The organism is Bacillus sp. FSL M7-0558 (genome assembly GCF_038003245.1).
Lineage (GTDB): Bacteria > Bacillota > Bacilli > Bacillales > Bacillaceae > Bacillus > Bacillus pumilus.
In genome coordinates this window covers 576,715-634,385 of record NZ_JBBOOU010000001.1, presented here as the reverse complement: position 1 = coordinate 634,385, position 57,671 = coordinate 576,715, and the positions used below count along the sequence as shown (strand labels likewise).

The window sequence follows — 57,671 nt, the reverse complement described above, 5'->3', positions numbered from 1 at the left end:
TCTACCCCACTCCACATATAGGCATAGTGTTTTAAAGTAATCTATGGACTTGAATACCCCATACGTTGTGATAACACAAGAACAGAAACATTAAATTCGTTGATTAAATATGAAGCATGGGAGTGACGCAATCCTTTTGCTTGAATCCTTGGTACTCCTGTGAATTTAGAATAACGCCTAATGATTCTGCCTGTTGTCGATTTAATCATTGGCAAACCATCATAACTAAACATAAAGTCATTTGAATTACCTAACCCTATCTCCAATTGTCGATTTCGCCATATTGTTAATATATTTATTGTATCATCAAGAGCAATAATTCTCTTTTCGTCTTCAGTTTTTGTATACTACCCGTGACAAACGGATGTTTGGAGAAACCGTGAAGTATTTTTCAGATGTTACACTCAAGTACTAAGAGAGTAATTCCTTCGCATACAATCACATCCAATTCACGGAATATTTCTAATTTTTCTCATAAATTCCAATCAGTATACGAATACCTAGTCCTGAACCTAGGACTAAAAGATCCATTCTACAATCGCAACATAGCACAAAAAGTCAAGTTTCCTAAAGAGTATTTCCGCTATACTAAACTCGTAAAGCAAGGAGGTGCTCTGTTGTCCTATCAAGAACATGAGAAAACAATTCAAGAAACATTAAATTATATTGAACAACATTTGAAAGACGATTTACCGCTTCAAACTCTAGCGAAACACGCTGGTTATTCTAGGTTTCACTTTCACCGTATGTTCAAAAAAGTGATTAAGAAGTCAGTGGTTGATTATATACGGGAACGTCGAATGACCCAAGCGGCGAAGGATTTAATTCATACGGACCAACGGGCGATTGACATCGCATTGCAGTATCGATTTAGTTCACAGGAATCCTTCACTAGAGCCTTTAAGAAAATATATGACATGTCACCCGCACGTTATCGGAAATTATTAAGAAATGTGATTAATGAGGAGGAAACAAATATGGCTGATCATCAGAACACACCTACTGGCTGGATTATGACGGGGGATACCCCATCTGACTATGAAACAGGTTTGGATAACAGAATTGTACACAGTGGTACTAACTCCGCTTATTTAAAATCAAAAGATGAAAAAGCTGGAGGTTTCGCAACATTGATGCAGCAAATTAAGTCTGATCGTTATCGAGGAGAACGGCTTCAATTTTCTGCTTTTGTTAAAAGCGAAGATGTGAAAGGCTCCGCTGGTTTATGGATGAGGATAGACCATTCTTCAGGTGAAATTCTTGCGTTTGACAATATGATGAACCGTCCTATTACAGGAACAAATGGATGGAATCATTTTAGTGTCGTACTAGATGTTCCAGTAAAAAGTGAAGTCATTGCGTTTGGCATATTACTACAAGGTCCAGGTCAAATTTGGATGGACGAACTTAGTTTTAAAATTGTAGATGAAAGTGTTCCAGTGACAGAACAAAATACTGTGGATCATTTAGAGGATGAACCAGTGAATTTAAATTTTGAAGGCTAGCAGACTAAATTTAAGAGGAGGTTAATTGCCATGAAAAAAATTGGTGCAATTTTATTGTTCGCTGTGAATTCACTTACCTTTATTTGTGGCCTTGGATTTTTATTTGGTGAAGAGGATACCACATTAAAAAAGAAGTAAAATGAAGATAAGACACCCATAGGACAAAAAAAATCAATTAAAAAAGATATCCCTATCACTATCTCTTTTTTGTAGACTTGGTATAATAGAAAAAATCAGAAAAATTAGAATGCGATGATAAGGAATAGTACTTGCCGAAATGTTTTCAGAAAGTTGCTGGTTGATGAGAAGCAATAACAAAAAGGCAGGGAACTCACCTTAGAGTAGCCTTAGTGAAATGAAAAGGATTGATGTAGTTAAGGTCGGCACCCCACCGTTATATGGGAAGGATATAAGATCAAACAATCTGTATCCGAATAAGGGCATGATAATGTACGGTTATCATGAAACAGGGGTGGTACCGCGTAAGCAGAAGTCTTTCGTCTCCAAGGTAAATATTGGAGATGATAGGCTTTTTTTATATTCTATTTTCTAGGAGGAATCGATCATGTTTAACCACAAAAAATACGAAAAGAAATACTTTTTGCCACCGAACCTTACGTATGATTGGGTAAAGAAAGAAACATTAGAAAGTGCTCCGATATGGTGCAGTGTGGACTTGCGAGATGGAAATCAAGCATTACCTATTCCTATGAACTTAGAAGAAAAATTGGAAATGTTTCAGTTATTAGTAGAGATAGGTTTTAAAGAAATTGAGATCGCATTTCCAGCTGCTTCTGATACGGAGTTTAGGCTATTACGGACACTGATTGATCATCATATGATTCCAGACGATGTCACGATTATGGTGATCACACAAGCGAGAGAGCATATTATCCGCCGAACCTTCGAAGCCATTAAGGGGGTACCGAAAGCGATTGTTCATTTATATAATTCGACTTCAGAAGCGCAGCGCAGACAAGTATTTAAGAAAACAAAAGATGAAATTAAACAAATTGCAATTGATGGAGCTATTTTAGTAAAAGAACTTGCCGAAAAAACAAATAGTGATATTTATTTTCAATATAGTCCTGAAAGCTTTCCAGGAACAGAAGTTGATTATGCGTTAGATATTTGTAATAGTGTTTTAGATATTTGGAAACCGACACCAAATCATAAAGCGATCATCAATATTCCGACAACAGTTGAATATTCAATGCCTCATATTTTTGCAAGTCAGATTGAGTATATACACAAAAATCTGTCTTATCGAGACAGCGTGACATTATCTGTTCACCCTCATAATGACCGTGGCTCTGGGGTGAGTGATGCAGAATTTGGCGTGCTAGCTGGCGCAGAAAGAGTCGAAGGTACATTATTTGGTATCGGTGAACGTACAGGGAACGTAGACTTGATTACCTTGGCGATGAATATATATTCACAAGGTTATGATCCAAAATTGAATTTCAATAACCTAGAAGCTATTCGTAAAAAATATGAAAAACTAACCAAAATTACTGTTCATGAGAGACAGCCATATTCTGGCGAGATGGTTTTCACAGCATTCTCTGGGTCACATCAAGATGCTATATCTAAAGGTATGAAATATAGAAAGGAAAATCATGTTGATAAATGGGACGTTCCGTATATCCCAGTAGATCCAGTTGACTTGGGGAGGAATTATCAAACGGATGTGATTCGAATCAATAGCCAGTCTGGAAAAGGCGGCATAGGCTATATACTAGAAACAAATTATGGCATTCAACTTCCTTATCAAATGAATGAAGCCATGGGATATGAAGCGAAGAAAGTATCTGATCAGACAAATAGGGAATTGTCTGTCGAAGAAATATATCATGTATTTGAAGAACAGTATGTTGATTTTCACCCTCATTTCCAGGTGCTTGATTATCAATTTCATAAAGGAGAGAAGCAGGAAGTCACCTTAACTTTGCTGAGAGATCATCAACAAATTGAAATACAAGGAACTGGCACTGGAAGTTTAGATGCAATCAGTCATGCGTTAAAAGCTTACTTTAATCTCGAGTATGTTTTGGAAGTCTATGAGCAGAATTCTTTGGGCAAGGACTCTCAAGCAAAAGCCTGTGCACAGATTGGTATTTCATATCAAGGAAAAATGCATTGGGGTGCTGGAATTGATAAAGATATTATTGAAGCAACAGTGAAAGCCCTGGTGGTTGCAGTAAATAGACTAGAGGTTTGGATGTAGATGGAAAAAGATAAACTTGAAAAACATGAAGCGATGCAATATTTAAGAGAATATAACGAGCAAGAAATCTTTTATCAACAATACCAACAGAAAAAGCATGACAATCAATCATTGCAATTATTTTTGAAGGATTATGATCAAAACACTTTCATGCATAAGCAAATATATATAGAAGAATTTTTGCTTAAAGGGCAGAACGAATTTGAAAAAGAGGATACCATGTGGTTAGGTCAGGAGAAAGATATCGAAGTGAGAAAGTATAGCCGTTTTATGCCTCAATTGTCGGCTATCCATGATTTCTTTGAGATGATCTATGTTCAGGAAAATGAGATGTATGTAGAAGTGGAAGATAAAAAATTGGCTTTAAAATCAGGAGATATTGCCTTTATTCCACCTAACACAACACATAAGCCAATTGTCATGGAGAATACAATCGCAATCCAAATCATGATCCGTAAAGTACTTTTCAAAAAGTGTTTTTTAAAACGTTAAAAGGCAATAATGTCATTTCAGAGTTCTTTTTAAATGCATTGTATATAAAAGAAAATAAAAATATTCTTATTTTTCATAGTCACTTGGATAAAAATTTGCTAGACTGCTCTCTTCAACTATTTACAGAAAATTATAATCGGTTTCCTAGTTACCAATTGATTATGAATAATTTGTTTGAGATATTATTATGCCTCTTATTAAGATTCAAACCAAGTCATATGAACGTAAATCAGGTCAAACAATATAGTGATATACGTATTATTCAAATGCTCCAATATATTCAGCAATGTTGTGAGCATATCACAATCCAGGAGATGGCAGAGGAATTTAACCTTTCACAATCTTATCTGTCAAAATATATAGCTCGTAAGCTTGGCAAATCATTTAGTGAGATTCGACAAGAAATAAGATTGGAAAAAGCCTGCGAAATGCTCACTGGTAGTGATTTGAAAATAGATGATATTGCGACAGCTGTTGGTTATCAAAATGTAGAGCATTTCATTCGTTTATTTAAGAGAAAGTTTCACCTAACACCACATCAATATCGTTTAAATAATAAAATCGAGCAAACTTCAAATCAATACTAATAAAAAGGAGAAATCATCATGTCGATCAAGAAAGTAAAAGATTATTTTAAACAATATGATATGGATCATCGAATTCAAGAATTTTCAGTATCTAGTGCAACCGTAGACTTGGCTGCTTCTGCATTGGGCTGCGAACCTGAAAGAATCGCAAAAACACTCTCCTTTCTAGTAAATGGACAAGCTATTTTAGTTGTGACCTCTGGCGATGCAAAAGTTGATAACAAAAAATTCAAGGAATATTTTAAAACAAAAGCTAAAATGCTGCCTCCTCATGAGGTCGTTGACTTGGTCGGTCATGAAATTGGCGGAGTATGTCCTTTTGCTATAAAGAATGGCGTTTCTGTTTATTTAGATATTTCACTAAAACGTTTTGAGACAGTTTATCCAGCCTGCGGGAGCAGTAACAGTGCGATTGAACTAACAATAAAACAATTAGAAAAATACTCCGGTTATTCACAATGGATTGATGTGTGTAAGGGATGGAATGATTCATTAACACATTAAAAAGGAAGGAAAAAGTGCAATTAAAAATAAAAAAGAGCTAAAAACCCTTGATACACAAAGGTTTCTAGCTCTTTTATAACTATTCCCACTCAATCGTGCATAGTAACAAAAATTCCTTTAGTAGCAAGGCTTCTTAACTGTCTAATTTGATTTGGTGGTAATTTCGGTGGGAAAGCAAATTGCAAACATTATAAAAACAAGATTATCATTGTTGAAGATTCCTATTGAAATCAATTAAATCAATATTATGTTTTTCAAAATCACTAGCATCTTTTTCTTTGTAATATGTTTTAGCAGCTAAACAAATGTACTCACACAATTTATCAATATTTATGGTCACACTTTTTGTCTTTATGATTTTTCCATTATTACAAACCGAACTTGACCAAGAAGAACCAAACGAATCTGCCCCATTTATCGCTAGATTAAATTCGTAACAATAAAGATGTTCATCGTCATCTTCATTCTCATCCCACTTTTTTATATCCGAATTTCCAGCATGTAAAAAAGAACAGCGTAGATCATAACACATTTCTCCAGTGAAATATGGATTTTTCGCCTCTGAATAATTATTTGTCCAACCTGTGTGGTCTGCATAATATTGATTTACCCAATCATTAAACCATGTTTCATACTGTTTTCTACCTAGTCTGGATCCATTTTTGCGTTTGAATTGGGGATATTCAACTCCCCCACAAATATCAGGTAAAGTTAAAGATAGTGCCAGCGCTGATAAATAGCTTTTATTACGAAGAGCATTTTCAATATCCTTTATTAAATCTAACATGGAATTTTCCTCTCTAATTCATTTTTTTAATGATTGGTTTCCATTGAATTTTATTTTTGTTTGTAAAGCAGTTTCAATTAAAATATTTCCTGCCATTACCTCAGCTAGTGCAGTATCTGCCCCACTCCACATATGAGCATAGTGTTTTAAAGTAATCTCTGGACTTGAATGCCCCATACGTTGTGATAACACAAGAACAGAAACGTTAAACTCGTTGATTAGATATGAAGCATGGGAGTGACGCAATCCTTTTGCTTGAATCCCTGTTACTCCTGCGAATTGAGAATAGCGTTTAATGATTCTGCCAATTGTTGATTTAATCATTGGCAAGCCATCATAACTAAAAATAAAATCATTTGAATTACCTAACCCTATTTCCAATTGTCTATTTCGCCATACTGTTAATATATTTATTGTATCATCATCAAGAGCAATTATTCTCTTTCCATCTTCCGTTTTTGTAAACGAATTTCTTTTCCATTCACTCCTCGTTTTCATAATTAACATATGATGGACACGTAAACGTTTATTTTTCAAATCGACATCATTCCACCATAAAGCAGTGCCTTCATTCACTCTTATTCCGGTCATATAGTAGACCCACAGCATAACAAAATTCAAATGTTCATAAAAATCTTCTATATAAATTTGGTTTATCACTTTTTCAAAATCTTCTTTTGTCCAATACGACACAATTGCCTTACCTTTTGGTATTGCTCTAACCTTCTTAGAGATATTCATTTCTAGGTATTGCATTTCCACAGCTTTATCTAAACTTTTACGGAACGTTCCAAAGACTAGACTTGCATACGATTGTGAATACCCAGCGCCACCATTATCTTTACTTGTTAATAACCATGTTCGAAAATGCTGTACGTCTTCAACTGAAATTGAACGAAGAGGGATAGAAGCAAATCTATCCCTAATCTTCTCCAATATTCTTTTTCGAACGGAGAATGTACTTTCCTCAACATTTGTTTGATAATAAGGTATGTACACGCTATTCATAAATTGTTCGTAAGTCATTTTATAGTTAGAATAACTGTTAACCTTATGATATTCTCTTTTTAATCTAGTTAACTCTTTGTTTGCTTCAAATGCAGAAGCAAAGGGCTTACCATTAACATCTTTTCTTCCCTTTTTACGTATTCGTTTTCCCGTAATTCGATCAATACCAAATTCAGATTGATAAAAGAAATTTCCTTTATCATCAACATATACACCAGGATATTTCGTTGTTTGTTGCGTTTTATTTTTCATTGGGAGTTACTCATTTCTGCCAAAAGTGAAACTCCTAAAATTGATTCAACCACATCCCTCGGTACTCTCCCCAGCCTTTTGTTGTTATAATATGGACAACCTTTTTGTACCATGATTGCTTTTGCTTGCCTAATTAACGAAATAGCTTGATATTTCTTATAGCCTAGTTTAATTAAATCATCTTTACATATTGTTGTACCCATCACACTCATCCCTTTCCACACTAATACTCGTCTTCACTTACAAGTTCTAAAACACGTTGCTCGATTAATGATTGATCAGACTCAGTGATTTTTTCTTTTCCTATATGTACTAACTCTTTCAAATATAGCTCAGCATATTTTTCACCATATGCTCGCCTAAATGACTCATAGATCATACTTATTGACTTTACAGTTGAATGTTCCACCCATTTTTTCTTTTTCTTTAAAGTCAATTTTTCACGCTTTACTTTCAAAGGTATTTCTTCTATACCTTCTATAAACTTTCCCCACCATTTCATTGTAGGAAGCCTATTTTTGTTATGTAACTCACTAACATTCTTAGGTTGTCTCTTGAAACAATAATGTGCTGATAGAACACCTTTAACTATAGTATTCAATGGTTTCCCATTTGAGATTTGAAGAGCAACTAACATTGCTTTGTTTCCTGTCAACTCCAATTCCCATCTAACCCATTTTCCAACGTTCACAACTTCATCTGCATTATCTCGTCTTTCTTGTTTCTTATCATAAATTCGTAAAATTTGAGGAGATGATCCTACGTACAACGTAAATCCTGTTAGTTTCCCATCAAGGATCCTTCCACTATTTATTTCAACATATTTATGGCTTTTTGTACTCAACTGCCCTCGTTTCACATAATCCTGTAGCGTTTTTACAGATGGAGAAGCATTATCGAATATATCTAATGCCAAATCTATCCTTGATACCTTCCCTTGTATTCCTAAAATAAATGATACAAATTTGTACCAATGCCATCCATCAATTCTTGACATGTATTCCTCATACTGTCGACAAGCTTGTCCTGACATATCTACAAGAATGCTTCCATGATTTCCTGAAGAGTGGAGTTTTATATTCGCAAAGCTAATGCACCTATCGTATGTTGGATAAGGCGACCCCTTAATCTCTGAAGAAAATTCAGAGATAGGGATTCCTAAAATTCCATTAGCAACGATTGAAAATTCACTATTCGGAATTGAACAACGAAAGTAATCAATAAGACACTGATTACTTCGATTTAGGCTCATGTGCTTCACCAATGATATAACTATCAGCCTCAACTTTAAGCTCTGAATACTGCCATGTATCAATCATTGGCTTACCTTGCCCAACAAAGGCTTTCTTTTGAACCTTTTTAGGTTTCACTTTTAGTCCTGCAAAAGAAATCGGAATGAACTCACCATCTTCATAATCATCTAAAATAGGTAGGCTATCTTGTTTTTCAACTATTATAGTAATAGGAGAACCAATTTCAGTACCGCCATTTTGTAAGACGAGTTCGATAAATGGACGATCATAGACTTTAAATGTGACAGAATACTTTCCAGTTTCAACTAACTCTCCATTTAGATTTTTTTCTTTTTCAATTCGAGTAGTAAAGCCGTCTTTCTGAATCAGCATGGCTGCAGGAATCTTAAACTGTTTAATATCAAAGTGGAAATCAGCTAAATCCACATTTTCCGAGTCATTTAACGAATGTAACTTAGACGATTTTAATATTAGTTTTCCCATTTTTACAGACACCTCTTTATCATTTTATAAATCCCCAACTCTCGGGATTTCACAGAGCCTTCTAACCCATGAGCACCAAAGGTTTCGAGCATTTTCGTTGAGGGAGATTCACCAGTGTTACCCAACTGGTGCGACCCTTTTTTTCGATTCATGTTGAGCAAAAATCGCTCAACTGGCCATCACTTTTTCTGAACGTTTTCGACCACTCCGTTCGGATGGCTCTGCCACCGCCTCAAACCTTCACAAAAATTGACGGTCAATATTGGCTGTAGCTGTTTGACAAGAATAGCATTAAACACTTAATTTGCTCTCTGAATCATTAGTTTTTCTATTTCTGCTATAAAATCAAAATCTTTGTCTATATACGGCGTTTCGAAATAAACTGGAGAAATGTGTTTGCCATCTAGTTGTATGTAACCTCCACCTTTTTCTGTGACAGTCTTATATTCAACATTTTTCGTATCAAATATCATATTATAGCCAATAGAATCCATGGCACCTACCCCAGCTTTAAACCCCATTTGTGCCCTTATATTTGTAGGTAGATCATCTGCCGATGGACGTTGCATAAGGATCTCGATCATTACTCCTGCTTGTCTACCTTTCATTACTAGAGTAAATACATAATCTAATGCTTCTTTAGCAATTTTCTTATCCACTGAATGCATAAAAGCTGAAAATTCATCAAATATCACAATAACGACAGGCAAATTGAAGTCTCGATACGTTTTTCCGAAAGCTGATATATCATTAAAATACTCTGTATATCTTCGGTCCATCAATTCGACAGTTTCCCTAAGAATTCGACATATTTGGTTAGCATCAGTTGCAACTTTATTTTCAAATCCAGTAACAAATCTAAACAGACTCAAATCGGCTTTTTTAGGGTCTATAATTCGTAAATCAGCTTGCGGAGTTAATTTTAAATAATTAACAATCTTACCTAATATAAAGAATGACTTGCCCGATCCAGTACCTCCTACAATGAGAGAATGGGGAACCTTATGAAGCTCATAAGATATGTTGCCAGTTATTTTGATTACATCTGAATCATTTACGTTAGTTACAGTAGAATTTAAATCTATACGTTCATCTTTATGCTTTAAAAATACATATTCAGCATAATCTAATGATTTATTGATAGATTCTAGTTCCAAGCCTAAAGCAGCTTCTAAATTCTCTCCAAGTTTCGTGGCTTCTTTGGTAAACCTATCACCATCACGTAAAATTCTTACGACCACATGCCTACTTGTTTCCCTATATTGGATGCGGATTACTCTGACAATTCGCTTTTCCCTAACAACTTTATCGTTTTTAATAGATTCAAAGTATTCCTCGTCATATAATTTCAAAGTATCAATCATATAAGCTAAATTGTTCGCAATCCATGATTTAGGATTCTTAACAAAGTTAAAATAGAGCCTTATACTTTTATAAATAGATACCGCCCAAAAAATGATGATGATTAGATTAACGAAACCATTAAAACTGACTGAGCGATACACCACAGGAATATTAATTATTAGTGGAGGAATAGCATTAGACACCATTCCACAAAAAGCTGTTAGCACAAATATGAATATTCCAAGGAGATATTTTAATAAATTCATTTTCCTGCGCGGAAAAACAACATAATGCCATTCACTCTGCCTTCTACTAAGGATATTCTTTAGTGCCTCTAGCTTCACGGATCACTAACGCCCTTTCAAGTTCTATTTTTAATATTTAATCGATTCCCTAATAATTTTAAAAGGCCCACATGAATTAGCTTGCCAATTAAAACTAGAAGAATTGAAGATATTAATCCGCCCCAAAAAACATGGGAAACATCAAAACTGTAATTTTTAAAACCTTGACCAAAGGTATCAAACTCTATCCAGCCATACTTTACTCCTGTCCCATAAACCTCACGAAGATTAGTTACTTCAGATGAAAACACATAAGTTCTACCAAAATCCGTAATACCTGACAGCCAATTCCCCATTACTAAATAAACAATAGCAAAAGGTAGAAGAATTATAGCTACTTCAAAGAAGAATTTGTTTATCACTTTAATTTTATTTTTCATTGTATTCTCTTCCTTTTTAAATTGATTTCCGGGATAGGTAGACTACCTTTTTGGCGGGAAATGAATTCCCGCCAATTAATTTCTTTTTCAAACAGCTATTGCTTCTTCACTTATTAATCTTCTTAGAATTCAGAAGAATACGCTTATCAAACAATTCTTCTATATGAATGACTTTACTTTTTAGCGAAACGAGTAGATTCTTTACATCATCTTCATTACATTCATAACGATTTGTTGAAAGGTTTGCTACTAAATCTAATTTGATTAATGCTGTGTCTAATCTTTTATTTAATAATCTTTGAAACTTATCTTTTTTTGATGACATGTAAGTTTTCTCCTTTCTAATTAAATTAGTCAATAATGATTTCTCCATTTCCAATTGCAACAGATTCTAAAAACTCCTCCATGTACTCAATAGATCGTTCTCTTTCTTCTAATATGTTTTTCAAATCATCTACAACCATACTTTATTCCCCTTTCTAAATTATTTAAGGTGGATTAGAGTAGTCAAACCAACAAGCTCTCAATTGACCGCCTTGATCCCCATAATAACTCAGTTATTTAAGGCGGTCAATAGAGAGCCTCAAATATGATTTTCCCCAAATAATTACATAACAAAAAGACACCATAAAATTAGATTTATGCTGCCTGTTATAATATATAAAATTTTCAAAACTTAAAGTTTAACCTTCAGAACTAGCTAACTTTATTCTCTCATGTTCATTTGCATACTTTTTATAATCATAAACACACAAAAGCTTCCTATAATCCGTAGATTTCTTATCATCATAACCCCTTAAATATTCTTCAATTATTTCTAATGGAATTCTTTCGTTTATTCCCCCTAACATTATAGCTAAGTTCTTTTTCGATTGTGCTATATCTACGTCTTGTAAAATTTCATTAATACTTGTATGTTGTTGTGCAAAATCGGTTTCCTTATTAATTATATTAATTATTTTTGTATTTTGATTGCTTTTCAAATTATTAGAACTTGCAAGATCGGGCTGAATTTTACTAAAAGCGTATATAGGAAAATGTTGAGTTTGTTGAATCCTGTGTTTGTCAATTAATTTTAATAATTGATGGTTAGATTCATCTATAATTTTAAAATAATTTTCCATTAGTTCTGATGTTGTTTGAAAATCATAATTAATTGTTTTTAATGAGCCAATTGCTAAGACCTTTTCTCCATTTTTCAATGAATCTACATCCTCTGTAACACTAACTTGTATATTACCTCCTGCATAAATTTCTTTTACTATATTTTGTACTTTTCTAACATCCATTGCAGATACAGGCAAATTTAAATCTGCCAAGTGTTTATAAATCTCTAAAAAATTATCCGTTTTAATTTTATTAATTCGTATTGTAGAAAATCCGCTCATATCAATATCATGATCAGTAACTTCTGTATTCTGTGACTTTTCAGCATATTCTACAAGTAAAAAGTTTTTCCTGATTTTTTCTGCTTCTTCGGTATTAGGGTCTATATATGTAAAAATAGTTTTAAGAATTCCTTTTATGTTAGGATCACCTATGTTATAGCCTAAAAATATTATTGGATTATGAATAAACAGTGATAATAATTGTGCCCTTATAAGTTCGTATTTGTTTTCAAAATTTTGATAATCAATATCTGTAATAATAATTTTATTAGGATCATTAACACACCCATGTATTTTGTAAACAGATCCGTAAGGATTGCTCAACAAAATATCGTTACCAATCAATTGTTTGAATTCAAATATATCCTCTATGAAACTATCATAATTTGTAGTAATCACTGAACCAATATTTTTCCTTACTTTTTTCAGCTCAGAAACCTCATCTACTTGGCTATCCCTAATCTTATAATCAGATAATAATTGTGAAATATACAATTTAAAACGGCTAATATTAATATCCTGCTTCATATTTTCATAAAATTGATCGTTAATTTCCTTAAATACACCGTTACGATCATTTATTGCTGCTTTATTAAATTCCTTTTCAAGGTCTTTCGCAATTTTAGTATAGTCGTAATTTCCATTTTCTTCATATCTTGACTTCAGATCATAATAAAATTCATTTGATCCTTTAACCTTAAATGAAATGTGTAAAAGAAGGTCATTCCATGTAAAAGAATTTTCTAAATACCTAAGGCTTAGTCCAGTACCTACAAAAAGCACTGGATGATTTGTAAAGTTTTTAATAAAATCACTAATATGCATCATATTCCCTCTTTTCGTTTTATTGATTAAAATAAAATTCCGACTGCATATAAAGTTAATATTGCTGTTGTGTTGCAGTATTGCTGTTGTGTTGCAGTATTGCTGCATACATTATTAATTTTACTACATAGGATTTATGAATTCTTTTAGCTTTAAAAATATTTAAAAAATCTTTTTGAAGTTTTTCTATACCTTTTAGAATTGATGACTCAATATTTAAAGTAGTATCTACACCAACAATTGATTTATCATTATTGTCTGTTACATTGGGTATAGGACTCTTATCGATCTCCTCCCAATTAATTGATGATAAATTTGCTTCCAATGTTTTAAAAGCCGCTCCTAATACATATCCATTTGTCACTTTCATATTTGGATCTCCATAAAGAAGCTTTTTAAATTCTTGAAAAGCTATAACAGTGTGACGACTCAATTTTATTTTCACTCTCATAGTATTTCCACACTCTCTTCATCTTTACATTTCATTAAATATAATTATAACAAGCCAGTCAATAGACTGACTGAATTAATATATAAAAACAACCAACTTTATATTAACGATTAAAGTTGGCTGTTTTCTTATCATAAATTTATGGTGGGGCTGTTGGTGGGGAACTATTTAAATTCCCCTTCTTTTTTGCTATTCGTAAACACTACAAAGCATTGTTAAACAGACATTTACATGCCAATTTATAATACGTGTTTATTCCCACTCAATCGTAGCAGGCGGCTTACTCGTAATATCATACACCACGCGGTTCACATGCTTCACTTCATTCACGATACGAGTAGAGATCTTTTCAAGGACATCCCAAGGGATTCTTGCCCAGTCACTCGTCATCCCATCAATCGAAGTAACAGCACGGATACCGATTGTGTAGTCGTATGTTCTTGCGTCACCCATAACACCTACACTGCGGATGTCTGGGAGGACCGTGAAGTATTGCCAGATGTCGCGATCAAGGCCGAAGTTGGCAATTTCTTCGCGTAGAATCGCATCCGATTCGCGGACGATTTCTAGTTTTTCTTCAGAAATTTCACCTAGTACACGGATACCTAGTCCTGGACCTGGGAATGGCTGTCTCCAGACGATGTCGTCAGGAATACCCAGCTCTGAACCTAGGGCACGGACTTCATCCTTGAATAGCGTATTCAAAGGCTCAATCAATTCGAACTGCATGTCTTCTGGAAGACCACCTACGTTGTGGTGAGATTTGATTGTTTGTGCCGTTGCTGTTCCGCTCTCAATGATATCTGTGTAAAGTGTTCCTTGTGCTAAGTAGTCGATTCCTTTTAGCTTGTCCGATTCATCATCGAATACATAAATGAATTCGTTACCGATGATTTTACGTTTTTGCTCAGGATCAGACACACCTTTTAGCTTGTTTAAGAAACGATCTTTCGCATCTACTTTAATCACGTTCATGTTGAAACCTTCGCTAAATGTCTTCATAACCCCTTCTGCTTCGCCTTTGCGAAGAAGACCGTGGTCAACGAAAATACATGTCAGCTGATCGCCGATTGCTTTGTGGATCAATACCGCCACAACAGATGAATCTACACCGCCGCTTAGTGCGCACAGTACTTGTTTGTCGCCTACTGTTTCACGGATTTTCTGCATTTCGATTTCAATGAAGTTCTCCATTGACCATTTGCCATCGCAGTCACACACGCCGAAGACAAAGTTTTTCAATAGGTCATTTCCGTACTCAGAGTGACGAACCTCTGGGTGGAACTGAACGCCATAGAAATTCTTCTCAGCTAAGCTCATCGCTGAGTTTGGACAATGTGCACTTGTTGCATCAACTGTAAAGCCTTCTGGTACTTCAACAACAAGGTCACCATGGCTCATCCAAACGACTTGATCAGTCGGAAGGTCTTTGAATAAAGCAGGCGTTCCATTAATGTGGATATCTGCTTTTCCGTATTCACGCTGGCTTGCCGCTTCTACTTTCCCGCCTAAATAGTGAGTCATGAGCTGCATGCCGTAGCAAATGCCTAGAACCGGAATGTCTAGATCAAAAATCTTTTCATCACAGCGGAAAGATCCTTCATCATAAACACTGTTTGGACCGCCAGAAAGGATGATTCCTTTAGGCGCCATTTCTTTAATTTCTTCAGCAGTTAAAGTGTGCGGATGAAGCTCACTGTACACACCAAATTCACGAATACGGCGTGTGATCAGCTGATTGTACTGACTGCCGAAATCTAGAACCAAAATCATTTCATTTACTAAATTTGTCATGGTGTCACCTCTATGTCCAATATAGTTTTTATAAACGCACAGAAAAAATGAGAGGAGAAAACCTGCTCTCAGTGTAAATCACGCTTTTGAAGCGCCCAGACTCACATCCGAACGCTTCAATTTCATGTATTTTAGAAGGTTTTAATATTCACCTATTCTAACAACAGGAAGGTACGGGGTCAAGACTATCTCCTGTTTATTAAATTTTCCCATAACTTTGCCGATTGCCGCCAAAGCACCGACGCATCCTCTCGTCGATAGAGTGCCCGCTCATAGAGCTGCGTCAGCTCTGACATGCGATGATCTCCATCCTTGTCATCGATTAAAGAAGCAAATTCTCTTAGCGTCATGCCAGGTTTTTTCTCAATTCCCCTGCGCTTCAGCTGCTTTAATAGAGCAGCATACGCATAAAAGAATGCTTCCTCCTCTGGCAGACGTTTCACCTTGCTCACAATAAAGAATGGCAGCCATCTTGCTCTGAATCGATAAAGCAGCCAGCTTATCAAGCCTAGAAGGATCATAGCTCCTGCCGCAAAACCCATGATTGCACCAACATGTACCATATTAGGCTTCGCTTGCGCTGTTTGTTTCTTTGGTTCTGCCGGTCGCTCTGTCTCCTGCTGCTGTGGCTGTTCTGCCTGCTGATCTTCGCTTGCATCAGAGCTAGACTGATCTTCTTCCTTTTGATCATCATCTGTTTGATCACTTGAAACCGATTCATTTGTAAAGGTCTGTGGGTTCGTAAACCCTTTTGTCGGTTCGAAGGTCACCCAGCCTCTATTTGGAAAATACACCTCTACCCATGAATGCGCATTGTTATTGGTTACTTCATACACATTGTTTCCATCCATCTGTGTTTCATATAATTGACCTGACGTGTACCCTTTCACCCATCTCGCCGGAATCCCGATCGAACGGAGCATCACAATCATAGAGGTTGAAAAATTATCACAGTAGCCGATCATCGTATCAAACAAAAATTGATCCACATAATCTTCATTACGACTAGGCACAGCGACATTTTGCGTTTCATATGAAAACTTCGCTGACCCTAAGTAGTCCTCAATCGCTTTAGCCTTATCGTACATATTATCCTTCGTTTCCGTTAAGCTGTTTGCCAATGTTTTCACTCGCTCTGGCAATGAGGAAGGAAGCTGTAAGTATTCACGGCCAACCTGCTGATTGACCTGCTTCTTTGTCGGTACTTTGATGCTCTGCAAATCCTCAAGGATAAATGTAGGAGACAAAAAGGTGACTTGGTAGTTCCCTAAATTTTTCGGCGGATTTTGAATGGATGGGACGATTTTCTCCGTTTTACCCATAATTTGCAGTGGAATGTTATCCATTGGCATCAGCATGATCGTCCCAATCGGATAGACGGCATGATTAAAACGATAATTCGATTCCATATCGACTCTCGTTTCGTGCTCCTCTGTTTTTACACGCTCGGTAAACCAGCGATTCGGCACACTGTCCTCTTTTAGCCGCGTAGGTTTCGTATCATTTGAGGCATCCTCCCAGCCCTTTCCGGTATAGATACTTTTTGTTTCAACACGAAAGTAAGACGGCTCTTTTCCGCTCCATTTAAAGACCGGTGTGCGGTCCTCACTAAACGGTCCGCCAAGCGACGAATCATCTGTACTATATCCCACCTTATTCTGTCCGGCAGAGCCATCTTGATTCGTCACCGCCTTAAAAAATGGGACAGGATCAGGCCATTTCGGATCAGACTTTGGTAAAGAAGCGCCAAGTGTCGCTGACAGAAGAACGAGCGCCAGCATGGGCAAAAACCACTTTAGGCGCGCCTTCTGCGTCACCCGAATGCCTTCAGCCGAACGCAGTCGATCGAAATACAGCAACCCAAGCAAACAAAAACCAAACACCATAATACGAACGATCGCAAAGGTTGCATCATATGGCGTAAACGTATCCAGAATGGTGACATACACAATCGTCATGAGTAAAAAGAAAAAGATACGCTGCTGATAGACCACCCAATAATGAAGCAAGTAGACAAGCAGCCATAACAAAATATAAAACAATAATGTGCGGAAGGAGGGGTACATGTCACTCCACATGCCTGTGCTCATCAAGGTGATATTATCTTTAATATCACCTAATAATGCAGCCGGATAGCTTGGCTCTGCTTGATAAAAGATCAAATATAAGGCGAGTAGAATCAAGCCAGTACAAATAGGAAACGTCACATACCATTTCAAACGAAAGAATGTAAACAAACATGTAAGCCCTATAAAAATGATGAAATAAGACGTATGACTCGTCTCTGTAAAATCTTGAAGCGGTCGAAGCCACTCCCAAAGCAGCAGAAATGCTACAGCATAATAGATGAACAACTCAAAACGGCTTTGCCGCTGATGCGTATGCAGCATAAATGTTTGTCACCTCACAGTTCTTTCGTACAGCCGGTCTTCAAATAAAACGGTCGTGCGTATTCCAGATGCCCTAAGCCGGTCTACAAGCTGTTTTTCTTTTGTCGTGAATCGATCCACGGCTCTCTTCACTAAAAGAACAGTGATGTTCTTTCTGTTTCGATTTCCAAAGAGACTCGCAGCAAGCTCCTCCTGCAGCTGACCCGTGATGACATATTTTCCAGAATGCTGATACTCACTCGCTGCTAACGCCTTATACTCTTGTACGCGAGAAGGGTGATGCTGCACTCTTGTTAAATAATAAAGCATGTCCTCTAAATGAAGTTCTCCTTGATCCACTCGAAAGGCATGCTGATCTCCTAGAGGTACAAGACCTAACGGCACCCCTTTTTTCACTGCCGATTGTAGGACAGATGCTACAATAGACACGACGGTCTCAAAAACTGCTTCATCGGTAAAATCAGCAAACACGACAAGATCCTTTGTTTGATTCTGTTCAAATTCCTTCGTCATCAGCTGACCCCTTCTAGCCGTCGTCTTCCAGTCCACCCAAGCAAAACGATCTCCTTGCTGATATTCCCTTACGCCTGTTGTCACATGGGTCGGTTCATTTAACCACGAGTGAACCGCTTTGCCTCCATTTTCATTCAATGACTCAGCAGACTCCACCTGAAGATCGAGCATTTTCGGATAAACAAGCAGCTTTTTTTCTAACGGAATGATGACTTCTTTCTCCACAAAACCAAACATATCACCCGTTTTGATTCGAACTGCTGACAAATGATGTTCTCCGCGCATGACATCATTCAATTGATAGGAAAAACGCCACGTTTTCCGAAACCAAGGAAACAGCATTTGCTTCATTTCAATTTGTTCCTGTAAACGAAAGGTGTCCGGCGGATCATCCTCAATTAAGACGTAAACGTATGGAAATAGATTTGTCCGCTGAATTTCAAGGTCAACAGGCAGCACGTCTCCCGCCTTCAAGCGGGTTTCTTGTAAAGTCCTTTTCGCTGTCACTCTCAGCGGAACGAGCGCAAACAGCAAAGCATACAAAGTATATGGTAAAAATGCATAAAAAAGGAACCAGCTCACAAACCCTCCCTGAAACATGGCATAACAAAAGACTGCCGCAGTGAGGATGATAAGCATCATCACCCGTAACCATAATGAAAAAGCGAAACGATGACCTAATTTCATTGAGTCATCGACTTTTGAACTGGCACGCCAATTTGCTCAAGCATTTGTCGCAGCAGTGTCTCCGCCTTCTTCCCTTCATACGTCGCTTCTGAAGTCAAAATCATACGATGCGGTAATGTATATGGCGCTAAATACTGTACATCATCAGGAATCACATAATCGCGCCGATTCAACAGGGCATACGCCTGAGCCGCTTTCATGAGGGCGATCGATCCCCTTGGACTCACACCTAAATAAACAGATGGATGCTGCCGCGTCGCTTGTGCAATTTCCACAATATATTCTTTAATGGATACATCCACATGAATAGTCTGAACCGCTTGCTGCAACGCATGGATATGATCCTTGGTCATGACTGCTTGGAGCGTATCAATCGGGGACTGCTTTTCCTGCAAGTTGAGTACCTCCAGCTCCTCCAGCATGGTCGGATACCCCATTTTCAGCTTGAATAAAAACCGGTCCATTTGTGCCTCTGGCAGTGGATAGGTCCCTTCATATTCAACTGGATTCTGCGTAGCCATGACGAAAAAAGGATCAGCAAGCAGCATTGTTTCTCCGTCCACTGTAACACTGCCTTCCTCCATCGCTTCAAGCAATGCCGACTGTGTTTTGGGAGAGGTCCGGTTGATCTCATCAGCCAAAATAATCTGCCCCATAATCGGTCCTTGTCTAAATTCAAATTCATTTGTCTTTTTATTATAAATCGACACGCCTGTTACATCTGAAGGCAAAAGGTCAGGAGTAAATTGGATTCGCTTAAACTCACAGCCAATGGATTTTGCCAAAGCACGAACCATCATCGTCTTCCCAACACCAGGCACATCCTCTAGCAGCACATGCCCCTTCGCCAAAATCGCAACAAGGCTTAATATCGCAATGTCTTTTTTCCCAACCATGACTTTATTGATGTTATCTACGATTTTTTGTAAATCTGAATGCATCGGTTCATCAAATGCCATCCTGATCCTCCTATCACGTTTCCGTTAAATTTCATATAGTCTAACTTTACCATACAACGCGCAATAGCATAAAACATCAACACGTAGAAAAAAAGAAGCCTTCTCACGATGGATAAGACTTCTTCTCTTCTTTTGGCTCACCTGCTGGCTCCATATGAACATGAGAGTGTAAAATATCATGTTCCTTCTTCATTCTACGTTCGATCTCATCTGCAATATCATGGCTTTCTGCAATGTTCAAGTGCGGCTCGACCTCCACTACTACATCCACATGGACCGTACTTCCGAGATACCGTGCCTTAATATCTTTCAAATCGCCCACCCCAGGTGTTGCTTCAATGGTCTCTTTATATTTGGACATATCTTTTATATGAAAACCGTCCGTTAACGAATGAGAAGCATCTCTGAAAATCTCCCACGCCGTTTTACAAATAATGAGGCCAATCACAAACGCTGCAAGCGTATCAATCCATGCCAGTTGAAATTGAGAGGCGATAATCCCTACAAATGTTCCGATACTCACATACGCATCTGATTTATTATCAGCTGCTGCTGCATGAAGAGCTTGGCTATTGATCCGTTTGGACAGATTGCGGTTGTAAATATACACACCATACATCACCACAGCACTTCCTGCTGCCGTCCAAGCTGCGATCATATCGGGCGTTTGATGCTTAGATGAGAAGAGTGACTGGCCTGCACTCAGCAGAACCTGAAGTCCAACAAGCATCATAATAAAGGACGCCACAAGAGACGCAATATTCTCTGCTCTAAAATGACCGTATGGATGATCTTCATCAGGCGGCTTTTGAGAAATACGCAATCCAATCAACACTGCAAGGGATGCAATAATATCCGTCGTATTATTCAATCCATCTGCCGAAAGAGCCTCTGAATGAAACGTATACCCAATCAGAAGTTTCACCGCAGATAAGATCACATAGGCAATGATGCTGACCCAAGCACCTGTTTCACCTTGTCTTAATTCGTTATAGCGCTCCATGTCGAACCGCGCCTCCTCACACATCACTTTTCTATTATTTATCTTACAAAGCAAAGCCCGTGTGGGTCTACAGCAACATGATTCGCTTGTGTCAGCAAAATAGGATACATAGAAATGTGTTGACCTAAGTAAACTTATTTTTATAAGGTCAATTGACCTCAAGACCTACTCCCATCAACCTTTTTCCAATTCACTCTGTGATGATCATATTGGCAATAGCACCCTTTCTGAGAAATTATCAGAATAATTTTATTTTGAGACACAACTTCTCCCCATCCGATCTTATGCTATTTTTAAGAATGAACAGAGGAAAAAGAGGGAACATAATCTCTCAAATCCTTTATACTTTTTAACATCATGTTAAGAGGTTTGAAATGTCAGTTTGATAACCTGTCCAATGCTGAATGACAATTCAGTATGATAAAATTTAAAATATTCTAAAAACAAATTCTCTATAAGGAGAAATGTTTGGAGGTAAAGACATGTCCAACATGACAAACGGTCTTCAAAAAAATCTGAAAACAAGACATATTTCAATGATCTCCATTGCTGGGGTTATTGGCGCAGGGCTATTTGTTGGTAGCGGCGCTGTCATTCATTCTGCAGGGCCTGGGTCCATTCTTTCCTATTCTTTTGCAGGACTTCTCGTGATCTTTATTATGAGAATGCTTGGAGAAATGGCATGCGCCTATCCGACAAGCGGATCCTTCTCACAATATGCGAGCGATGCCATCGGTCCATGGGCCGGTTTTACAATTGGCTGGCTTTATTGGTTCTTCTGGGTGATTGTCATCGCGATCGAAGCCATTGCCGGTGCTGCCATTATTCAGTATTGGTATGGAGATGCACCTGTTTGGCTCACAAGTCTTATCCTCACTATCCTCTTAACATTAACAAATATCTTTTCTGTTAAATCTTTTGGCGAATTTGAATATTGGTTCTCATTAATAAAAGTCGTCAGCATTATTCTCTTTCTACTCATCGGTTTTGCATTTATCTTTGGTTTTGGTGGTCATCATACTGTAGGTCTTGCCAATTTAACGGGGAACGGCGGTTTCCTTCCAAATGGATTCAGCTCTGTTTTACTCGGAATTGTCGTCGTCATCTTTTCCTTCATGGGAACCGAGATTGTGGCAATAGCGGCCGGAGAATCAGCAGACCCCGTCAAGTCTGTGACAACAGCTACCCGCTCTGTTGTATGGCGTATCATCGTGTTCTACGTCGGTTCCATCGCTGTCGTTGTGACCTTGCTTCCATGGAATTCAGCGAGTATTTTAACAAGCCCGTTCGTTGCGGTATTAGAATACATCGGTGTCCCATCGGCTGCTCAAGTGATGAACGTCATTGTTTTAACAGCTGTTCTATCTTGCTTAAACTCTGGGTTGTACACAACGTCCAGAATGCTTTATTCATTGGCAGAAAGAGGCGAAGCACCGAAACGCTTTATGAAAATCAGCAAACGTGGTGTTCCCGTAGCGGCTACAGTCGCAGGCACCTTCTTTTCCTACATTGCCGTGATGATGAACTACTTTTATCCTGAAACCATCTTTTTGTTCTTAGTCAACGCATCCGGCGCGATTGCCCTTCTTGTCTACTTGGTCATTGCTGTTTCACAATTAAGAATGCGCCGTAAAATCGAAAAAGAAAATCCAGAACAGCTCAAAATCAAAATGTGGCTGTTCCCATACCTCACGTATTTTACCATTTTGGTCATTTGCGCCATCTTGGCATCAATGCTGTTTATCGAATCAATGAGACCGCAGCTCATTTTGACGAGTATCATTACCTTCGGTGTGCTTGCCGCTTATTTCTTCTTTAAACCGAATAAAAAAGTGCCTGCAAATGCAGCGCTTGAAAATAAACATCCGTAATGCTCCCGCTGAAAAGCGGGTTTTTTATTTTATTCACCTATTTTGATGTCCGCACTTATACTGTATCAAATTGGATTTTAAGTGAGGATTAGATAACATGAACCTAGAAAAATTTGTTGACGAGCTGCCAATTCCAGAAGTTGCGAAGCCCGTCAAAAAGAACCCAAGACAAACGTATTATGAAATCGCTATGGAGGAGGTATTTCTAAAAGTTCATAGAGACCTGCCCCCAACCAAGCTATGGACCTATAATGGCAGTTTGCCTGGTCCAACCATTCATGCGAATCGAAATGAAAAAGTCAAAGTGAAATGGATGAACAAATTGCCACTTAAGCATTTTCTACCGGTCGATCACACCATTCACGAAGGCCATCATGATGAACCAGAAGTCAAAACCGTCGTTCATTTACATGGCGGCGTCACACCAGCAAGCAGTGACGGCTATCCAGAGGCTTGGTTTTCACGAGACTTTGAAGCAACCGGCCCCTTCTTTGAACGAGAGGTGTACGAATACCCAAATCATCAGCAAGCCTGCACATTGTGGTATCACGATCATGCGATGGCATTGACACGATTAAATGTGTACGCCGGATTAGCTGGATTTTATTTAATTTCAGATGCGTTTGAAAAATCGCTAGAATTACCGAAGGGTGAGTATGATATTCCGCTAATGATCATGGACCGTACGTTTCAGGAGGATGGCGCGCTGTTTTATCCAAGCAGACCAAACAACACGCCAGAAGACAGTGACATACCAGATCCGTCTATCGTGCCCTTCTTTTGCGGAGAAACCATTTTGGTCAATGGAAAAGTATGGCCGTATTTAGAAGTAGAGCCGCGAAAATACCGTTTTCGTATTTTAAATGCGTCCAATACAAGAACTTACGAGCTGCATCTAGACAACGATGCGACGATTTTGCAAATTGGATCTGATGGCGGCTTTTTACCAAGACCTGTTCACTATCAATCCTTTAGCATTGCTCCTGCTGAGCGATTTGATGTCATCATCGATTTTTCAGCTTATGAAAACAAAACGATCATCCTTAAAAATAAAGCCGGCTGCGGACAGGAAGTGAATCCTGAAACAGATGCGAACATCATGCAATTTAAAGTCACACGTCCGCTAAAAGGGAGAGCACCTAAAACATTACGGCCTATTTTCAAACCGCTTCCACCGCTTCGTCCTAGTCGAGCTGATAAAGAGCGTACGCTCACACTTAGCGGCACACAGGATAAATACGGCCGCCCCATTTTATTGCTAGATAACCAATTTTGGAATGACCCTGTCACGGAAAATCCTCGTCTTGGAAGTGTGGAGGTTTGGTCTATCGTCAATCCAACAAGGGTCACACATCCTATTCATTTACACCTTGTTCAATTCAGAGTGATAGACAGAAGACCATTTGATACTGAGGTCTATCAATCGACAGGGGACATTGTGTATACAGGACCAAACGAAGCACCTCCCTTACATGAACAAGGCTACAAGGACACCATTCAAGCGCATGCCGGTGAAGTCATTCGGATCATCGCTCGCTTTGTTCCATACAGCGGCAGGTATGTGTGGCATTGTCATATATTAGAGCACGAGGATTATGATATGATGCGGCCGATGGATATTATTAATTAACATGAAACCGATCTCCCGTCACATGCGTAAACACATATATTGACTACATCATTGCGAAGGGCTAACAGATAGCGATATATTAGCCCTTTCCTTTCTTTTCATTGAATCCATTCTAAAATAAAACAATGCATGACTTGAAATGGCATTTATTTGTACATTCAACACTTAAAAAATTGACGCAGCAAACCGATAATACTACTATATACCCATTGCATCTATCAAAAGGCACATTTGCCACACTGAACGAACAAATGGAAAATTGCGATAAAAAACGGAGGAGTTCAATTTGAATGAAGAAAAAGAGACTTGCCAGATCACACAAGAAACAACGGCAGGTAACATAGAGAAGCTTTCAATTCAAAAAAACGAGAGCATTCGGTCAAATATTGAACAGCTAACAATTGAACTCGGTGAACAAAAAGAATTCAACCACTTCATTTTAGATGAAAAACAAAAGGCCATCAGTACATTATCTGCCCTCATTACAAAAGGCGATTGTGATGAAGAATTAAAGACTCATTTTGAACAAGCATTACATATCGGACTTTCTGTCATAGAGATTATGGAGATTATTAAGCACTGTACAAAAGTTGCTGGATTCCCTCACTCTATTAATGCCCTGTTTATCTTTCAAAACTTATTAGACAATAACACCAAATAAATCAGAGAAAACGAGAAGCATCTGTCCTCTCGTTTTTTTATGTCCACTCATATTACTCTCTTTCCTTTCCTCTGTCACTTAAGCAAAATATGAAAATACCACACGTTTCCCACCTTAAAAACTGATTTTCCTTACATAAATTCCTTAATTTCTGCAACATGTCAAATGGCAAAATAAAAAAACGTCCAGTTATATAAAAATAACTGAACGTACCTTTTATCGATTGACAGTGAAATTGTTAACAATCCCGCCATCCTTCTCCCAAACGGCTTCCACTGTTTTCTTCTTGATATTGTATTCAAATATCGTTCTTACCTTTGCTTTTCGACCGGTGTCATCCTTTAATTCCTTTGCGTTTTTAGCAACACCTAAGAAATAAATAGAAGACCCATCCGTAGAAAATTGCGGCTGTGCGGCACTTAAAATATGCACATCCTCACTGTTCTTAACGAGTGTCGCCTGTTTTCCTGTTTCTACATCAAGCATTTTAATAGAGGCTACTTCTTTTTCGTTTCGCACCTTCACTTCTGTATAAATCAATGTCTTATGATCTGGTGAAAATGAAATATCATTGATCGTTTGCGAGATACGTGCAATTCGCTTCCCCTTCACGCCTGTTTGAAGGGTGATCTTCATGGTTGTTGGTTCAGGGTCTCTTCCCTTTTCATTCGCTTCATCGGTTTTCTTGTAATCTTCTTTTAAGGAATAATGCTGGATTGCCAGAAGGTTTGACGCAGGATCATATGCAAAAGAACTTACCGTGTCATCCTTGCTTTTTTCTGGATATAATACCTTCACTTTGTGTGTGTTTACATCAAACATAGCGACATAAAATTGTTCCCCAGAATCCTTATTATACCTAAGATATAACTGTTTCCCGTCTCCAGACAGCCTCATACTGTCGATGGAATCTTCACTCGTAAATAGCGTTTTTTCTTCATCCGTTTTTACATTCAGTTCTCGAATACTCACTTTTTGCGTGTCTTCATCCGTATACGTGTAATATAAAAGCTGTTTCGTAGAATCATAAGCAATCGAAGGATAGGCTGTCAGTTTCTCCGTATGAAGCGCCCGGTCATGCAAGTAATACGTATTGTTTAACTGTTGATCTGTAAATGAAACGAGTAATTCGTCTTTTGCATCCTGATTTGTTTTCACTTTTACCGCATGCTTCGGCTCTTGCCCCGGCTTCATCATAAAGAAAATGATGGCCGCAATCACTGCGACTCCGATGACCGTGATGATCCACCATGTTGATTTTTTCATTGCCTTTCAGACCCTCTCTACAAGAAAAGAAGCCAGAAAATGAACTTTTCCCGCTTCTTTGCATGCCTATGTATTAATAAGTGTAATGTCCTTTTACGACACCTTTACTTGTTTTAAACCCTAGTGCTTTGAATGCTTTTGGGCTGACGTCTAATACAGCGTTTGGCATTCTACCTACATCATATTTATATACTGTAATCACTTTATGTGGTTTCGCTTTTGTTGTCACTCTTAGTTTTGTACCTTTTTTCGGTACGTCAAATCCCATTTTAGTTGCTGCATCCCAATGACCGAGTTTTTTTCCATCTGCGCCTTTTTTACCGACACCATTATACCAAGTAATATTGCCGCTTACTTTTTTTGCACTTGCTCCATGTGAGAAACTAAACGCCAAAAATAAACTAGCTACTGTTACGATTGTCGCGATAAGCTTTTTATTCATTAAAAAATCCTCCGTATTTGGTTTCTGCACTTATTATACATGAAGATGCCCCCAGTTATTTTACAGTCACATTACAATTCGAATACAAATTGACCACTTTATGACCGATTTTGTTCATAAAAAATACCAAAATCAGCCAGAACAATGTAAGCAACTCCTCTCTTTCATTTTATATAATAAAAATGAATCAAATATAAGGAGGAATTTTTATGAAAAAGTGGTTCATCGTTTTGAGTGTGAGTTTAGCGTTGGTTTTGATGCTTTCAAGTCTTCCTGCCTCAGCAGCTAGTCCTCGTCACGGTGCGATTGTGACACAAACGGATGAAGCCAAATGGTCAGGCATCTCGGCTGATATTGTGCTTCCGAAAACAGCGACGATTAAAAATGGCTATGCGGACTGGTACCTCGGTCTCGGCTCTGCCGTTATAGAGAGCGGTATTTCAAAAACGTCTTCTGGCTATAAAGTCTTTCTAGGCAGCGGCTCACAAGGTGGCAGCCAATATTGGAACAGCGAATATGATAAGAGCATTAAGGATGGTGCACGTGTCAACTTAAAGCTCATCAACAATGGTGATGGCACAGTGTCACTATACGTCAATGGGACATTGCGCTATAAACAGCCTGTTTACAAACCTAGCCGTCTGAAAAACCTCGATGTCGTCAAAATGGTACACGGCGTTCAGGATAATGGGGCAAACAGCTACACACAAGCAAGCTTCTCGAATGTACAGCTTCGTGCAGATACATCAGGAAGCGTCTATAAAAAATGGGATGGGTCCATCAAATCATCGCTTTTACGTAAAAATTTAGAATCAGGTGCTGCAGCTCCTAAATTCACCGTCATTTCTTCTGTTCCATTAAGTACAAGCCTTTCAGCACAATAAGAAAAAAGCGCCCTTTTTGGGTGCTTCAGATTGTTGACAAAGGGCTAAAATGATCTTTATTTTAGCCCTTTGTCTTCTTTTCAGCGTGATAGAAAACCTTTGAAGTCTAGGAAGGACGAGCATCGGAGCGGAGCGAATTTGACATTCGTGAGCACCGGAGCGCAGACCTGACAACGAATGCGAAGGTTTGTCTACACGCTGAAGCGCCCTTTTTGGGTGCTTTTTATTGTTCACAGCTTATCAACACTTCTCTTTTAATCAAAACAAGGATTCGTGGTAACATAAACATACATACTTCGAAGAAAAAAGGAGAACGAACGTGAAAAAAAGTCTACTTGTTTTCATGAGCCTAGTTGCAAGTCTCTTCATGCTAGCAGCTTGCTCAAATACAACAAACGAACAAAAAACAGAAACGAAGGCACTTCCAACGATCAATGAACGCATTCAAAAAGAAACGAAAGAAGTCATGGAACAGTCTAAACTCATACAAGACACAGCGATTACCGTTGATCAAAAGAAAAAAGTCATTTCATTAAACGTGACGGCTTCCTCTGATACCAATAGTGATTACGCTGAAGTCATCGGTTTAAACTTTGCCAAGACACTGGCCATTGGAGCTTCAACTGAAAAAGAAAACAACCTGCACAAACCGGAAAATGACAGCCTTGGTGCTCTCTATTCCTTTTACGACCTAAACATCACCGTGAAACAAGAAAACGGCAAAGTGCTGGCAAAGGGAAAGAAAAAAACAAATGAAACAAAGATTACATGGGAAAGAGCCCAGTAATTTAGAAAGGCTTGTAGAGGATCGCTCTACAAGCTTTTTTCAAGTTTATACAGACAAATCGTCTCTCATCGCATCGACCAGTGTGTGAATATCTGAGTGAGCCCACGATGCTAATCGTACCAACAGATCATCTATACACTCATACAAATGATGTTCCCTCAAAATATACTCCTTATAAAATGGAATGACAAAGAAATAGAGCAAATCAGCCAATTCAAGTGCAACGTTATCGTCATCCTCATCTTCTAACGCCTGTCCAACACTTTGAATCAACCAATGCAAATCTACTTTCTTTTCAATCGGAACATACATCAGTTGATGAATATTATCCGTATCGTTCGTTTGTAAAATCCGCTCAGCCGCTTCCTTTGACAGCGCCCCAATTTCTGTAGAAGAAATATTCACAACAGCTAATTCATCCTCTGATCTCACTTGATTCATTTGCAGCAAGTTTTGGTCCATCTCGACTCACTCCCCATTCTCAGATACTTTTATTATAAGGAATTGATCTGATTTTTTATGGAATAAGTGGATTTTTTTATGTAATTTTAAAGAAAATGTGACATTATAAGTCAAGGTATCTCATATCTCTCTGAAAACAAAAAAGCACTCTTGATTATAAGAATGGTTTTCTTATACGTCCTTTACTCTCTCTTTCATTGTTTCAGCCATTTCCACTTCCCCCTCTGCATCAGCTTTTCAACGATGCGAGCACAATCTAAAGCCTACAGTGCTTTTCATTTTGCTTCTCTTAATAGTTCCTCAGACAGCAACTCTCTGAAGTCGGTCATATCAACCACTTCAATTTTTTTATATATGATCACAATGACAAATAACATCATATTTCACAACTTAGATTTTTCTATTTTAGAAATATTTTTATACAGAGGATAATTTTAGATTAAAGAAGAGACAATCTTGAATATACTAACAGGTTCTATTTTGAGGTACAAAACCACAAATAAACATCAATTTATAGTCTAGTTTCAAAAGTATGAGGTATAATCATCTTATAAAAAATACCAATTAAAAAGGAGAAGCATTAATAATGAAAAAGTTCGATTTGAACATCGAAAAAGTATTAGAGCACTGGACTATTCCTCACGCCTTAAGAGAAATCATAGCAAATGCACTGGATGAATCAAATTTAACGAACACGAAAGAGCCCCTTATTTTTAAAGATGAAGATAATAAATGGCATATCAAGGATTTTGGGAGAGGTCTAAAGTATGAACATCTAACGCAAAACGAGAATATAGAAAAGACAGAGAACCCAGATAAAGTCATTGGTAAATTCGGGGTAGGTTTAAAAGATGCATTGGCGACATTCGATCGAAGGAACGTAGAAATCCTCATCCAATCAAAATATAGTGATATTACAATAAAGAAGTTATCTAAGGGAGACTTTGACGATCTGGTAACCTTGCACGCCATCGTCCATAGTCCGACTAATCCTAATTTGGTAGGCACAGACTTTACGTTTACTGGTCTCAAAGATGATGATATCGAAAAAGCCAAGGATTTCTTCTTACTTTATTCCGGAGAAAAGACAATTGAAAAAACGAAGTATGGGGAACTCATTGAAAACAAAAAAAAACGTTCAAGAATTTACGTTAACGGAATTTGTGTAGCTGAGGAAGACAATTTACTCTTTTCTTACAATATCACTTCCACCACTAAGAAACTTCGTCAATCTTTAAATCGGGAGCGAACAAATGTAGGAAGAAGTGCTTACACAGACAGGGTGAAGTCTATTCTCTTAGAATGTAAGAGCCCAACATTTGCTAGAAAGCTGGTGGATGATTTACAAAGGATTCAAACAGGAGATTATCACGATGAATTACAATGGGTTGATGTTCAACTACACGCCTGTAAAATATTAAGTAGCAAGGACAAAAAAGTGATGTTTTTAAGTGCTTATGATTTAATGGATGGCGGTAAATACTTAAATTACGCAAAGGAGGAAGGGATACGTATCATTACTGTTCCTGATTCACTAGCGAATAAACTTGAAACTAGTAAAGATCTGAATGGTAATAACTTCAGAAATTTGGAAACTTATGCGTTAGAATGGAACGAACAATTCGAATTTGATATCGTAAAAGTCAACCAATTAACGGCTAAAGAAAAAGAAATTTTCAATTACAAAGATATCATTGTAAGTTGGTTCCCAAAAAAGAGTAATCTCGTCAATGATATAGTGATTTCCAATTCAATGCGGCCAGACAATTATACGGGTAATGATGCACTTGGGTTATGGGAGCCGTCCACTAAACGAATTATCATTAAACGTAGCCAACTGAAAAATATACAATCATTCGCAGGTACACTTGTACACGAGTTGGTTCACGCTCATACAAATACTGATGATAACACCTTAGAATTCGAAAGTGAATTAACTGAAATGCTTGGGAAGTTATCTACCCTTATCCTTGAAAGTTCAAATCCTGTAAAACCCAAAAGTATGCTAAAAAGATTATTAAACAAATAGAATGTGTGAATTATACAAAGATTTATAAATCACATATAAACAATAAGGAGCCGCTCATATTGTGGAAGAGCGACTTCTTTTTTAATATTTTTCTGCCCTAAAAACGATGTATAAAACCGCTACAAAGAAGCACAACATCAAGTAATCGAACGAACGACTTATTACAATGTTAAATAATAAATGAAAAAAGAGGCTTCCCACAAGTTTGTTCAACTTAAGAGAAGCCTTCGTTAAAAACTTCATGTTAACAACCCGCTCTATTCTTACATAAAATCCCTATATATTAAGGGATTGGAGCGCGTATTATATCATTCTACCAATGCATTGCCTAGTTATATGTATTTTTATGACCTTATGTAAAATGAAGCGGGGAATTTCCTAAAGGTGATTTAATATGATCACTTTTACTTCTCTATATTCAATTATACAGCTTTCAACATCAAAAAAGTCTCCTTCTGGGCGGCCATGGTGCGAGCTAACCAATGCAATGTATGAATTTTCAAATCAAAAAACTCATCTACATTACAAAAGACAGAAAAAAAGAAGCTTCTCAAAAGTTCGGAGAACTAATGAAAAGCCTCTAATTTTTCTAGGCGACGTCAAAATGGCACCAAAATGAGTGTGACTTACGGATAAACCCTTATTAATCAAGGGTTTAAATCCGTTTTTACATCATTCCACCCATACCGCCCATGCCGCCCATATCTGGCATTCCGCCGCCTGAGCCGCCTTCTTCTGGTTTGTCAGCAACGACTGCTTCAGTTGTTAGAAGCATTGCTGCAACAGAAGCTGCGTTTTGAAGTGCAGAGCGAGTTACTTTTGTTGGGTCAACGATTCCTTTTTCGATCATGTTTACCCATTCGTTTGTTGCTGCGTTGAAGCCTACGCCAATTTCTTCGTTTTTCAAGCGCTCAACGATGACTGATCCTTCAAGACCTGCGTTGTGAGCGATTTGGCGGATTGGCTCTTCAAGAGAACGTAGAACGATGTTTACACCTGTTTGAACGTCACCATCAGCTTCGATTGAAGCGACTTTTTTGTATACATTCACAAGTGCTGTACCACCACCGGATACGATACCTTCTTCAACTGCTGCACGAGTTGAGTTGAGTGCATCCTCGATGCGTAGTTTACGCTCTTTTAGTTCTGTTTCAGTTGCAGCACCAACTTTGATGACAGCGACGCCACCAGCTAGTTTTGCAAGACGTTCTTGTAATTTTTCTTTATCGAATTCAGAAGTTGTTTCTTCAACTTGCGCACGGATTTGGTTGACGCGTGCTGCGATTTGAGCAGAATCTCCTGAGCCTTCTACGATCGTTGTGTTTTCTTTTGTCACAACGACTTTAGAAGCGCGGCCAAGCTGACCGATTTCAGTTGATTTTAGGTCAAGTCCTAGATCTTCTGTGATTAACTCTCCGCCAGTTAGAACAGAGATATCTTCAAGCATTGCTTTACGACGATCACCGAATCCAGGTGCTTTTACTGCCACTGCGTTGAATGTTCCACGAAGTTTGTTCACAACAAGTGTTGCAAGTGCTTCGCCTTCTACATCTTCAGCAATGAGCAATAATGGTTTTCCTTGTTGTACAACTTGCTCAAGTACAGGAAGGATTTCTTGAATGTTTGTGATTTTTTTATCAGTGATTAAGATGTAAGGATTTTCAAGAACCGCTTCCATCTTATCAGAATCCGTCACCATGTATGGTGAAGCATATCCGCGGTCAAACTGCATTCCTTCAACCACTTCAAGCTCAGTTGTGAACCCTTTAGATTCTTCGATTGTGATCACGCCGTCGTTACCTACACGCTCCATTGCTTCAGCGATTAGGCTTCCCACTTCTTCATCTGCTGCAGAAATAGACGCAACTTGAGCAATTGATTCTTTGCCTTCGATTGGTTTAGAAATCTCGTGCAAACCTTCAAGTGCTACTTTCACTGCTTCTTCGATCCCTTTACGAACGCCAACAGGGTTTGCACCAGCTGTTACGTTTTTAAGACCTTCACGGATCATCGCTTGAGCTAGAACTGTTGCAGTCGTTGTACCGTCACCAGCTACATCGTTTGTTTTGCTTGCAACTTCAGCCACAAGTTTTGCACCCATGTTTTCAAATGCATCTTCTAATTCGATTTCTTTTGCGATCGTTACACCATCATTTGTGATAAGTGGAGAACCGAATTTTTTCTCAAGAACCACGTTACGTCCTTTAGGTCCTAAAGTTACTTTTACAGCATCTGCAAGTGCATCTACACCACGTAGCATCGCGCGACGTGCTTCTTCACTGAACTTAATATCTTTTGCCATAATAACGAAACCTCCTCAGTCTTTTTAAAAATGTATCTCAATGTTTTTTATGTGATTAACCAATAACAGCTAAAATGTCGCTCTCACGAAGGATTAAATATTCTTTGCCTTCATATTTCACTTCAGTGCCTGCATATTTTGAGAAGATAATGCGGTCGCCTGTGTTTACTTCTAACGCAACGCGCTCACCACTTTCAAGTACACGACCTGAACCTGCTGCAACAATTTTACCTTCTTGCGGTTTTTCTTTTGCAGAATCCGGTAACACAATACCGCTAGCGGTTTTTTCCTCAGATTCAACGAGTTCAATGATTACGCGATCGCCTAATGGCTTTAACATAAGAAACAACCTCCTCAATTTTTATATGTAGTCTTTTTTTAGCACTCATCATCAGTGAGTGCTAACACATTTATTATAATAAAGAATGTCTTCTGCAATTTCAAGTAAAAACCTTTAAAAATTTTTACGCTTTCATGATCTTTTTTCATCTCAGATTCTTTCCTTTTCATCGAAAAAGAAGACTTGTGTTACAATAAATCTAGTTCTTTTAGTAAAGGGGTTTTCGTTACTTGAAAAAACAATATTGGTACATCATCTTAACGTATATATTGGTGCAGGTTTCTGCGTTTCCGTATGTGTTCATCATGAAATGGTTAGGTTACATTCAGACACCGATGACACAAGCAGAGCTCTCTAAATTGTCAGGTACATGGACAATCATCAGCTTCTGTGTCGGATTAATCATTATTCTGCTCATCCTTCGGACTGTGCCAAGAGCTTCACTTCGAAATGAGGCACCGGCTTCAGTCGGCGCGGCAATCGCTTGGATCATTGGTGGTTTCTTTCTTTCCCTCTTTGCACAATCGATTGCAGGAGCGATTGAACAATATGCATTTGGCATTGGCCGTGAATCCGAAAATACTCAAAACATTTTAGCCATAATGGATGCAGTTCCATGGCTTGTGATCGTCATCGCCCTGATTGGACCGATATTAGAGGAAATCATTTTTCGAAAAATCATCTTTGGTGTGGTTTATGAAAAAACGAATTTTTTCATTGGAGCACTTGTCAGTTCAGTGGTTTTCGCTGCTGTACACAATGATTTTCCCCATATCTTGCTCTATACCGCAATGGGCTTTACCTTTGCCTTTTTATATGCGAAAACAAAACGAATCATTGTTCCAATCGGTGCTCATATGCTGATGAACTCACTCGTTATTCTTGTGCAGATTGAGCCAGTAAGAAAAATGATTGAAGAACAATCTCAAACAATGCAAATGATTATTGGAGGCTTTTTCTCATGAGAAACCCTGTTGTATGGGGCATCATTTATTTTGCCGTAGGTGTGGCTTTCACCTATATGGCCATTCAAAATCCAGGTGACATGTGGTCATTTTACAGCATTTTGCTGATGGTGTTTGCGGCCTATAATATTAATATCGCGCTTAAAATGTTTGCCTTCTCTGTCAAACTCAAAAAACAGCAGCAAAAATAAATCAAAAACCATTTTCCAAGTGCGGAAAATGGTTTTTTTATGGAGGACAAGTTTTCATGGAACAAGAAAAACTGAACATCTTAAATGAGCAGCATGAAACGATTGGAGTCGCTGCCCGATCAGATATCCATGCCCAAGGCCTTTGGCATGAAACCTTTCATTTTTGGCTTCTCAAAAAGGAACATGACACCATCTATCTCTATTTTCAGCTAAGAAGTCCCGCAAAAAAGGATTTCCCTTCTCTTTTTGATATCACCGCAGCAGGTCATCTTCTTGCAAATGAACAGCCTTCTGACGGTGTGAGAGAGGTAGAAGAAGAGCTTGGTCTTACTGTCCCTTTTGAAGATCTAGCCTTTGCAGGTGTTATACAGGAGGAAATCCATCTACCCGGTTTTACTGATCGTGAATGTTGCCATGTCTATCTTTACGTCCATCAAGAAGAGCAGATGAACATTCAATTACAAAAGGAAGAAGTCGCTGGACTTTACAGAGCAAAGCTAATGGATGCACAGCAGCTTTTCACAAGAAAATGTGAAAACATGCAGCTTGATGGCTTTGAAGTTGATGAATTCGGAGAACGACGTGAGAAAAGCAGAGTAGTCTGTATACAAGATTTTGTCCCGCATGAGCCTTCCTATTATCAGCATCTATTTCAAGCGATCAATCAATTCCTTTCATAATAGAAAAAGCATCGTGACCCTTATTTGGATCACGATGCTTTTTTATGTGACATCATAACTTTCTTTCTCCTCTGTTTGCTGCATTTTGCGATAGGTCACTCTCGAAATGACGATACTCACTTCGTATAAAACGAGCATCGGCAAGGTAACCATGAGGTGAGAAACAAGCTCTGGTGGTGTAATGAGTGCGGCAATGACAAGGAGGACAAAATAGGCATACTTCCGTATTTTTGATAAAAACATCGGTGTGATGATGCCAAGTCTTGTGAGAAACATCAACACAACGGGCATCTGAAACAAAAAGCCAAATGGAAGTGTTAACTGCATCAGAAATGTAAAATACTCATGAATCCCAATGACTTGCTCTACATTTAAATCATTCGACATTCGCATCATAAAATCAACGACAAACGGAAACAAAATAAAATAAGAGAAAGCCACACCGCTCAAAAATAAAAGCAGTGCAATCGGAATATAAGCAAGTGTCACCTTTCTTTCTTTTTCATATAAGCCGGGGCTCACAAACGCCCAAAGCTGATATAAAATCACGGGACACGTCAAAACCAAAGCGATGACAAATGCGAACTGCATAAACACGTACAGCGGATCTGTGAGCTTAAATGCATTCAGTGTCAGTGTGGCCGCTTCATCGGTATTTTGTAAATACACAATGACCGGCTTAGCAAGAAAAAAACCAGCCACCATAAAGGCGACAAAAAACATCGCAATGATCACTAAACGTTTTCGCAGTTCCACAATATGCTCCATAAGCGGCATATCTTTGACATTCATGAAGCTCATCCTATTCTACTGATCTTCTTTTTTCTTTTTTTCTTCCTGATCATCAGCTAAACCTTTTGTGGCATTTTTGAATTCACGTAATGTATCTCCTGCTGCTCTTCCTAATTCAGGAAGCTTTTTCGGCCCAAAAATAATGAGCGCAACAATCGCAATCAGAACCAAACTTCCAGGACCGATCGGACCCATTTGCTCCACCCCCTTTACCCCTTTTCGTCAATCCTCCTGTGTAACAGAGTAATGCTTTAAGAAATACACAAGTGACTGAAGTTCAACCGCCAAATCTATATGATGAATTCGAATGTGTTCCGGCACATTCAATCGAGCCGGCGTAAAATTAAGGATTCCTTTGATGCCAAGGGCAATCAAACGATCTGTAATGGGTTGAGCTGCTACGGCAGGTACTGTCAAAATGGCAACAGGAATATCTCCTACCTCTTGAACATGCTCTTCAAGCTTATCCAAATCATAGACAGGCACGCCGCCTATCTCACTTCCTATTTTACTCTCATTGACGTCAAAAGCCATTGAAATTTTTGTATTATTGTTTTTGATGAAATTATAGTGTAAAAAAGCAGTCCCTAAATTCCCGACACCGATGAGCATGACATTGGTCATTTCATCTTGGTCAAGTGTCTTTCTGAAGAAGGTCAAAAGGTAATCGACATTATAGCCATAGCCCTTCTTCCCAAGTGCACCAAAGTACGAAAAATCTCGGCGAATGGTAGCAGAATCCACTTTGACTGCATCACTAAGCTCTGCTGATGACACCCTTTGTTTTCCTGATGCATGCAGATTTTTTAAAAAACGGTAATATAGCGGCAAACGTTTGGCTGTCGCTTGTGGAATTTTTGACTGATCTATATTCATATAAGGTCCTCCAACTTAAATATCAGATGCTCTGTGAAAATCACCGTTTTTCCCGCCTGTCTTTTCAATTAAATAGGTAGGACCGATGATCATGCCTTTATCAATCGCTTTGCACATGTCGTAAACAGTCAGTGCACATACTGAAGCAGAAGTGAGCGCTTCCATCTCCACACCCGTACTTCCTTTTGTTTTCACTTGTACTTGTATGTTCAGAATGTGCGCATTTCCGTCTTCCTCCCAATCAAAGGAGATATCCACACCTTTTAGTGCAAGCGGATGACACATTGGAATGATGGTAGATGTTTGCTTTGCTGCCATGATGCCAGCAACCTGTGCAACAGACAGCACATCGCCTTTTCCAATTTCACGCTGCTCTATTTTATGAAACACTTCTTTTATCATACGAACGCTAGAAGCAGCAACGGCGGTTCTCACGGTAGACGATTTGTCACTAATGTCGACCATCTTTGCTCTTCCCTGTTCGTTAAAGTGGCTAAATTGACTCATCTTTTCAACGCTCCCTCACTCAAATGATACACTATTTTTTCCTATCTGTCTTTCATTTGAATATGGCGATTGTATGTAACATTTGCTGGTTTACTGCTGATAAGCTACACTTAACATATTATAGCAGAGGTGAAGTTACATGATGATTCTACAAGTGAATCAGCTGTCCAAATCGTTTGGTGCTGATACCGTTTTAACGAATATAAAATTGGAAGTCAAAGCAAGGGATCGGATTGCCATTGTAGGTCGTAACGGCGCAGGCAAATCCACCCTTTTGAAAATCATTGCCGGTCAATTGTCTTACGAGCAAGGTGAGATCATCAAACCGAAAGACCTATCGATCGGCTATTTAGCACAGCATACCGATGTGACGTCTACACGTACGTTAAAAGACGAATTATTATCGGTTTTTGATCATTTGAAAAAGATGGAACAAGAGATGAGAACCATCGAGGAGAAAATGGCTTCCTCTACAGGTTCTGAGCTAGATTCCCTCATGAAAACCTATGACAGGCTACAGCAGGAATTTAAAGACCAAGGCGGCTATCAATACGAAGCAGACGTCCGCTCCATTCTTCATGGGCTCGGCTTTAGTCACTTTGAAGATGGGACAACCGTTCAATCCTTAAGCGGCGGCCAGAAAACCCGTCTAGCGCTTGGAAAGCTCTTATTAATGAAACCAGAACTCTTAATTCTGGACGAGCCGACCAACCATTTAGATATTGATACCTTATCATGGCTGGAGCAGTATTTGCAAAATTATACAGGCGCCATTCTGATCGTGTCCCATGACCGCTACTTCTTAGACAAAGTGGTGAACCATGTTTATGAAGTCTCAAGAACTGCCATGAAAAAGTTTGCAGGCAACTATAGTAAGTATCTTGATCTGAAAGCTGAGCAGCTAGAGCGCGATATGAAGCTTTACGAAAAGCAGCAAGAAGAAATCTCAAAGCTTCAGGATTTCGTAGATCGCAACCTAGCAAGAGCCTCAACCACAAAGCGCGCTCAGAGCAGACGCAAGCAGCTGGAACGGATGGATCGTATAGATAAGCCATTAGGTGATGAAAAATCTGCAAACTTTCATTTTGATATTACGAGACAAAGCGGCAATGATGTGCTGAAGGTACATGATCTCGACATTCGTTATGATGAAAAAACACCGCTCCTATCCTCTCTTTCTTTTCAGATCAAACGAGAGGATAGCGTGGCACTCATTGGTCCTAATGGGATCGGGAAATCAACCCTTTTAAAAACGTTAACGAACACAATAAAGCCTGTAAAAGGCGACATCACCTTTGGATCTCATGTCACAATCGGCTACTATGACCAAGAACAAGCCAAACTGACATCCTCCAAAAAAGTGCTGAATGAGCTTTGGGATGACTATCCTCATATGAATGAAAAAGAAATTCGAACATGTTTAGGGAACTTCCTCTTTTCCGGTGACGACGTCTTAAAGCCCGTTCATGCATTAAGCGGTGGAGAAAAAGCGCGCCTTGCCCTGGCAAAGCTGATGCTCCAAAAAGCCAATTTCCTGATACTTGATGAGCCTACGAACCATTTAGACTTAGATAGTAAGGAAATTTTAGAAAATGCACTGATTGATTACCCAGGAACCATCTTATTTGTGTCTCATGACCGTTATTTTATCAACCGTCTGGCAACGAAAGTATTCGAACTGTCGCCTACAGAAACAAAAGAGTATCTCGGTGATTATGACTACTACCTTGAAAAGAAAAATGAACAATTAGAGCTTGAAGCGATTCAAGAAAATGAAGCGCTGAAAAAACAAGCAGCCAAGCCAGTTGAAACGGCAAAGCTTTCTTATGCGGAAGAAAAAGAACTGAAAAAGAAAGAAAGACAAAAGCAGCGCAGAATCGAGGAAATTGAAGAACGGATTGCTGTCATTGAAGCGAAGCTTGGTGAAAATGAAGAGCTTCTATGTGATCCTGCTATTTTTCAAGATCACGAGAAGGTCCAAAACATTCAAACAGAAAACGATACACTTCATCAAGAGCTGGAATCCCTTTTCGCAGAGTGGGAAGAGCTATCCGAATCGTAAAGAGTGCCCTAATGGGTGCTCTTTTTTCTTTTAGTGAAAATTTCTTATCCACATTAATATCCACAATAACTTCTTTATTATTCTTTTAAAAATCGGACTTATCCACTTTATCCACAGAGATTTAATCACATATCCACATAAAAGAACGTATTTGTGCACATCCACTTCATTTTAAAACGAAATTTTCTAACAATTGTGGATATATCACGTTTACTTGTGAATAAATCGCTTTCATTAAAAATGAAAAAAACCTGTGTATCCACAGGAGTTTTTATTCATATGAGACAAGCGGTAAGCCCGGCTGGCCATTCATCGCCATATCGCCTCTTATACCTTTTTCAAACGCAATGGTTCCAGCAGCAGCGATCATGGCTGCATTGTCTGTACAAAGAGATAATGGTGGAATAATGACCTTCACGTCAGGAAGCTTCGTGAATGCTGTCGTTAAAGCTTCTCTCAGTCCTTTATTGGCAGCGACTCCACCAGCTAGGACAACCTGCTTGACGCCATAGGCCTCAGCCGCTTTTAATGTTTTCCCAACAAGCACCTCAATGACACTTGCTTGAAAACTTGCTGCCAAATTCTCTGGAGTAATTGTTTCTCCTTTTTGAGATGCATTGTGTAGTGTGTTAATAACAGCTGATTTTAATCCACTAAAGCTAAAGTGATAGGAACCTTCTTCAAGCCATGCACGTGGAAGCTTAATCGTTGGCTCTCCTTGATGTGCTAACCGATCAATATGAGGTCCGCCTGGATACGGGAGACCCATCGTCCGGGCCACTTTATCGTATGCTTCTCCAGCCGCATCATCTAATGTTTCTCCGATAACCTCAAAAGACCCGTGCTCTTTCATTAGTACAAGCTCAGTATGTCCACCAGAGACGACAAGAGCCAAACATGGAAACTGCAATTCATCTACAAGTTGGTTTGCATAAATATGCCCCGCGATATGATGTACACCAACAAGAGGAATTTGATGAGCAAAGCTCAGTGCCTTGGCTGCATTGACACCGATCAGAAGAGCACCGACTAAGCCCGGTCCTTCTGTGACAGCAATGGCATCTAAATCCTGAAAGCTCATATTGGCCTGTGCCATTACTTCTTCTAACACGATGGTGACTTGCTCCACGTGATGCCTTGAAGCAATTTCTGGGACAACTCCGCCAAATCGTTTATGGCTTTCTATTTGCGATGCGACAATATTCGCTACAATTTCTTTCCCATTTTTCACAATAGATGCCGCTGTTTCATCACAGCTTGTCTCTATACCTAATATAAATCGATCTGTTTGTTCACTCATTTATATTCACCCACATGACCAATGCATCTTCCCCATTATCCGTATAATAATTCTTTCGAATAGAAGCTGGTCTGAAACCAAGCTTTTCATAAAGGGATTGTGCAGGTGTATTTGACACCCGCACCTCTAAAGAAAGATGATCTGTCTTTTTTTCTTTACAAAATTCCATGACATATCGCAGCAATGCTTCCCCGTAACCCTTTCCTCTATGCTCAGGGAGAATCGCAATGTTCGTAATTTGTGCATCGTCCATGACGATCCAGACCCCGCAATAGCCAACAGGCTGCTCATCTTCTTCAATGAGGAAATAATGGCTGTACTGGTTATGGAGAATCTCATAGACAAATGATTCTTTTTTCCAAGGCGCAGTAAACGAATGCACTTCAATCGTATATACCTCTGGAATGTCCGCTACCGTCATTTTTCGAATCTCGGTTATGTTGAGATTATTTTTGTCCTTCAAGCCATTTCACTTCCGCTTCTGCCAAACGAATATAGTTAGGAACAAGCTGATGGACATCTTCAGCAGGACGATCTGCCCCTAAAAACGCAAGCATTGAAGATCTTGGGTTATGAAAAGCTCCCTCCGCTATCACAGCCGTTTCTCCTAAAATGGAGCCAATGCTTTCTTCATGAAGATGCACATCCTGTCCAAGGAATAGGACAGGCTTTCCTGTCTGCTTCAGCTCATGAAGCCAATCCGTGAGCAAGATATTTTGGTCTGGTTTGATCTCTTTGATTTTTCCTTCTTTAAACGTATATAGCCCAGTATATACTTGTCCTCTTCTCGCATCGAATAGTGGCGAGATCCATCCATCAAAGTATTGACCATTTGCCGCAAGTGTTTCTAAACTCGAAACAGCCGATATCGGGATAGACAGCGTCCATGCGAGTGTTTTGGCAATGGTCACACCAATTCGGACGCCAGTGTAGGAACCAGGTCCTTTTGCTACAACAATTTTACTTAGTTCACTTGGGGCTACACCACATTCTTTCATCAATGCCTCAACAGTCGGCATCGCTCGGACGGAATGGTTCTTTTTTAAATACGTAATGCTCTCACCAATCACTGTGGAATCTTTGACAAGGGCAATTCCTAGTGTATGGTTTGACGTATCAATTGCCAGTATGGTCAAATTCTTTCATCTCCTTACAAAGGGTCTCATAGCGTTCCCCTTTTGCACTAAACGTAAGATGACGTTCTTCTTCACGTTCTGTTCTTAGCATTTCTATTTTCAAGTAGGAGGAAGGCAATTGAGGTCCAATAAGATGTGCCCACTCAACCAAGCATACACCTTCGCCCTCAAAATATTCTTCGAGCCCGATATCTTCTTCCGCATCTTCCATGCGGTACACATCCATATGATAAAGTGGCAGTCTGCCATCGGTATATTCTTTAATAATCGTAAAGGTAGGGCTGTTGACGATACGGGTAATCCCTAAGCCTCCTGCAAAACCTTTTGAAAAAGTCGTTTTGCCTGCGCCTAAATCTCCTTCTAATGTCAAAACATCGCCTGGCATCACAAGTTTGGCCAATGCAGCGGCAATTCGTTTCGTCTCATCCGCACCTTTTGTCGTCCACGTTAATTTCACAGTTGATGTCACCTCATTTCTTAAAATGATTATATCCTTTTTTCATTAACATTGTTTGCTGTTCATTGTCTTTTAATAGAACGCTTGCTGCTTGATCACCTTTGACTTGTCCAATGCGTTTGACTTGAATGTCTTTTTTTCTACATTGCATTTCAAAGCTATCCCAATCAGCCTCTGAAATTGTACCAGTTAATACAAAGTCTTCCCCGCCAAATAACACCCATTCCAGCCAGTCTTTACGCAGCACTGGTAAATTTGGATGTACAGGGAGCTTGTTTGCTTCTATCTCTATCGTCACACGACTCGCTTCGGCTATCTCATTCAGCTCACTCGCTAATCCATCACTCACATCATTCAAGGTGACCCGCGGGAAGCTTGAGCAAATGAGGCCAGCAGCAATGTGGGGCTGAGGCTTTTTATGACGCTCAAGAAAAAAGGCTGTGTCGACTGCCTTGGGAGGGGCTACTTCGTTCATTAAAAGTGATAATCCAGCAGCTGATGAACCAAGCTCACCTGTGACAAAGACGACGTCTCCTGTCTGAGCACTGTGACGATAACAAGCTTTTCCCTTTGGTACCTCGCCAATGACCGTCACTGTAATGACAAAGTCACTTCGAGTGGCAACCGTATCTCCACCAATCAAATCCATATGATAAATATCAGCCAATGCTCTCATTCCCTCGTAAAGAGCTGAAACGATCGTCTCATCACCATGAGGCGGGATCGCAATTGATACAAGATAATACTTTGGGGTTCCTCCCATTGCGGCGATATCACTGACATTGACCGCTAGTGCTTTAAAGCCAATCTCAAAAGGTGTGGAAAAATCAAAGCGAAAATGAACATGCTCCACCATTGTATCAACACAAACGACCTCTTCACAATGTGAATGAGGTTGATAAACACTTGCATCATCTCCGATACCCATAACCAAAGAACGCTGATGTGTTTCTTTTGGTGTAATTCGGCGAATAAGATCAAATTCATCCATAAAAAGACAGCCCCTTCATGCAATCAATTGATTGAATAGACACGATGTCAGACATAATTAGTATTAGTGTAAGCCAATATGAGTTTCAGTTTCAATTAAAAATGATATAAAGAAAGCCTGGTATGAAAAAACCAGGCTGGGTTGAAGTGATCTATCTTTTCTTTTTACATAACGTGTAACCAAACACAACGCCATTCAATGTATATTGGATACGTATGAAAAGAAAAAGACATAAAAAAAAACGAAACTATACGTTTTCGTTTACAAGTCATAAAAATGGCGGTCCGGACGGGACTCGAACCCGCGACCTCCTGCGTGACAGGCAGGCATTCTAACCAACTGAACTACCGGACCATTTTGGTTGCACTCACTGAGCACTACCCATTGGTATATAAAATAATTTGGTTGCGGGGGCAGGATTTGAACCTGCGACCTTCGGGTTATGAGCCCGACGAGCTACCGAACTGCTCCACCCCGCGACGATATAAATATAACAAGCTTGGCGGCGTCCTACTCTCACAGGGGGAGACCCCCAACTACCATCGGCGCTGAAGAGCTTAACTTCCGTGTTCGGTATGGGAACGGGTGTGACCTCTTCGCTATCGCCACCAAACCTGATGGAGAGAATGTTCTCTCAAAACTAGATAACAATGTTCAAGCTTCACATTAGAATATAGGTTAAGTCCTCGATCTATTAGTATCTGTCAGCTCCACGTGTCACCACGCTTCCACCTCAGACCTATCAACCTGATCATCTTTCAGGGATCTTACTTCCTTGCGGAATGGGAAATCTCATCTTGAGGGGGGCTTCATGCTTAGATGCTTTCAGCACTTATCCCGTCCGCACATAGCTACCCAGCGATGCCCTTGGCAGAACAACTGGTACACCAGCGGTGCGTCCATCCCGGTCCTCTCGTACTAAGGACAGCTCCTCTCAAATTTCCTGCGCCCGCGACGGATAGGGACCGAACTGTCTCACGACGTTCTGAACCCAGCTCGCGTACCGCTTTAATGGGCGAACAGCCCAACCCTTGGGACCGACTACAGCCCCAGGATGCGATGAGCCGACATCGAGGTGCCAAACCTCCCCGTCGATGTGGACTCTTGGGGGAGATAAGCCTGTTATCCCCGGGGTAGCTTTTATCCGTTGAGCGATGGCCCTTCCATGCGGAACCACCGGATCACTAAGCCCGACTTTCGTCCCTGCTCGACTTGTAGGTCTCGCAGTCAAGCTCCCTTGTGCCTTTACACTCTGCGAATGATTTCCAACCATTCTGAGGGAACCTTTGGGCGCCTCCGTTACATTTTAGGAGGCGACCGCCCCAGTCAAACTGCCCACCTGACACTGTCTCCCTGCCCGATAAGGGCAGCGGGTTAGAAGGTCAATACAGCCAGGGTAGTATCCCACCGATGCCTCCACCGAAGCTAGCGCTCCGGTTTCCAAGGCTCCTACCTATCCTGTACAAGCTGTACCAACATTCAATATCAGGCTGCAGTAAAGCTCCACGGGGTCTTTCCGTCCTGTCGCGGGTAACCTGCATCTTCACAGGTACTATAATTTCACCGAGTCTCTCGTTGAGACAGTGCCCAGATCGTTGCGCCTTTCGTGCGGGTCGGAACTTACCCGACAAGGAATTTCGCTACCTTAGGACCGTTATAGTTACGGCCGCCGTTTACTGGGGCTTCAATTCGCACCTTCGCTTACGCTAAGCGCTCCTCTTAACCTTCCAGCACCGGGCAGGCGTCAGCCCCTATACTTCGCCTTACGGCTTCGCAGAGACCTGTGTTTTTGCTAAACAGTCGCCTGGGCCTATTCACTGCGGCTTCTCGGGGCTTTAACACCCTAAGAAGCACCCCTTCTCCCGAAGTTACGGGGTCATTTTGCCGAGTTCCTTAACGAGAGTTCTCTCGATCACCTTAGGATTCTCTCCTCGCCTACCTGTGTCGGTTTGCGGTACGGGCACCTCTCACCTCGCTAGAGGCTTTTCTTGGCAGTGTGGAATCAGGAACTTCGCTACTAAATTTCGCTCGCCATCACAGCTCAGCCTTTACGGGAAACGGATTTGCCTATTTCCCAGCCTAACTGCTTGGACGCGGATATCCAATACCGCGCTTACCCTATCCTCCTGCGTCCCCCCATTGCTCAAATGGTGAGGAGGTGGTACAGGAATATCAACCTGTTGTCCATCGCCTACGCCTTTCGGCCTCGGCTTAGGTCCCGACTAACCCTGAGCGGACGAGCCTTCCTCAGGAAACCTTAGGCATTCGGTGGACGGGATTCTCACCCGTCTTTCGCTACTCATACCGGCATTCTCACTTCTAAGCGCTCCACCAGTCCTTCCGGTCTGACTTCACAGCACTTAGAACGCTCTCCTACCACTGTTCGTAAGAACAGTCCGCAGCTTCGGTGATACGTTTAGCCCCGGTACATTTTCGGCGCAGAGTCACTCGACCAGTGAGCTATTACGCACTCTTTAAATGGTGGCTGCTTCTAAGCCAACATCCTGGTTGTCTAAGCAACTCCACATCCTTTTCCACTTAACGTATACTTTGGGACCTTAGCTGGCGGTCTGGGCTGTTTCCCTTTCGACTACGGATCTTATCACTCGCAGTCTGACTCCCAAGGATAAGTCATCGGCATTCGGAGTTTGACTGAATTCGGTAACCCGGTAGGGGCCCCTAGTCCAATCAGTGCTCTACCTCCGAGACTCTTACCTTGAGGCTAGCCCTAAAGCTATTTCGGAGAGAACCAGCTATCTCCAGGTTCGATTGGCATTTCACCCCTACCCACACCTCATCCCCGCACTTTTCAACGTGCGTGGGTTCGGGCCTCCATTCAGTGTTACCTGAACTTCACCCTGGACATGGGTAGATCACCTGGTTTCGGGTCTACGACCACGTACTCATGCGCCCTATTCAGACTCGCTTTCGCTGCGGCTCCGCATCTTCTGCTTAACCTTGCACGGGATCGTAACTCGCCGGTTCATTCTACAAAAGGCACGCCATCACCCTTTAACGGGCTCTGACTACTTGTAGGCACACGGTTTCAGGATCTATTTCACTCCCCTTCCGGGGTGCTTTTCACCTTTCCCTCACGGTACTGGTTCACTATCGGTCACTAGGGAGTATTTAGCCTTGGGAGATGGTCCTCCCGGATTCCGACGGAATTTCACGTGTTCCGCCGTACTCAGGATCCACTCTGGAGAGAACAACATTTCAGTTACAGGGCTGTTACCTTCTTTGGCGGGCCTTTCCAGACCTCTTCGCTTATATCGTTCCTTTGTAACTCCGTATAGAGTGTCCTACAACCCCAAGAGGCAAGCCTCTTGGTTTGGGCTGTTCCCGTTTCGCTCGCCGCTACTCAGGGAATCGCATTTGCTTTCTCTTCCTCCGGGTACTTAGATGTTTCAGTTCCCCGGGTATGCCTTCTCATACTCTATGTATTCAAGTATGGATACTACTCCATTACGAGCAGTGGGTTTCCCCATTCGGAAATCTCCGGATCAAAGCTTGCTTACAGCTCCCCGAAGCATATCGGTGTTCGTCCCGTCCTTCATCGGCTCCTAGTGCCAAGGCATCCACCGTGCGCCCTTTCTAACTTAACCATTTCTTACTTTAGAAAGAATCACTATGTGTGATGAACTTTGCATTGCATTCAATGTGAATGTATTACTTATTGTTATCTAGTTTTCAAAGAACAATCCTGTCTCGCTAGAGACATGTCTTGAAGGAATGATCCTTCAAAACTAAACAAGACGAAAACGCACGCTGCTCCATATATCCTTAGAAAGGAGGTGATCCAGCCGCACCTTCCGATACGGCTACCTTGTTACGACTTCACCCCAATCATCTGCCCCACCTTCGGCGGCTGGCTCCATAAAGGTTACCTCACCGACTTCGGGTGTTGCAAACTCTCGTGGTGTGACGGGCGGTGTGTACAAGGCCCGGGAACGTATTCACCGCGGCATGCTGATCCGCGATTACTAGCGATTCCAGCTTCACGCAGTCGAGTTGCAGACTGCGATCCGAACTGAGAACAGATTTATGGGATTGGCTAAACCTTGCGGTCTCGCAGCCCTTTGTTCTGTCCATTGTAGCACGTGTGTAGCCCAGGTCATAAGGGGCATGATGATTTGACGTCATCCCCACCTTCCTCCGGTTTGTCACCGGCAGTCACCTTAGAGTGCCCAACTAAATGCTGGCAACTAAGATCAAGGGTTGCGCTCGTTGCGGGACTTAACCCAACATCTCACGACACGAGCTGACGACAACCATGCACCACCTGTCACTCTGTCCCCGAAGGGAAAGCCCTATCTCTAGGGTTGTCAGAGGATGTCAAGACCTGGTAAGGTTCTTCGCGTTGCTTCGAATTAAACCACATGCTCCACCGCTTGTGCGGGCCCCCGTCAATTCCTTTGAGTTTCAGTCTTGCGACCGTACTCCCCAGGCGGAGTGCTTAATGCGTTAGCTGCAGCACTAAGGGGCGGAAACCCCCTAACACTTAGCACTCATCGTTTACGGCGTGGACTACCAGGGTATCTAATCCTGTTCGCTCCCCACGCTTTCGCTCCTCAGCGTCAGTTACAGACCAGAGAGTCGCCTTCGCCACTGGTGTTCCTCCACATCTCTACGCATTTCACCGCTACACGTGGAATTCCACTCTCCTCTTCTGCACTCAAGTTTCCCAGTTTCCAATGACCCTCCCCGGTTGAGCCGGGGGCTTTCACATCAGACTTAAGAAACCGCCTGCGAGCCCTTTACGCCCAATAATTCCGGACAACGCTTGCCACCTACGTATTACCGCGGCTGCTGGCACGTAGTTAGCCGTGGCTTTCTGGTTAGGTACCGTCAAGGTGCGAGCAGTTACTCTCGCACTTGTTCTTCCCTAACAACAGAGCTTTACGATCCGAAAACCTTCATCACTCACGCGGCGTTGCTCCGTCAGACTTTCGTCCATTGCGGAAGATTCCCTACTGCTGCCTCCCGTAGGAGTCTGGGCCGTGTCTCAGTCCCAGTGTGGCCGATCACCCTCTCAGGTCGGCTACGCATCGTCGCCTTGGTGAGCCATTACCCCACCAACTAGCTAATGCGCCGCGGGTCCATCTGTAAGTGACAGCCGAAACCGTCTTTCATCCTTGAACCATGCGGTTCAAGGAACTATCCGGTATTAGCTCCGGTTTCCCGGAGTTATCCCAATCTTACAGGCAGGTTACCCACGTGTTACTCACCCGTCCGCCGCTAACATCCGGGAGCAAGCTCCCTTCTGTCCGCTCGACTTGCATGTATTAGGCACGCCGCCAGCGTTCGTCCTGAGCCAGGATCAAACTCTCCGAGGTATGCAGGATGCATATCACACATGCGTTGCTACACGATGTAGCGAACTTAGCATGTGATCATTTCCTGCCTCGTCAGCGTTTGACTGACTACCTATGATATAACATAGGATTTTTTATAAAAACTCGAATTAACAGGTACGTTTTGTCTTGTTTAGTTTTCAAAGATCATATTTCAAAAAATGGAGCGGGTGATGAGAATCGAACTCACGACATCAGCTTGGAAGGCTGAGGTTTTACCACTAAACTACACCCGCGTGGTTTGTATTGGCGCGCCCGAGAGGAGTCGAACCCCTAACCTTTTGATCCGTAGTCAAACGCTCTATCCAATTGAGCTACGGGCGCTTAATCAGGCGACTTAATTATCTTAACATATCGTTTTTATCAAGTCAATATCTTTTTGAGATTTGTTTGTCGCATGTGTTTGAATGTCTTTGTTTCAAATACGTCATCAGCGACGAATAAAAATATACCATGGATCACATAAAAGGGTCAATACATTTTTCTAAAAAAGTTTCATGTTTTTTAAAAAGTCGTTTTTTCTTAGATAAATAGAAATGCAATAGCCCTATTTTCTTCCCTTTCTTCATAATTCCAATGATTCTTAAATAAAATCTTTCTAAATCCAAAGGAGGACAAAACATGGTCACATAGAATTTTTATTTATTGGAAAATTCTTAAAATTTTCCAAGCATTTAAAGGGGGTAGGAGATGATGAAAAAGTTCGTCGCTTTTCAAATCATGATCGCTTTGGTGATAGGAGCTCTTATCGGCCATTTCTTTCCTGACTTCGGGATGGCTCTCAGGCCAATTGGAGATGGATTCATCAGGTTGATTAAAATGATTGTTGTTCCTATCGTTTTCTCTACCATTGTTATTGGTGCAGCCGGCAGTGGTGGTATGAAGAAAATGGGAAGCCTAGGATTAAAGACGATCATTTGGTTTGAGGTCATCACAACCATCGTTCTAGGAATTGGTCTATTGCTGGCTAATGTTCTAAAGCCTGGCGTTGGCCTTGACTTCTCTAAATTAGCTAAGAAAGATATTGGTGAATTAGACGGCTATACGCAGAAAGTCGTCGACTTTAAACAAATGGTACTCGATATCATTCCAACGAATATCGTCGATGTCATGGCTCAAAATGATTTACTAGCTGTCATTTTCTTCGCCATATTATTTGGTGTAGCGGCAAGCGGTATCGGTAAGGCATCCGCTCCTGTTCTCAACTTCTTTGAATCAGTGGCACAAATTATGTTTAAGCTAACGCAGATGGTCATGGTGACAGCACCTATTGGAGTGCTTGCATTAATGGCTGCTTCTGTTGGTCAATATGGCATTGTGTTATTAATTCCAATGATGAAGCTTGTTGGGACTGTATTTTTAGGTTTATTCATTATTCTCTTTGCTTTGTTCCCTCTGGTCGCACTGATCTTCCGTTTTAACTACTTCGAAGTTTTAAAAATGATTTGGGATTTGTTCTTGGTTGCCTTCTCTACTACAAGTACAGAAACCGTCCTTCCTCAGCTTATGTCACGAATGGAGAAATACGGCTGTCCGAAAAGAATTGTCTCCTTTGTCATTCCATCTGGTCTTTCTCTCAATTGTGATGGGTCCAGTTTATATTTATCGGTTTCCTGTGTGTTTCTTGCACAAGCGTTTGGTGTCGACATGAGTTTGTCACAGCAGCTTTTGATGATGCTTGTTCTTGTGTTAACGAGTAAAGGGATTGCAGCGGTGCCATCCGGTTCACTCGTCGTCCTTTTGGCAACCGCCCATGCAGTAGGTCTTCCAGCAGAAGGCGTCGCCATTATCGCCGGTGTCGATCGAATTATGGATATGGCACGAACAGGTGTGAATGTTCCAGGTCATGCCGTTGCATGTATTGTCGTATCGAAATGGGAGAAAGTATTCCGCGAGTCTGCTTGGGAAGTTCCAAAAGCAGGTGAAGAAACAAAAGGAATGTAGTGTTATATGAAGGAAAGGGCTTCCCCTTTCCTTTTCTTATGATAAAAATGCTTGCTTTAGGACCGCTTTGCCTTGAGGTTGCAGCTGCACTTCTGCATATGCGCCATTAACCAGCGTCATTTGCGGCGGGACATGCCCACAATCTATATCGTAAAAAATGGGGATTTTTAATTCCTTTTGTAATTCTTCATATACATCATGATACTGATACCCTTCCACAGGCACATCTACTGCACTTCGCCCAAACATAATACCTGAACAATGGTCAAACCATCCTGCTAGTTTCAATTGAACAAGCGATCTCTTCACGCTTACAGCATTTAATTCACAGTTTTCAAAGTACCAGAGAATTGGTTCATCTTTTAAGAATGTTTTTTGAAAAGCTTTGACATCTCCAAAAGGCGTCCCAGCTAAGTGGCGTATGACATCAATACAGCCGCCCATTAGCCTCCCCTTTACCATCTTTTCTTGTCGATCAACCGTATGCCATGCGGTCGGTTCTGTTAAATGAAAAACATGTTCAATCGGATTGTCATACTGCCATTCCTTTTGATACATTGATGAAGAATATTGGCTGATGTCCATTTCCCCTTTTGTTGAAAGTACTTCTTCCCACATGACAGTCGTTTGATCAAGCTCTTCTCCCTGAAGATCTACTAGGTTCGGTCCATGCGCAGTGGCAATGCCTGTTTTTAAAGTTAACGCCAGCAGAAGCGCACTCGTATCCGAGTAACCAAGAATCCACTTTTTTTGCATCGATGAGAAATCAAGGTGCTCTAACACCTCCATCAGAAGCTGCCCTCCCCATGGCGGGATGATGTGATCAATCTCATCACAGGTCATCATGTACTGAAGCTCCTTTGCTCGTTCTACGGCAGGAGCTGATTTTGCCTTTTCCTGGTGCCATACCGTATCTCCACATATGACATCATAGCCTCTTTTTTTCATTCGCTCGCATGAGAGCTGAAACATGTCATGCAAAGACGGCTGTACACCTGAGGAAGGTGCTGTGACGCCAATTGTTTGTCCTTTTTGTAATTGTGGAAATTGTATCATCCTATTTCCCTCCATCCTCTCTCAATCTCTCATTTATAAAGAAGATGCCCCTATTACAAGGGACATCTTCTTTTATTCCTTTTGACGCAGCACAGTATAGACACCTGCAAAGATACATAGAATGCCAATGAATGAGCGTAATCCCATTTCTTCTCCCAAAAGCAGCCAGCCAAGAACGGCACCTACGATCGGTTGAAAGAAAAAGAACAAACCGCCGCTTGAGGCATCCATTAATTGAAGCCCTCTATTCCATAAAAAGAATGCTAGAGCTGTTGAGATGATGCCTAGATAAAGAATACCGCCCCAAATCTCCGGCCTTGCCATCTGTTCCACATCTAGGTGAGGTAAACGAAATAATACAGGCGGTGTTAAAACAATAAATGCAATGATGATCGCATATGTGGTTGTCACCACCTGAGGATACTTTCCTGGAACACGTTTGAGCAAAACAGACATCAGCGCCCATGTTAAAGCAGCGAAGACCAATGAAAGACCACCGACAAATTCATCTGTCTGTACTGCAACTGGTCCAATCATGAGCCATACACCTGCTGTAGCAAGCAGGATGGATGCGCACTTTCGAACAGTCATGGCTTCTTTTAATAGAAAGAAAGCAAACAGCACCATAAACGCAGGAGTTGCAGATGTAATAACAGCCCCCATTTGTGCAGAGGTATACATCGTCCCAATTTCTTGGGTCACGATTGAAAGGAAATTTCCGATCAGCCCAATCAACACCATAAGGGGGATATCTTTTTTATCTAATCGAAAGGAATAGCCCAAGCGCCAAATGGTGATCACCAACACGACTCCTGCTACAGCATATCTCATCCAGACGAGTTCAAGTGGCGGAACAACCGCTACTGTTACTTTGACAACAACGTACATGCCGCCCCAAATACTTGCTGCGATTGCTAGGTAAAGGGCGCCTATATATTTTTCATTCATCATTTTCCCTCCGTTATTGGATATTTTGAATACCATATCCACAAACGGAGATCACTCTCCGTTATGGACGGAGGGCATTTGGAACATCATGTTCAAACAAAGGTTTGCACAGCATTGTCGTCACTCCATTTTTTTTATTTTCTGATACTTTATAACAGATTCTGGCTAACTTCAATCCTTTTTGCGCCTTTTTTCTTTATATAATAGAAGATAAGGGGATATTGACATGCTAAATTCGTTTTCATATAGTAAGTAAAACTGTAGGTCGTCACGCAGAAAAGGAGTAGAGGTCGTTGGATATTGAAGCTAGAAAACATATTCCCAGCACGGAACATGAACCATTTCTCGAGGGAATAAAAGATTGTGTGCCAACCCTGCTTGGTTATATGAGTATCGGGTTTGCCTTTGGAATTGTTGGAATTAGCGCACAGTTGAGCCTATGGGACATTGCGCTTCTAGCAATCTTTATTTACGCAGGTGCTTCACAGTTTATTATCTGTGCACTGCTTGTCACAGGAAGCCCCCTTTCCGCTATTATTCTCACTACATTTATTGTGAATCTGCGTCATTTATTACTAAGCCTGACGCTGGCTCCTCATTTTACACGCTACTCTTTAAAACAAAATATTGGATTCGGTCTATTGCTGACTGATGAATCCTTTGGCGTAGCCATGAATAAATTAGCTCAGCATGGAAAGCTGAATAACCGGTGGATGCACGGGCTGAACATAACGGCTTATTTGTGCTGGATTGCTGCCTGTATACTTGGCGGCATTTTTGGACACTGGATCTCAAATCCTGAAGCACTTGGTCTTGATTTTGCTCTTTCCGCTATGTTTGCTGCACTGCTGGTTCTTTCTTTGCAAACTGTGCCTAAAAGTAAATTAACCCATCGCCTGTCACTTGTTTTGTATATGGTCGTTGCGATGTTTGTCCTGCTTCATTTTGTTCCATCACACGTGGCTGTTCTATTAGCCACCATAATTGTCGCAACCATTGGGGTGGTGACAGATAAATGATCAGCAGTTTTATGATGTGGCTCATTCTCGGCTGTATGATTGTCACTGTGATTCCAAGGGTCGTTCCCTTTATATTTGTACGAAGTATCGAGCTGCCTGAAGTGGTGCTCAAGTGGTTATCGTTTATTCCCATTTGTATCTTTACGGCTTTAATTGCAGAGCATTTGTTCATTCATACCACAACAGGTGTCACCATTCACTGGATGTACCTTGCTGTCTTGGTTCCGACCGTCGTGATCGCCGTTTGGACAAAGAGCTTATCACTTACTGTTCTTGTAGGCGTCCTGCTGATGGGGACTGCCAGATGGTTTTTTTAAAAGAAAAAGCTTAACCGCATGTGGTTAAGCTTTGTTTCATTTTACGATTCCGTATACAAATCCATCGTAACCCTTTTCACCAACAGTTTGAATGGCTGTAGCCTCTATTCTTGACTCTTGTTTGAGTAAATTGAAAAATTCACGAGTTCCTTGAACTCGCTCATCCCCATCAGAGTCATGAAGGACTGCTCCATTTCTGACGACATTGTCTGCAATAATGACTGTTCCCTTTTTTGAGAAGTGTAACGCCCACTTTAGATATTTCGGGTTGTTCGGTTTGTCTGCATCAATGAAAATCAAATCGAATGGAAGCACATCCCTCTCTTTTAACTGAGATAGCGTATCCAATGCCTTTCCTTGCAAAATGCTCACCCGTTCCGATAAGCCCGCTCTACTAATGTTTTGCTGCGCAATCTGTACATGGTGGCTGACAGCCTCTAATGTGATGAGTTCTCCATCCTCTTCAAGAGCACGCGCCAACCAAATGGTACTGTATCCACCAAGTGTCCCGATCTCTAAAATGCGCTTTGCATTCTTGGTTTTTGCTAATAAATAAAGCATTTTCCCTTGAGCTGGTGACACATCAATTTCTGGCAGGCCTGCTTGCTTATTATGAGTAAGAGCTTGCTCCAAAACATCATCTTTAGGAATCAACTTGTCTGTGATATACTCGTCAACTTTCTCCCACACTTGCTTCATCTCAACCATCTCCCTTGATCATGTCTTCTGTCTCAAGTCTACATGATGATAGCGAGCGCGTATAATCAATTCTTTTCACACATCTATTCATTTTATTGATGAAAGACATGTCATGATGGAGACATGAAGCAGTGCCATGTTTTCGGATTTACTGGTTCAGGTGATTTTTCAAATCCCCTTTTTTATCTTGAAGCTTTCCTTTGGCTTGATCCTTTTTCCCTTCTGCTTTCAGGTTTTGATGATCTGTTGCTTCGCCAAGCTTCTCTTTCAATTGACCTTTGGCTTGATTTGTTTTTCCTTTCGCTTTATCCATATGTCCTTTTTCTTCACTCATTTGTTCCACCTCCACGTTTGATACTATTCATTTAGCCTTTTTCACAGATACAAAACATCTGAGTGTGCGATCCAAGAAACTACAGCAACAAGAAAATCCAGCCAAGGTCGGCTGGATTAAAAATAATGATCTATAAGATAGACTTAAAAGCTTTAACCTGTTTTACTCTGATCGTACTCAACAAGATCACCTAGAATTTCGTCAATCTGATTCATCATCTCAGTTTCAATTTTCACCTCAGATGCTAAAGCATTCTCCCTCACCTGTTCTGGACTAGATGCACCGATAATTGCTGCAGAAACGTTCTGATTTTGCAGTACCCATGCTATTGCAAGCTGAGCGAGAGTAAGATCAACCTCTTGTGCGATGGGCTTAAGCTTTTGGATCGCCTCTAAGGTATTATTATTCATCCAGCGTTGAGCAAGGTTTTTAAAAAAGGGTTTTCCAGCAGGTGAGTTAGCACGCGAATTAGTCGGAAGTGATTTTCCTGGGAGGTACTTTCCAGTAAGGATTCCCTGGGCCAAAGGCGACCATACTACCTGGCCAAGTCCTTCGCGCTGACAGGTCGGTATTACATCACTTTCAATGATTCTCCATAACATGGAGTATTGAGGTTGGCTGGCAATTAGGGGGACTTTTAGCTCTCGTGCAAGCGCTGCCCCTCGAGTAATTTGTTCTGCTGTCCACTCACTTACACCAATATAGTTCACTTTCCCCTGTCTTACTAAATCTGCGAAAGCTAACATCGTTTCTTCCAGAGGTGTAGTTGGATCAAACCTGTGTGCATAGTAAATATCAATATAATCCGTTTGTAAACGTCGCAAAGAGGCATGACAGTTTTCCAAAATATGCTTGCGTGATAATCCTCTATCGTTTTTCCCAGTACCGGTTGGATGACATACTTTTGTACATAGTTCAATGCTCTCCCGCCGGATCCCTTTTAAAGACCTGCCTAGTATCTCTTCAGCCTTGGTGTCTGAATAAACATCAGCAGTATCAAACGTCGTAATACCAACATCAAGAGCAGCTTTCACACAATCATGGGCAGTTTCTTCATTTATCTTACCACCATGATTAATCCAGTTTCCGTATGCAAGTTTACTAATTGTTAATCCACTATTTCCAAGTTTACTATACTCCATAATAATGCCCTCCTTTTGAAAGAATACTTTCATTATAAAAAGAGGCCGTTAATATGTATAATATATATATTCAGATAAATATATATATATTTTATATAACTAAAAATATTTCCATTAAAAAAACACAATAAGCAAGGTTGAAATTTATAGGGGGCTTAAAAAATGGATCTGAGACAAATACGTTATTTTATCATGGTTGCTGAAGAACTAAATTTTAGCCGGGCAGCTGAACGTCTTAAAATGGCACAGCCTCCATTAAGTCAAGAAATTCGCAAATTAGAAGAAGAGTTAGGTGTTACGCTTTTTCATAGAACGAAAAGACAGGTTGAACTTTCAGATTCGGGGAGAGTATTTTTAGAAGAAGCCCGCCGTACGCTTCTTCAAGTAGATAGAACGATTAAAGCAACACAGCTTGCAGATGACGGAAGAATAGGTCATTTGACGATCGGTTTCGTTGATTCTACTGATATTGTGATTGATATTATTAAAAGGTTTCGAGAAAGTTTCCCTAACATCCATCTTGTCTTATGTGAAATGGCTACAGAACAGCAGTTAAAAGCACTATATAAGAAAGAAATTCAAATAGGATTTATTCGTTCTAACCAAAATAATAAGATACTTACCTCAGAAATTTGTTGTGAGGAATCATTAAGCTTGGTTTTGCCAGAAAATCATCCTTTAGCTTCATTTCCCAAAGTTCCAATTCATTTATTAGCCAATGAACCATTTATCATGTTTCCACGTCATCTAGGTGCAGCTTTTTATGATTTAATTATCAGCTACTTTTGGGAAAATAGCATAAGTTTAAACGTAGTTCAGGAAGCTATTCAAATGCATACGATTGTGAATTTAGTTGCTGCAGGAATGGGAATCTCTGTGGTTCCATCCTCAGTAGAAAGCGTAAAACGTTCAGGGGTTGTTTATAGAAAAATCCAAGAAACTACACCAAAAGTAAATTTATATGTTTCATGGAGACAAGATGAAACATCAACCGTCGCTGACCACTTTTTAACAGTTGTGAGAGAAGCCTATTTAAGTTCTCAGTCTAAAT

General features: G+C 40.3%; 53 protein-coding genes, 4 tRNA genes, 3 rRNA genes, 1 pseudogene and 1 other annotated feature (2 of these 62 only partly in view). Of the genes and pseudogenes, 19 read left to right on the top strand and 42 right to left on the bottom strand.

Annotation, left to right across the window (positions count from 1 at the left end):
* Positions 1-347, bottom strand: a pseudogene (locus MHB79_RS03155) (tyrosine-type recombinase/integrase) (its annotated part extends 111 nt beyond the left edge of the window); the annotation flags it as partial.
* Positions 348-617: 270 nt separating this feature from the next.
* Here MHB79_RS03155 and MHB79_RS03150 point away from each other — a divergent pair.
* From MHB79_RS03150 to MHB79_RS03130, 5 genes are all read left to right on the top strand, one after another.
* On the top strand, positions 618-1,505 hold the full coding sequence (locus MHB79_RS03150; protein ID WP_309217256.1) for an AraC family transcriptional regulator: 888 nt from the start codon (positions 618-620) through the stop codon (positions 1,503-1,505).
* A 243-nt stretch (positions 1,506-1,748) separates the two neighbouring features.
* Positions 1,749-2,013 (top strand) — a binding site (T-box leader).
* 57 nt (positions 2,014-2,070) lie between these two features.
* Positions 2,071-3,732, top strand: coding sequence for a 2-isopropylmalate synthase (locus MHB79_RS03145; RefSeq protein WP_340988955.1), 1,662 nt, complete (start codon positions 2,071-2,073; stop codon positions 3,730-3,732).
* Entirely contained in the window at positions 3,733-4,224 is a 492-nt protein-coding gene (locus MHB79_RS03140; protein ID WP_340988954.1) for a cupin domain-containing protein, read from the top strand.
* Positions 4,225-4,442: 218 nt separating this feature from the next.
* The gene (locus MHB79_RS03135; protein ID WP_340988952.1) at positions 4,443-4,811 is read left to right on the top strand and encodes a helix-turn-helix domain-containing protein; all 369 of its coding nucleotides are present in this window, start codon (positions 4,443-4,445) and stop codon (positions 4,809-4,811) included.
* Positions 4,812-4,829: 18 nt separating this feature from the next.
* Positions 4,830-5,315, top strand: a complete 486-nt coding sequence (locus MHB79_RS03130; RefSeq protein ID WP_335365505.1) for a YbaK/EbsC family protein — start codon at positions 4,830-4,832, stop codon at positions 5,313-5,315.
* Between the two features lie 205 nt (positions 5,316-5,520).
* Here MHB79_RS03130 and MHB79_RS03125 read toward each other — a convergent pair whose 3' ends face one another.
* The 15 genes from MHB79_RS03125 to MHB79_RS03055 form a co-directional block, all read right to left on the bottom strand.
* The gene (locus MHB79_RS03125; protein ID WP_340988948.1) at positions 5,521-6,102 is read right to left on the bottom strand and encodes a hypothetical protein; all 582 of its coding nucleotides are present in this window, start codon (positions 6,100-6,102) and stop codon (positions 5,521-5,523) included.
* An 18-nt stretch (positions 6,103-6,120) separates the two neighbouring features.
* Complete coding sequence (locus MHB79_RS03120; protein ID WP_340988947.1) at positions 6,121-7,362, bottom strand: tyrosine-type recombinase/integrase; 1,242 nt, start codon at positions 7,360-7,362, stop codon at positions 6,121-6,123.
* A complete protein-coding gene (locus MHB79_RS03115) occupies positions 7,359-7,565 on the bottom strand; it encodes a DUF3173 domain-containing protein (protein ID WP_034320417.1) in 207 nt (68 codons plus the stop codon). The genes MHB79_RS03120 and MHB79_RS03115 overlap by 4 nt, the downstream gene beginning before the upstream one ends.
* Before the next feature lie 20 nt (positions 7,566-7,585).
* On the bottom strand, positions 7,586-8,614 hold the full coding sequence (locus MHB79_RS03110; RefSeq protein WP_340988944.1) for a replication initiation factor domain-containing protein: 1,029 nt from the start codon (positions 8,612-8,614) through the stop codon (positions 7,586-7,588).
* Positions 8,595-9,098: a peptidase gene (locus MHB79_RS03105; protein WP_340988943.1), complete on the bottom strand. Its 504-nt coding sequence runs from the start codon at positions 9,096-9,098 to the stop codon at positions 8,595-8,597. The genes MHB79_RS03110 and MHB79_RS03105 overlap by 20 nt, the downstream gene beginning before the upstream one ends.
* A gap of 299 nt (positions 9,099-9,397) precedes the next feature.
* On the bottom strand, positions 9,398-10,786 hold the full coding sequence (locus MHB79_RS03100; protein ID WP_340988941.1) for an FtsK/SpoIIIE domain-containing protein: 1,389 nt from the start codon (positions 10,784-10,786) through the stop codon (positions 9,398-9,400).
* 17 nt (positions 10,787-10,803) lie between these two features.
* Entirely contained in the window at positions 10,804-11,166 is a 363-nt protein-coding gene (locus MHB79_RS03095) for a hypothetical protein (protein WP_340988939.1), read from the bottom strand.
* Positions 11,167-11,272: 106 nt separating this feature from the next.
* Positions 11,273-11,491 carry a hypothetical protein gene (locus MHB79_RS03090; protein ID WP_340988937.1) on the bottom strand — a complete coding sequence of 73 codons (219 nt, stop codon included), beginning with the start codon at positions 11,489-11,491 and terminating at the stop codon, positions 11,273-11,275.
* Positions 11,492-11,849: 358 nt separating this feature from the next.
* The gene (locus tag MHB79_RS03085; RefSeq protein ID WP_340988936.1) at positions 11,850-13,379 is read right to left on the bottom strand and encodes an SIR2 family protein; all 1,530 of its coding nucleotides are present in this window, start codon (positions 13,377-13,379) and stop codon (positions 11,850-11,852) included.
* A 55-nt stretch (positions 13,380-13,434) separates the two neighbouring features.
* Positions 13,435-13,830 carry a hypothetical protein gene (locus MHB79_RS03080; RefSeq protein ID WP_340988934.1) on the bottom strand — a complete coding sequence of 132 codons (396 nt, stop codon included), beginning with the start codon at positions 13,828-13,830 and terminating at the stop codon, positions 13,435-13,437.
* 252 nt (positions 13,831-14,082) lie between these two features.
* Positions 14,083-15,624 (bottom strand): glutamine-hydrolyzing GMP synthase, encoded by a 1,542-nt coding sequence (gene guaA, locus MHB79_RS03075; protein WP_113386774.1) that lies wholly within the window; start codon positions 15,622-15,624, stop codon positions 14,083-14,085.
* A gap of 185 nt (positions 15,625-15,809) precedes the next feature.
* Positions 15,810-18,014 carry a transglutaminase TgpA family protein gene (locus tag MHB79_RS03070; protein WP_340988932.1) on the bottom strand — a complete coding sequence of 735 codons (2,205 nt, stop codon included), beginning with the start codon at positions 18,012-18,014 and terminating at the stop codon, positions 15,810-15,812.
* 9 nt (positions 18,015-18,023) lie between these two features.
* Complete coding sequence (locus MHB79_RS03065; RefSeq protein ID WP_340988931.1) at positions 18,024-19,109, bottom strand: DUF58 domain-containing protein; 1,086 nt, start codon at positions 19,107-19,109, stop codon at positions 18,024-18,026.
* Between the two features lie 101 nt (positions 19,110-19,210).
* On the bottom strand, positions 19,211-20,173 hold the full coding sequence (locus tag MHB79_RS03060; protein WP_268492775.1) for an AAA family ATPase: 963 nt from the start codon (positions 20,171-20,173) through the stop codon (positions 19,211-19,213).
* A 103-nt stretch (positions 20,174-20,276) separates the two neighbouring features.
* Positions 20,277-21,176: a cation diffusion facilitator family transporter gene (locus MHB79_RS03055; protein WP_003214299.1), complete on the bottom strand. Its 900-nt coding sequence runs from the start codon at positions 21,174-21,176 to the stop codon at positions 20,277-20,279.
* 482 nt (positions 21,177-21,658) lie between these two features.
* On the opposite strand from MHB79_RS03055, the gene gabP reads away from it, so the two are divergent.
* From gabP to MHB79_RS03040, 3 genes are all read left to right on the top strand, one after another.
* Positions 21,659-23,047, top strand: a complete 1,389-nt coding sequence (gene gabP / locus MHB79_RS03050; RefSeq protein WP_137055467.1) for a GABA permease — start codon at positions 21,659-21,661, stop codon at positions 23,045-23,047.
* A gap of 97 nt (positions 23,048-23,144) precedes the next feature.
* Positions 23,145-24,677: a multicopper oxidase family protein gene (locus MHB79_RS03045; protein ID WP_340988926.1), complete on the top strand. Its 1,533-nt coding sequence runs from the start codon at positions 23,145-23,147 to the stop codon at positions 24,675-24,677.
* A 286-nt stretch (positions 24,678-24,963) separates the two neighbouring features.
* Positions 24,964-25,338: a carboxymuconolactone decarboxylase family protein gene (locus tag MHB79_RS03040; protein WP_003214068.1), complete on the top strand. Its 375-nt coding sequence runs from the start codon at positions 24,964-24,966 to the stop codon at positions 25,336-25,338.
* 216 nt (positions 25,339-25,554) lie between these two features.
* Here the strand turns inward: MHB79_RS03040 and MHB79_RS03035 are convergent, their stop codons facing one another.
* Positions 25,555-26,604: a hypothetical protein gene (locus MHB79_RS03035; RefSeq protein WP_050945678.1), complete on the bottom strand. Its 1,050-nt coding sequence runs from the start codon at positions 26,602-26,604 to the stop codon at positions 25,555-25,557.
* A 73-nt stretch (positions 26,605-26,677) separates the two neighbouring features.
* On the bottom strand, positions 26,678-27,046 hold the full coding sequence (locus MHB79_RS03030; RefSeq protein WP_044141453.1) for a septal ring lytic transglycosylase RlpA family protein: 369 nt from the start codon (positions 27,044-27,046) through the stop codon (positions 26,678-26,680).
* 209 nt (positions 27,047-27,255) lie between these two features.
* On the opposite strand from MHB79_RS03030, the gene MHB79_RS03025 reads away from it, so the two are divergent.
* Both MHB79_RS03025 and MHB79_RS03020 read left to right on the top strand, forming a co-directional pair.
* A complete protein-coding gene (locus tag MHB79_RS03025; protein WP_044141452.1) occupies positions 27,256-27,930 on the top strand; it encodes a hypothetical protein in 675 nt (224 codons plus the stop codon).
* Between the two features lie 319 nt (positions 27,931-28,249).
* On the top strand, positions 28,250-28,717 hold the full coding sequence (locus MHB79_RS03020) for a hypothetical protein (RefSeq protein ID WP_044141451.1): 468 nt from the start codon (positions 28,250-28,252) through the stop codon (positions 28,715-28,717).
* Between the two features lie 45 nt (positions 28,718-28,762).
* Here the strand turns inward: MHB79_RS03020 and MHB79_RS03015 are convergent, their stop codons facing one another.
* Positions 28,763-29,179 (bottom strand): hypothetical protein, encoded by a 417-nt coding sequence (locus tag MHB79_RS03015; RefSeq protein WP_340988922.1) that lies wholly within the window; start codon positions 29,177-29,179, stop codon positions 28,763-28,765.
* A gap of 586 nt (positions 29,180-29,765) precedes the next feature.
* Between MHB79_RS03015 and MHB79_RS03010 the strand changes: the two genes are divergently transcribed.
* Positions 29,766-31,208 carry an ATP-binding protein gene (locus MHB79_RS03010; protein WP_137055472.1) on the top strand — a complete coding sequence of 481 codons (1,443 nt, stop codon included), beginning with the start codon at positions 29,766-29,768 and terminating at the stop codon, positions 31,206-31,208.
* 667 nt (positions 31,209-31,875) lie between these two features.
* Here MHB79_RS03010 and groL read toward each other — a convergent pair.
* Both groL and groES read right to left on the bottom strand, forming a co-directional pair.
* Positions 31,876-33,510, bottom strand: a complete 1,635-nt coding sequence (gene groL, locus MHB79_RS03005; protein WP_012009082.1) for a chaperonin GroEL — start codon at positions 33,508-33,510, stop codon at positions 31,876-31,878.
* A 55-nt stretch (positions 33,511-33,565) separates the two neighbouring features.
* A complete protein-coding gene (gene groES, locus MHB79_RS03000; RefSeq protein WP_003214120.1) occupies positions 33,566-33,850 on the bottom strand; it encodes a co-chaperone GroES in 285 nt (94 codons plus the stop codon).
* A gap of 230 nt (positions 33,851-34,080) precedes the next feature.
* On the opposite strand from groES, the gene MHB79_RS02995 reads away from it, so the two are divergent.
* The 3 genes from MHB79_RS02995 to MHB79_RS02985 are packed head-to-tail and all read left to right on the top strand — an operon-like array spanning position 34,081 to position 35,686.
* Positions 34,081-34,815 carry a CPBP family intramembrane glutamic endopeptidase gene (locus tag MHB79_RS02995; RefSeq protein ID WP_340988920.1) on the top strand — a complete coding sequence of 245 codons (735 nt, stop codon included), beginning with the start codon at positions 34,081-34,083 and terminating at the stop codon, positions 34,813-34,815.
* Positions 34,812-35,006: a YdiK family protein gene (locus MHB79_RS02990; protein WP_003213897.1), complete on the top strand. Its 195-nt coding sequence runs from the start codon at positions 34,812-34,814 to the stop codon at positions 35,004-35,006. The genes MHB79_RS02995 and MHB79_RS02990 overlap by 4 nt, the downstream gene beginning before the upstream one ends.
* Before the next feature lie 56 nt (positions 35,007-35,062).
* Positions 35,063-35,686 (top strand): NUDIX hydrolase, encoded by a 624-nt coding sequence (locus tag MHB79_RS02985; protein ID WP_340988919.1) that lies wholly within the window; start codon positions 35,063-35,065, stop codon positions 35,684-35,686.
* A 42-nt stretch (positions 35,687-35,728) separates the two neighbouring features.
* On the opposite strand, the gene tatC is transcribed toward MHB79_RS02985, so the two are convergent.
* The 4 genes from tatC to moaC are packed head-to-tail and all read right to left on the bottom strand — an operon-like array spanning position 35,729 to position 37,861.
* On the bottom strand, positions 35,729-36,478 hold the full coding sequence (tatC, locus tag MHB79_RS02980) for a twin-arginine translocase subunit TatC (RefSeq protein WP_003214196.1): 750 nt from the start codon (positions 36,476-36,478) through the stop codon (positions 35,729-35,731).
* A gap of 15 nt (positions 36,479-36,493) precedes the next feature.
* Positions 36,494-36,673 (bottom strand): twin-arginine translocase TatA/TatE family subunit, encoded by a 180-nt coding sequence (locus MHB79_RS02975; protein ID WP_003214302.1) that lies wholly within the window; start codon positions 36,671-36,673, stop codon positions 36,494-36,496.
* A 27-nt stretch (positions 36,674-36,700) separates the two neighbouring features.
* Complete coding sequence (locus MHB79_RS02970; RefSeq protein WP_003214118.1) at positions 36,701-37,354, bottom strand: redox-sensing transcriptional repressor Rex; 654 nt, start codon at positions 37,352-37,354, stop codon at positions 36,701-36,703.
* A gap of 15 nt (positions 37,355-37,369) precedes the next feature.
* Positions 37,370-37,861 (bottom strand): cyclic pyranopterin monophosphate synthase MoaC, encoded by a 492-nt coding sequence (gene moaC, locus MHB79_RS02965; protein ID WP_003214058.1) that lies wholly within the window; start codon positions 37,859-37,861, stop codon positions 37,370-37,372.
* Positions 37,862-38,000: 139 nt separating this feature from the next.
* On the opposite strand from moaC, the gene MHB79_RS02960 reads away from it, so the two are divergent.
* A complete protein-coding gene (locus MHB79_RS02960; RefSeq protein WP_137055477.1) occupies positions 38,001-39,923 on the top strand; it encodes an ABC-F family ATP-binding cassette domain-containing protein in 1,923 nt (640 codons plus the stop codon).
* Positions 39,924-40,194: 271 nt separating this feature from the next.
* On the opposite strand, the gene tsaD is transcribed toward MHB79_RS02960, so the two are convergent.
* The 12 genes from tsaD to MHB79_RS02900 all read right to left on the bottom strand — a co-directional run bounded on the left by tsaD (position 40,195) and on the right by MHB79_RS02900 (position 49,485).
* Positions 40,195-41,223 carry a tRNA (adenosine(37)-N6)-threonylcarbamoyltransferase complex transferase subunit TsaD gene (gene tsaD, locus MHB79_RS02955; protein WP_340988916.1) on the bottom strand — a complete coding sequence of 343 codons (1,029 nt, stop codon included), beginning with the start codon at positions 41,221-41,223 and terminating at the stop codon, positions 40,195-40,197.
* Complete coding sequence (rimI, locus tag MHB79_RS02950) at positions 41,216-41,644, bottom strand: ribosomal protein S18-alanine N-acetyltransferase (RefSeq protein ID WP_003214231.1); 429 nt, start codon at positions 41,642-41,644, stop codon at positions 41,216-41,218. The genes tsaD and rimI overlap by 8 nt, the downstream gene beginning before the upstream one ends.
* Before the next feature lie 25 nt (positions 41,645-41,669).
* The gene (gene tsaB, locus MHB79_RS02945) at positions 41,670-42,359 is read right to left on the bottom strand and encodes a tRNA (adenosine(37)-N6)-threonylcarbamoyltransferase complex dimerization subunit type 1 TsaB (protein WP_339206726.1); all 690 of its coding nucleotides are present in this window, start codon (positions 42,357-42,359) and stop codon (positions 41,670-41,672) included.
* The gene (tsaE, locus tag MHB79_RS02940; RefSeq protein WP_003214433.1) at positions 42,340-42,816 is read right to left on the bottom strand and encodes a tRNA (adenosine(37)-N6)-threonylcarbamoyltransferase complex ATPase subunit type 1 TsaE; all 477 of its coding nucleotides are present in this window, start codon (positions 42,814-42,816) and stop codon (positions 42,340-42,342) included. The genes tsaB and tsaE overlap by 20 nt, the downstream gene beginning before the upstream one ends.
* Before the next feature lie 13 nt (positions 42,817-42,829).
* On the bottom strand, positions 42,830-43,807 hold the full coding sequence (gene thiL / locus MHB79_RS02935; RefSeq protein ID WP_268458095.1) for a thiamine-phosphate kinase: 978 nt from the start codon (positions 43,805-43,807) through the stop codon (positions 42,830-42,832).
* A 277-nt stretch (positions 43,808-44,084) separates the two neighbouring features.
* A tRNA-Asp gene (locus MHB79_RS02930) sits at positions 44,085-44,161 on the bottom strand.
* Between the two features lie 48 nt (positions 44,162-44,209).
* A tRNA-Met gene (locus tag MHB79_RS02925) sits at positions 44,210-44,286 on the bottom strand.
* Between the two features lie 18 nt (positions 44,287-44,304).
* A 5S ribosomal RNA gene (rrf, locus tag MHB79_RS02920) occupies positions 44,305-44,420 on the bottom strand.
* 61 nt (positions 44,421-44,481) lie between these two features.
* A 23S ribosomal RNA gene (locus MHB79_RS02915) occupies positions 44,482-47,412 on the bottom strand.
* 182 nt (positions 47,413-47,594) lie between these two features.
* A 16S ribosomal RNA gene (locus tag MHB79_RS02910) occupies positions 47,595-49,143 on the bottom strand.
* The 16S, 23S and 5S rRNA genes sit together here with 4 tRNA genes alongside, the layout of an rRNA operon.
* Positions 49,144-49,323: 180 nt before the next feature.
* Positions 49,324-49,397, bottom strand: a tRNA-Gly gene (locus MHB79_RS02905).
* Between the two features lie 11 nt (positions 49,398-49,408).
* Positions 49,409-49,485: transfer RNA gene (locus tag MHB79_RS02900), tRNA-Arg, on the bottom strand.
* 369 nt (positions 49,486-49,854) lie between these two features.
* Here MHB79_RS02900 and gltP point away from each other — a divergent pair.
* Positions 49,855-51,105, top strand: a complete 1,251-nt coding sequence (gltP, locus tag MHB79_RS02895) for a glutamate-aspartate/proton symporter GltP (protein WP_034620243.1) — start codon at positions 49,855-49,857, stop codon at positions 51,103-51,105.
* Between the two features lie 36 nt (positions 51,106-51,141).
* Here the strand turns inward: gltP and MHB79_RS02890 are convergent, their stop codons facing one another.
* Both MHB79_RS02890 and MHB79_RS02885 read right to left on the bottom strand, forming a co-directional pair.
* Positions 51,142-52,161 carry a S66 family peptidase gene (locus MHB79_RS02890; RefSeq protein WP_251191069.1) on the bottom strand — a complete coding sequence of 340 codons (1,020 nt, stop codon included), beginning with the start codon at positions 52,159-52,161 and terminating at the stop codon, positions 51,142-51,144.
* Positions 52,162-52,233: 72 nt separating this feature from the next.
* Positions 52,234-53,109: a DMT family transporter gene (locus tag MHB79_RS02885; protein ID WP_034620208.1), complete on the bottom strand. Its 876-nt coding sequence runs from the start codon at positions 53,107-53,109 to the stop codon at positions 52,234-52,236.
* A gap of 293 nt (positions 53,110-53,402) precedes the next feature.
* Between MHB79_RS02885 and MHB79_RS02880 the strand changes: the two genes are divergently transcribed.
* Together MHB79_RS02880 and MHB79_RS02875 are read left to right on the top strand one after the other, a co-directional pair.
* Entirely contained in the window at positions 53,403-54,128 is a 726-nt protein-coding gene (locus MHB79_RS02880) for an AzlC family ABC transporter permease (protein ID WP_003214127.1), read from the top strand.
* A complete protein-coding gene (locus MHB79_RS02875; RefSeq protein WP_106030211.1) occupies positions 54,125-54,445 on the top strand; it encodes an AzlD domain-containing protein in 321 nt (106 codons plus the stop codon). Before MHB79_RS02880 ends, MHB79_RS02875 begins: the two co-directional genes overlap by 4 nt.
* A gap of 36 nt (positions 54,446-54,481) precedes the next feature.
* Here MHB79_RS02875 and MHB79_RS02870 read toward each other — a convergent pair whose 3' ends face one another.
* From MHB79_RS02870 to MHB79_RS02860, 3 genes are all read right to left on the bottom strand, one after another.
* Positions 54,482-55,144 carry an O-methyltransferase gene (locus tag MHB79_RS02870; protein ID WP_106066398.1) on the bottom strand — a complete coding sequence of 221 codons (663 nt, stop codon included), beginning with the start codon at positions 55,142-55,144 and terminating at the stop codon, positions 54,482-54,484.
* 148 nt (positions 55,145-55,292) lie between these two features.
* A complete protein-coding gene (locus tag MHB79_RS02865) occupies positions 55,293-55,478 on the bottom strand; it encodes a CsbD family protein (protein WP_003213978.1) in 186 nt (61 codons plus the stop codon).
* Positions 55,479-55,630: 152 nt separating this feature from the next.
* Positions 55,631-56,620: an aldo/keto reductase family protein gene (locus MHB79_RS02860; RefSeq protein WP_050945658.1), complete on the bottom strand. Its 990-nt coding sequence runs from the start codon at positions 56,618-56,620 to the stop codon at positions 55,631-55,633.
* A 162-nt stretch (positions 56,621-56,782) separates the two neighbouring features.
* On the opposite strand from MHB79_RS02860, the gene MHB79_RS02855 reads away from it, so the two are divergent.
* Positions 56,783-57,671, top strand: the 5' portion of a protein-coding gene (locus tag MHB79_RS02855; RefSeq protein ID WP_322000128.1) for a LysR substrate-binding domain-containing protein. 5 nt of this gene lie beyond the right edge of the window; only the first 889 of its 894 coding nucleotides appear in the window; the start codon lies at positions 56,783-56,785; the stop codon falls past the right edge of the window.

Excerpts from the sequence above, each read along its gene's own strand:
- tatC (WP_003214196.1), bottom strand. The coding sequence starts at position 36,478 with ATGAATGTCAAAGATATGCCGCTTATGGAGCATATTGTGGAACTGCGA.
- groL (WP_012009082.1), bottom strand. The coding sequence starts at position 33,510 with ATGGCAAAAGATATTAAGTTCAGTGAAGAAGCACGTCGCGCGATGCTA.
- MHB79_RS03025 (WP_044141452.1), top strand. The coding sequence starts at position 27,256 with ATGAAAAAGTGGTTCATCGTTTTGAGTGTGAGTTTAGCGTTGGTTTTG.
- MHB79_RS02985 (WP_340988919.1), top strand. The coding sequence starts at position 35,063 with ATGGAACAAGAAAAACTGAACATCTTAAATGAGCAGCATGAAACGATT.
- MHB79_RS03120 (WP_340988947.1), bottom strand. The coding sequence starts at position 7,362 with ATGAAAAATAAAACGCAACAAACAACGAAATATCCTGGTGTATATGTT.
- MHB79_RS03135 (WP_340988952.1), top strand. The coding sequence starts at position 4,443 with ATGAACGTAAATCAGGTCAAACAATATAGTGATATACGTATTATTCAA.
- MHB79_RS03085 (WP_340988936.1), bottom strand. The coding sequence starts at position 13,379 with ATGCATATTAGTGATTTTATTAAAAACTTTACAAATCATCCAGTGCTT.
- rimI (WP_003214231.1), bottom strand. The coding sequence starts at position 41,644 with ATGACGGTAGCGGACATTCCAGAGGTATATACGATTGAAGTGCATTCG.
- moaC (WP_003214058.1), bottom strand. The coding sequence starts at position 37,861 with ATGAGTCAATTTAGCCACTTTAACGAACAGGGAAGAGCAAAGATGGTC.
- MHB79_RS02865 (WP_003213978.1), bottom strand. The coding sequence starts at position 55,478 with ATGAGTGAAGAAAAAGGACATATGGATAAAGCGAAAGGAAAAACAAAT.
- guaA (WP_113386774.1), bottom strand. The coding sequence starts at position 15,624 with ATGACAAATTTAGTAAATGAAATGATTTTGGTTCTAGATTTCGGCAGT.
- MHB79_RS03015 (WP_340988922.1), bottom strand. The coding sequence starts at position 29,179 with ATGGACCAAAACTTGCTGCAAATGAATCAAGTGAGATCAGAGGATGAA.
- MHB79_RS03130 (WP_335365505.1), top strand. The coding sequence starts at position 4,830 with ATGTCGATCAAGAAAGTAAAAGATTATTTTAAACAATATGATATGGAT.
- MHB79_RS03080 (WP_340988934.1), bottom strand. The coding sequence starts at position 13,830 with ATGAGAGTGAAAATAAAATTGAGTCGTCACACTGTTATAGCTTTTCAA.
- MHB79_RS03045 (WP_340988926.1), top strand. The coding sequence starts at position 23,145 with ATGAACCTAGAAAAATTTGTTGACGAGCTGCCAATTCCAGAAGTTGCG.
- MHB79_RS03140 (WP_340988954.1), top strand. The coding sequence starts at position 3,733 with ATGGAAAAAGATAAACTTGAAAAACATGAAGCGATGCAATATTTAAGA.
- MHB79_RS03115 (WP_034320417.1), bottom strand. The coding sequence starts at position 7,565 with ATGGGTACAACAATATGTAAAGATGATTTAATTAAACTAGGCTATAAG.
- MHB79_RS02890 (WP_251191069.1), bottom strand. The coding sequence starts at position 52,161 with ATGATACAATTTCCACAATTACAAAAAGGACAAACAATTGGCGTCACA.
- MHB79_RS03090 (WP_340988937.1), bottom strand. The coding sequence starts at position 11,491 with ATGTCATCAAAAAAAGATAAGTTTCAAAGATTATTAAATAAAAGATTA.
- MHB79_RS02970 (WP_003214118.1), bottom strand. The coding sequence starts at position 37,354 with ATGAATATAGATCAGTCAAAAATTCCACAAGCGACAGCCAAACGTTTG.
- MHB79_RS02860 (WP_050945658.1), bottom strand. The coding sequence starts at position 56,620 with ATGGAGTATAGTAAACTTGGAAATAGTGGATTAACAATTAGTAAACTT.
- MHB79_RS03060 (WP_268492775.1), bottom strand. The coding sequence starts at position 20,173 with ATGGCATTTGATGAACCGATGCATTCAGATTTACAAAAAATCGTAGAT.
- MHB79_RS02875 (WP_106030211.1), top strand. The coding sequence starts at position 54,125 with ATGATCAGCAGTTTTATGATGTGGCTCATTCTCGGCTGTATGATTGTC.
- MHB79_RS03055 (WP_003214299.1), bottom strand. The coding sequence starts at position 21,176 with ATGGAGCGCTATAACGAATTAAGACAAGGTGAAACAGGTGCTTGGGTC.
- MHB79_RS03110 (WP_340988944.1), bottom strand. The coding sequence starts at position 8,614 with ATGAGCCTAAATCGAAGTAATCAGTGTCTTATTGATTACTTTCGTTGT.
- MHB79_RS03145 (WP_340988955.1), top strand. The coding sequence starts at position 2,071 with ATGTTTAACCACAAAAAATACGAAAAGAAATACTTTTTGCCACCGAAC.
- MHB79_RS02975 (WP_003214302.1), bottom strand. The coding sequence starts at position 36,673 with ATGGGTCCGATCGGTCCTGGAAGTTTGGTTCTGATTGCGATTGTTGCG.
- MHB79_RS03030 (WP_044141453.1), bottom strand. The coding sequence starts at position 27,046 with ATGAATAAAAAGCTTATCGCGACAATCGTAACAGTAGCTAGTTTATTT.
- MHB79_RS03070 (WP_340988932.1), bottom strand. The coding sequence starts at position 18,014 with ATGCTGCATACGCATCAGCGGCAAAGCCGTTTTGAGTTGTTCATCTAT.
- gabP (WP_137055467.1), top strand. The coding sequence starts at position 21,659 with ATGTCCAACATGACAAACGGTCTTCAAAAAAATCTGAAAACAAGACAT.
- MHB79_RS02960 (WP_137055477.1), top strand. The coding sequence starts at position 38,001 with ATGATGATTCTACAAGTGAATCAGCTGTCCAAATCGTTTGGTGCTGAT.
- groES (WP_003214120.1), bottom strand. The coding sequence starts at position 33,850 with ATGTTAAAGCCATTAGGCGATCGCGTAATCATTGAACTCGTTGAATCT.
- MHB79_RS03035 (WP_050945678.1), bottom strand. The coding sequence starts at position 26,604 with ATGAAAAAATCAACATGGTGGATCATCACGGTCATCGGAGTCGCAGTG.
- MHB79_RS02990 (WP_003213897.1), top strand. The coding sequence starts at position 34,812 with ATGAGAAACCCTGTTGTATGGGGCATCATTTATTTTGCCGTAGGTGTG.
- MHB79_RS03105 (WP_340988943.1), bottom strand. The coding sequence starts at position 9,098 with ATGGGAAAACTAATATTAAAATCGTCTAAGTTACATTCGTTAAATGAC.
- MHB79_RS03010 (WP_137055472.1), top strand. The coding sequence starts at position 29,766 with ATGAAAAAGTTCGATTTGAACATCGAAAAAGTATTAGAGCACTGGACT.
- thiL (WP_268458095.1), bottom strand. The coding sequence starts at position 43,807 with ATGGATGAATTTGATCTTATTCGCCGAATTACACCAAAAGAAACACAT.
- MHB79_RS02870 (WP_106066398.1), bottom strand. The coding sequence starts at position 55,144 with ATGAAGCAAGTGTGGGAGAAAGTTGACGAGTATATCACAGACAAGTTG.
- MHB79_RS03095 (WP_340988939.1), bottom strand. The coding sequence starts at position 11,166 with ATGAAAAATAAAATTAAAGTGATAAACAAATTCTTCTTTGAAGTAGCT.
- tsaD (WP_340988916.1), bottom strand. The coding sequence starts at position 41,223 with ATGAGTGAACAAACAGATCGATTTATATTAGGTATAGAGACAAGCTGT.
- MHB79_RS02885 (WP_034620208.1), bottom strand. The coding sequence starts at position 53,109 with ATGAATGAAAAATATATAGGCGCCCTTTACCTAGCAATCGCAGCAAGT.
- gltP (WP_034620243.1), top strand. The coding sequence starts at position 49,855 with ATGAAAAAGTTCGTCGCTTTTCAAATCATGATCGCTTTGGTGATAGGA.
- MHB79_RS03125 (WP_340988948.1), bottom strand. The coding sequence starts at position 6,102 with ATGTTAGATTTAATAAAGGATATTGAAAATGCTCTTCGTAATAAAAGC.